Origin of the sequence: Pontibacillus yanchengensis, from assembly GCF_009856295.1 — a bacterium.
Classification (GTDB): Bacteria; Bacillota; Bacilli; order Bacillales; family BH030062; genus Pontibacillus; species Pontibacillus yanchengensis_A.
Window position 1 is genome coordinate 171,707 of record NZ_WMEU01000006.1, and the last position, 57,671, is coordinate 229,377.

The window sequence follows — 57,671 nt, forward strand, 5'->3', positions numbered from 1 at the left end:
GTGGAAGAAAAGCTTCATAAAGTTATGGTGAAAGGGTTTAACTCAGTATATAATACAGCAGAAACAAGACGAATTGATATGCGTCTTGCGTCGTACATGGTTGGCGTAAGGAAGATGGCAGAAGCAGCACGCTTCCGTGGATGGATATAGCTTGAAACTTTACTTAGCATCTCCTATCATAATGTTGGTAGGAGATGCTTTTATTTTGTAAATAAAGATGAGCTATACGTTATATAATAAAAAATCTTATTCCATTCAGAAAAATTCTAAGCTGTTTTCATCTAAGAGGAGTGAAATAAAGTGCAAAAAGAAGAAGTGATTATTATTGGAGCTGGTCCTTGTGGTATGTCTGCCGCTATTGAACTTCAAGAGCGTGGCATAAATCCTCTCCTTATAGAAAAAGGGAATGTGGTAAATTCTATTCACAATTACCCAACCCATCAAATGTTTTTTAGTTCCAGTGAAAAATTAGAAATTGGCCAGATGCCGTTTATCACGGAACATAAAAAGCCGGTTCGGAACCAGGCTTTAGCCTATTATCGTGCTGTAGCACAACGTAAAAACTTACGTATAAATGCTTTTGAAAAAGTTGAGAAAGTTAATAAAGAAGATTATCACTTCCACTTATGTACACTAAAGAAAAATGGTGAGCAAGTTGAATATATTGCAAATAAAGTGATTATTGCCACTGGCTACTATGATCAACCGAATTATATGGGAATTAAAGGTGAGACTTTAGATAAGGTTATGCACTATTTCAAGGAACCTCACCCTTATTTTGATAAAGAAGTAGTTGTCATTGGGGGCAAGAACTCAGCCGTAGATACGACACTAGAGCTTGTCAAAGCAGGAGCTCGGGTTACTGTTCTATATCGTGGTGCTGAATACTCTAAAAGTGTTAAGCCGTGGATTCTACCTGAATTTGATGCTTTAGTGCAAAAAGAAGACATTAAAATGGAGTTTAATGCTACCGTAACAGAAATTACGGAAGATAAAGTATTTTACGAAGTAAATGGGCAAACGTATGAAGTGGAAAATGATTTTGTGTTTGCCATGACTGGATATCATCCAGACCATAGCTTTTTAAAGCAAATGGGAATCACTATTGAAGAAGATACTGGTAGACCTAGTTTTCATGACGAAACGATGGAAACAAATGTACCAGGTCTTTTTATTGCAGGTGTTATTGCAGCTGGGTATAACAATAATGAAATCTTTATTGAAAATGGACGACATCATGGTGAGTTTATTGCTAAGGCCATTTGTGGAGAACAATTATAATAAAGGAAAAAGAGGCTGCGACATAATTGCTTTAGCCTATTAAAAATCCGAACTATAATTCGAAATCTTCTTTATGAGGATTCGAAATAGTTCGGAATTTTTCTTTATAAATTTCTGTTTTCTTATTATCATTCGTCTTTAGAACTGGGTGTCCCAGCCCCTTTTTTCGATGAAAACATGTGCCTCTTAGAGGTTTAGATTCAGTGTCAGTAACGTAGTATCATACATGGTATTTTTCTTTTATCTTTTTCAAATAGATTAAGTCTGTATTTATCCAATCACCTTAATGTTATTTTTGTAAGATCTACTAACTAGGCAAATATTGCCACTAGATCGTGTGGATTACGAGTTAGTTCTAATGAAATCATTAGTTTTATTCTAGCTTTAGGTCCTGTAAGACCATTTGAAAAAATTACCCCCATATCCTTCAATTGTTTTCCTCCACCTTCATAGCTATAAATATCTTGAACGATACCTTGATAGCACCTAGATACAAGTACAACAGGTGTACCTGAATTCACAATATCCCGAAGAGGTTTAACCAATGCAGGGGGGATATTTCCTTGCCCTAAAGCTTCTATAACTAACCCATCTATATTAGTTGTTCGAATAGCTTCTAAAATGGATTGATCCATTCCGGCGTACGTTTTTAACAGCGCTACATGGGTTGAGATTGTTTGAATAGGATAGGACTCATGTTTCGTTAACGTATGATGGAAAAAAGTCCCTCGTTTTGTCACCATACCTATTGGGCCATATTGTGGGCTTTGAAAGGTTGCCACATTACTTGTAGAAGTCTTCGTAACGTTTTGAGCTGTGTGAATTTCATCATTCATGACTACAAGGACACCTTTATCCTTAGCCTCTTCAGAACAAGCTACTCTTACAGAGGTAATCAGATTATAAAGTCCATCAGAACCAATCTCATTTATCGATCTCATTGCTCCTGTTACAACTACAGGCTTACGTGTTTGTAAATACAAATCTAAGAAGTAAGCTGTCTCTTCTAGTGTATCTGTACCATGAGTAACGACGATTCCATCATAATCTTCAGTAGCTAGTTGTTCATGAATCCTTGATCCTAACTGCAGCATATTTTTTGGTGTCATATGAGGGGAGGGAATATGAAATAAAACTTCATCTTTTATATGTGCGAACTCTGCTAAAGAGGGTACTACCTCATATAAGGGATGTTCCGTTGCTGGTGAAACTTCTCCAGTATCTTTATCTTCCTTCATAGAAATAGTTCCACCTGTATGTATAATCAGAACATTTTTCACTTCTATCACCTACTCATTAAGTTAGTATTTTATTTCCAATATGTTCATGATACGATGGAATAGATGTGAATGGAAGGGGAGTGACGGTCTTGTTTGCAATTTTATCTGCAGCGGTTGCACCAGGTTTTTCCTTGCTTGCCTTTGTTTATTTAAAGGACCGTTTTGATTCTGAGCCCTTTTCCAAGGTACTACGAACGTTTATATTGGGTGCATTATTGGTTTTTCCTATTATGTTTATTCAATACGCTTTTGAACAGGAAGGTGTAGCTCAGACACCATTCCTAAAATCATTTTTGTTATCTGGTGCATTGGAAGAGTTCTTTAAGTGGTTTATCTTCTTGTATGCAATATATAAACACACGGAGTTTGAGGGTCGTTATGATGGAATAGTTTATGGGGTTTCCATCAGCCTTGGCTTTGCTACGGTAGAAAATCTTTTGTATTTATTAGCTAATGGTATATCACTCGCTTTTTTAAGGGCTTTATTTCCAGTGTCTTGTCATGCACTTCTAGGAGTGTTGATGGGGTATTATATGGGAAGAGCCAAGGTAGGAGCTGTTAAAAATCAATATAAGGTTCTTACGGTTGCGCTTTTAATACCAGCAATTTTACATGGTTTCTATGATATAGTGTTAGAAGTTCAGAGTAGTAATGTGATATATGTATTAATCCCTTTTATGATTATGCTTTGGTTTATGGCACTTCATAAAATAAAGACAACCAACCAAAGGAGAGAAAACGTTATTCCAATTGAAAAACGAAAATGGAAAGCTTAGAAACAGTCTACCGTATATAGTAGGCTGTATTTTTTTATCTTTTTTACAATCGTTCTGGAAAGTTGCAAGGTACTCATTCTTATTTAGCCACAAGTTATGTATAAAAGCACTGTAGTTTCAAAAACTAGATGCGACAACTAGATCATTTATATCAGGAGGAGCAGCAATGAAACTTATTCGGATCATTTCAATCGTACTGTTACTCGTGGTGCTATCTATTTCTATACCATCTAGCTATATGGAGGAAACACAAGCCTTCAGTCAACGAACTTTACAAAAAGGGGCAACAGGTGATGATGTTATAGAATTGCAAGCGAGATTACAGTATATAGGTTTTTACAATGGGAACATTGATGGCGTATTTGGTTGGGGAACATATTGGGCTCTACGAAATTTTCAACAGGATTTTGGTTTGAAGATTGATGGGTTACTAGGTGGAGAAACGAAGCAAAAACTAGTGGCAGCAACGAAATATGACAAACAATATGTGAAACAAAAAATTCGTTCAGGCAAGGACTTTACTTATTATGGTGGTGTACCAAAAGAAATTCAAACAGAAGATGGAGGTCAACCTCAGACAACAAATCAAGGAAATCAACAAAAGGCAGAGCAGGGGGAGCAACAAGCTAAAGAAAAATCTGGTGCAACAGCTGTGAACATACCATCAGGTTATTCTCAGAATGACATTCAATTGATGGCGAATGCAGTACATGGAGAGGCGCGTGGAGAGCCTTATGTAGGACAAGTTGCAGTCGCTGCCGTCATATTGAATCGAGTTGAGAACGCTTCTTTTCCGAATTCGGTATCAGGCGTCATATTTGAACCAAGAGCTTTTACAGCAGTAGCAGACGGTCAGATTTGGTTAACCCCAGATGAAAAGTCAAAAGAAGCAGTTATTGATGCTCTTAATGGTTGGGATCCTTCTGGGCAAGCTATCTACTACTTTAATCCAAATACAGCTACGTCAGATTGGATTTGGAGTAGACCTCAAATTAAGAAGATAGGAAAACACATTTTCGCAAAATAAACGAGGAAAGGAAGTGGGGGTATGATTCGCTGGTTATTAATAGGCGTGCTGGCTCTTGGAATAGTTGGAACAGGAGTATGGGGTTATCAAGAGCACAAAGAAAAAAACGCCATACTTGTTCAGGCAGAGAATTCGTATCAGAGAGCTTTTCATGATTTAACATATCAAATGGAGTTACTCCACGACAAAATGGGTACTGTTTTAGCGATGAACACTCAAAAACAGCTATCACCTCAGTTAGCTGATATTTGGAGATTAACTTCTGAAGCTCACAATGATGTAGGTCAACTTCCGTTAGTGCTATTACCTTTTAATAAAACGGAAGAATTTTTAGCGAACATCGGTGAATTTAGTTATAGGACTGCGATAAGAGACTTAAGCAAAAAACCTTTGTCGGATGATGAAGTTTCCATGCTTAACAAGTTATACAAACAATCTGGAGAAATTAAAAATGAGTTAAGGAAAGTTCAACATACTGTATTGAATGAGAATTTAAAGTGGATGGATGTTGAGTTAGCGTTAGCGACGGAAGATAAGAGTGACAACAAAATTATTGATGGATTTAAAACAGTCGAAAAAAACGTTGAAGGGTATTCTGAAGGTGATCTAGGTCCTATGTTTACAGGAGCTACAAATGATAATCATGAATTTAGATTTGTGAAGGGGGAAGATTTGTCAGAAGAGGAAGCCAAAGAAAAAACAAAAAACATCTTTTCTATACCTGAAGGTGCAAACATCACCATGACAAAAAGTGGGAAAGGGGCTGAAATCCCTACCTACAGTATTTCTTATCGTGGAGATAGAAAGAACGGATATATGGATATGACGATTAAAGGTGGCAATCCCATTGATATCATGGTCGATAGGAAAGTAAAAGAACAGGAATTAAGCCTTTATAAAGGGTTAAATAAAGCAGAGGAATTTTTAAAAAGGCATGAGTATAAGGGAATGGAAGCTTTTCAAAGTAGTCAATATGACAACATAGGGGTTTATAGTTTTCTATACGTCCAAGACGAAGTAAGAGTCTATCCGGACTCGATGCAAGTTAAAGTTGCTTTGGATAATGGAGATGTATTAGGTCTTTCCGCTAGAGACTTTTTAAGAAATCATGAGCAACGATCTTTTCCAAAACCTGCTCTCTCAGAAGAAAAAGCAAAAGAAAATGTAAATCCAAATGTAAAAATTCAGGAACATCACTTAGCTCTTATTGAAAATGATCTTAATGAAGAGGTTTTATGTTATGAATTTGTTGGTACTATGGGTGAAAGTACCTATCGGATTTTTATAAATGCAAAGGATGGCACTGAAGAAAAAGTAGAGAAATTGAAGCAATCTGAAATGAAATTTGGTCAAACTGCTTAGGGAAAGATGAAACTTGTCTTTCCCTTTTTTGATTTTTTTGCCATAATAATGAATAGATGCTCACAACCGATAGGGAGAGAGGGAAAGAGCTTGATTAAAATCGGAATGCCTATTACTTTAGAACTAAAGAATGCACATGACAATCATCTTGAAACCTACCGCTCAAAAGTCGTGGAAGAAGAAGAAGGCGTGCTTTATATTGATTACCCAGTTAATGAACAGTCAGGGAAAACTGGTTTTTTTCTTGAAGGTACTCAATTTAAAGTAACATTTGTTGGAACAGATGGTTCAGTATATGTCTTTCATACGGATGTACGTGGGAGAAGGAAACTTACCATACCAGTTTTAACGCTGCACTTTCCTGAAAAAGAAAAATTGCTTCGTATACAACGTAGAAAATATGTAAGAGTGGAGAGCTCTGTTGACGCAAGTGTTCATGGTGTGAACGAAACAGTTACACCATTTACAACCGTTACAGCAGATATTAGTGGTGGAGGTGCAGCCATTATTTCTCCTTCCGCACATACAATAGAACAAAATCAGCTTCTTGAAGTATGGTTCATTATTCCATTATCCTCTGGTGAAATGCATTATATCTATACAAAATCAAGGGTAATACGCGTATGGAAAGAGAATAAAGACCATAATGAAAAGGTCTCATTAGAATTTGAAAACATTGATGAAAATGATCGTCAAACGATTATTCGTTACTGTTTTGAAAAGCAATTATCTCTTAGAAAGCGAGGTATTCGTTAAACTGAATAGAAGATGTATGGAAGGATACAATATAGGATAAAAAAGGTAGCGATTCATATTGAAACGTATAGAACAATGGTTAGTCATTCTTGTATTCTTTCATGCCGTGATGCTTTTGGGTGTACAATGGATGTTACTACATACAGATATGGGCTTTTATATTCATCCAATTTATGAATACTTTGGTGTGAATAAAGAGTATCAAGGAGAAATTCTTGAAACAATAGACCGAATCTTTCAAGATGTGTTATCATTTTGAAGAATAAAGACTGTACTCCATAAACAAGCAGGATTCCCTGCTTGTTTACTTTTTGATTGGAATAAGAGAGGGATGCACAATGAATCATAACTTAGCAATTGCAATAGATGGCCCAGCCGCTGCAGGTAAAAGTACTGTAGCGAAACGAGTAGCAGCGAAGCTATCTTATATTTATATTGACACTGGTGCTATGTACCGAGCACTAACATTAAAAGCACTAAGAGAGAATATAACTTTAGAAAATGAATCATCCGTATATAATATATTGATGAATTCTTCCATCTTATTGAAACAAAACAACCATAGTCAAAGTGTATTACTAGACCATCGAGATGTTACGGATGAAATAAGATCTCAACAAGTTACAAACAATGTCTCGGTAGTCGCTAAACACGGTTCTGTTCGAGAAGAAATGGTCAAAAGACAACAGGACTTAGCTGCTCAACGTGGGGTAGTAATGGACGGAAGAGATATTGGTACTCATGTAATTCCTGATGCGGAAGTCAAGATTTTTTTAATTGCCTCTGTAGATGAACGGGCAGAACGAAGGCATAAAGAAAATATGGAGAAAGGTTTTGACTCTAATCTTGAACAATTAAAAGAGGAAATTCGAAAACGAGATCAAATTGATTCAGAGCGTGAAGTAGCTCCATTACTTAAAGCTGAAGATGCCATTGAAATTGATACAACCTCTTTAACGATTGAAGAGGTTGCTGAAAAAATATTAGGCGTAGTTCTTAAGCATAAAGGAGAGGAAGAATAACTATGGCTTTATATCATTTTGCTAGATCCGTTTGTGCTACTCTTTTTTATCCTCGTTATCGTATTAAAGTAGAAGGAAAAGAGAATATACCTAGTGATGGACCAGTTATTATCTGTTCGAATCACATCTCCAATATGGACCCTGTTATCGTGGGGATTACAAACTCCAGAGATATTTATTTTATGGCAAAAGAAGAGTTGTTCAAAAATAAATTCTTAGGCGGGTTATTGAGACGTGTGCATGCATTCCCTATTAAAAGGGGGATGAAAGATCGTCAAGCTCTTCGCAAGGCAATGGATGTATTAAATGACAATCAAGCACTAGGTGTTTTTCCTGAAGGAACAAGAAGTAAAACAGGTGAGCTTAGCAGAGGGTTGGCAGGGGCTGGTTTTTTTGCTCTTCGTTCGGAGGCTACTGTCATCCCATGTGCAATAGTAGGATCCTATAAATCAAAACAACCTTTACGCGTGGTATATGGAAAACCAGTACCAATGGCCGATTTACGAGAAAGAAAAGCTTCCTCTCAAGAAGTAACAGATGTTATCATGGAAGAGATACAACATCTACTGGATAAAAAGCAATAGAATGTATGTTTTGCTTGACAAAATGCCATAAATATTAGAAGTTAGAACAAAGGATTAAATTTATGGCTGGTTGTGGTGGAATTGAAGGAGGTCTTGTAAATGGATGAAATGAATCAAGAAATGTCAGAAATGCCAAACGTTTCTGTCGGAGATGTACTAACAGGTAAGGTAGTAAAAGTCGAGGACAAGCAAGTGCTTGTAGATATCGGCTATAAAGTAGAAGGCATCGTACCGATCAGTGAACTATCTAGTCTTCATGTAGAGAAAGCTGCAGATATTGTGTCTGAAGGTGATGAACTAACGTTGAAGGTCAAGAAAATGGAAGATGATGAGATTGTATTGTCCAAGCGTGCAGTAGATGCAGAAACTGCATGGGAAGATCTAGAAGATAAGCTAGAAACTGGTGAAGTATTTGAAGCAGAAGTGAAGGATATCGTTAAAGGTGGACTTGTGGTAGATGTAGGTGTACGTGGTTTTATCCCTGCTTCTCTAGTGGAAACTTATTATGTTGAAGACTTCAATGAATATAAAGGTAAAACGCTTAAGTTAAAGGTTATTGAATTAGACCGTGAACAAAATCGCGTTATCCTTTCCCACAGTGCAGTAGTAGAAGATGAGAATGATGCACGTAAGCAATCATTATTACAATCTCTAGAAGCTGGTCAGGTGCTGGAAGGCACAGTTCAGCGAATCACAGATTTTGGTGCATTTGTTGACCTTGGTGGTATGGACGGTCTTGTGCATATCTCCCAATTAGCCCATGAGCACGTAGAAAAAGCTTCAGATGTAGTGGAAGAAGGACAACATATTAATGTGAAAGTCCTTTCTGTTGACCGAGATAATGAACGTATTTCTTTATCTCTTAAAGATACCCTGCCTGGACCTTGGGAACAGGTTGAGGAGAAAGTACGTCCAGGAGATGTACTTGAAGGAACAGTGCGTCGTTTAGTTAACTTTGGTGCCTTTATCGAGTTATTGCCTGGTGTTGAAGGACTTGTGCACATTTCTCAAATTGCAAATCGTCACATCGCTACACCTCAAGAGGTATTAGAAGAAGGACAAACGGTTAAAGTAAAAGTGTTGGATGTAAATGAAGATGAAAAACGAATCTCCTTAAGTATTAAAGAATTAGAAGAAGACCAAAGTCGCGCAGAAGTAGAGCAATATACGAAAGATGACGACTCTGGATTCCAACTAGGGGATTTCATCGGAGATAAGTTAAACAAATTAAAATAATACTTGGTGATATAATTGAGTCGATCAAAAAGAAAATTAGAACACATTAGACACGCAATAAGTCGTGATGAACAAGATATTAATAGCTTCGATGAAATGGAAATCATTCATCAAAGTTTAACTGATATCCATTGGGACGATATTTCTTTGCAGACTCAATTGGGCGAACTTACTTTAAGTTCGCCCCTTTTTGTCAATGCAATGACTGGTGGCGGTGGAGAAAAAACAGAAAATATTAACCGTCAATTGGCTATGGCTGCCAAAGAAACAGGCATTGCACTCGCTGTGGGCTCCCAGATGTCTGCGCTGAAAGATCCTAAAGAAAAAAGAAGTTATGAAATTGTTCGTGAAGAGAATCCAAATGGTATTATTTTCGCGAATATTGGTAGTGAAGCTACTTTAGACCAAGCCAAAGAAGCGGTGGATATGCTTAAGGCTGATGCCCTTCAAATACATTTGAATGTGTTACAGGAACTAATCATGCCAGAAGGTGATCGTGATTTCACTAATCGATTACAAAAGATTGAACAAATTGTAAAAGCATTGGATGTACCTGTTATCATAAAAGAAGTCGGTTTTGGTGTGTCAATGGAATCTGCTCGTCAATTGAAGGAAATTGGTGTATCTTATATTGATGTTGGAGGTAAGGGAGGAACAAACTTCTCTAAAGTTGAGAATAAACGTAGAAAGCAACCTTTCTCTTCCTTCAATCAATGGGGCGTTCCTTCATCCATTTCCGTTAAAGAGGTGAAAAGTGTATTTCCTGAATGTAATGTTATCGCATCTGGTGGTATGAGGAATGGACTTGATGGAGCAAAAGCTTTTGTACTCGGTGCTAATGCTTTTGGTATGGCAGGTCATTTATTAAGGATTTTAATGAAAGAAGATTTAGAAACACTAGTTCAGGAAATTAACCACATTCACCACGAGTTTACCATTGCAATGATGGTTTTAGGTGCCAAAGATACCTACATGTTAGACGGAAAACCACATATTTTCACAGGTAGAACCAAAACATGGCTAGAACAAAGGCTTCCATCGTTTTAATATAACTCTATTGTCTCCAAACAATTGGTAAAATGGAACGGTGATGTTTGAATCAACAACAAATGTCGTAAGTGAAAAAGCCCCGCTCGAGTAATGCCTCGAGTGGGGCTCTTTCTGTGTATATAGGAATTATTAAAATGTTTCCTTGTGTAGCCACATAAAAAGTAATGAAGGTCATCTTAAGTTAATGCAACCATCGAGTTTGTAAGTCGCTAGCAGGAGGATTACGCTTTTCTTATTAGTAGTATCTTTCGTTTTATTTCTTCTTGTTTTCAGTTTGTTCATTCTCCATAAATGTGCTTCCTTTTGGGTGTGACTGTGTGTCACGGTCGCTTTCGACACGGCGCTCTTTTCGAAGTTTCTTTTCTTGTCGGTCTTTGCCCATATCTAACCCCTCCTTTTAGTATAGTTTTCAAAGTTTTTCTTAGATTATACATGATTAGATTCATCTCAATTGACCATAATGGTAAGGATAGAGAGGGGATTTGGGATGGAGGGCATATATTTTTATTATACCAGTTGGTTTTTATGGGTTATGTTTACATTTTTATCTAACAAAACTTCTACAAGATTTTATGCTTCATTGTTAATTTTATTATTGCTAAATAGTGTATCCTATTCAATTAATATAGGTTCGTATAATATATCTCTTACAGCAATTATTATTATAGTCAGCTCTTTAGTCATCTTGTCCCTACAAAAGCAACAAGTAAAAGCTGTGGTCATTTCGATTTCGATAGGGTTAGGTTACACAGGTGCTTTGTTTTGGGAAGCCGTTAGTCCGGTATGGTTAGTACTTCCGAGATTGTTACTCGTTACGTTACTTGCCTATTTATTGGTGTACGTGGCTGTTCATCAAATATGGATGAGAATAGGGGTATGGGGGCTTGGATCTGTATTAGGAGAGGTTATTTACTCTATTTACGTGGGGGAAATGGGATACAGGGAGCCAATTGGTGAGATGGCATACTTAGATATGTATAGTCTTGTCATCTTCATGGTATTAACTACAACATCATTCTTATATGTTGTAAATGAAGTAGAAGGTATGATTACTCAACGAATTAAAAGGAAAGTGGGAATGAAGCCGTGAATGAATTTACTTATCCTATCCTTTTTGGGGTAGTAGTCGGAGTTCTAGCGAGGCTTCTTATGCTTCGTACAGATTATCGACAGTACCCAACCTATCTACATGGTAAAGTTATTCATCTGTCGCTTGGGTTCATTGCTGCATTATTAGGGACGATTGCAGTTCCGGCTATTATTGAGAAGGAATATACGGCTGTTACATTCTTAACGATTGCAGCTAGTCAATTTCGGGAAGTACGCAATATGGAACGTAATACTTTGACAGAATTAGATGCATATGAATTAGTCCCTAGAGGAAATACATATATAGAAGGGATAGCCATTGCATTTGAAGGACGAAATTACTTAGTTATTTTTTCCTCATTTTTAGCTACCTTTGGTTATTTGGTTTGGAATATTTGGGTTGCTATAGGTGTATCCATTGTATCTTTTATACTCATTAGAAAGTACATGAGTGGGAATTCACTTAAAGATATAGTGGATATTGAATATGCACAACCTCATTTTGATGGAGCAGGTCTTTATGTAGATGATATTTACATCATGAACATAGGGTTGCCGCAGCGGCAAGAAGAAATAGTAGAATACGGAATGGGATTCGTATTAAGGCCAAAGAATTTTAATGTCCGATCTACCATTGCCAACTTAGGTCAAAGACAAGCTATCCTACATGATGTATCTGTTTCGTTGGGAGTTTTTCGCGATAGTGGTACACCTGCACTTGTACCACTTATCAAGCGAGATCTTGACGATGGAAGGATAGGGGTGTTCGTTTTGCCGCAAGAAAGGGATAAACAAAGGGCCATTGATATTATAGGGGCGGTTCCCGTTCTTGAGAATGCGATTCGTATGCCAAGTGAATCTAAAACCAATAGACAAAAGAGGGGTTCTTCATGAAGATCGAGAAGGCAGTGTTAGCTGCTGTGACGACGAATCGTTCCAATGTTGATGGTGGTACACCAATCTTTATTTGTGAGTCAAAAGAGGAGATGGACCAATTGGCATCAAATCTCGAAGCAATTTTAGATGGAATAAGTCACGCTCTAAGTGATGAATTGTATATTATTGTGAAACATTAAAGTGAAATTGCAAATTAGTCTATTCACAACAAGAATCGAAGAAAAGCGTTGTTTGTGAAGTCTAGTTTTGCTAAAATAAAAAAGTTAAGAGTAAACCCTTCTTACTTGACAAGAGGGGTTTTTACAATGTGAATATTATCATGTAAGCGTAGAGGATGTGCTCTGCCTATGATTTTGTATCTGATGTCTGTAGAGTGCCAATCAGAATAACATTAAGGTATCGTAATAGTGGAAATTGAAATCGAAATAGAAAAGGAAAGGGTGATCCTTTCATGCGTAAATCAACAGTAGCAGTCGTAGGACGTCCAAACGTCGGAAAGTCAACTATATTCAATAGACTCGTTGGTGAAAGAATCTCTATTGTAGAAGATACACCAGGAGTTACCAGGGACCGTATTTATGCAGAAGCTGAATGGCTGAATACAAATTTCAACATCATTGATACAGGTGGAATTGAGCTTGGGGATGAGCCATTACTCGTGCAAATGCGTGCTCAAGCAGAAGTAGCTATTAATGAATCTGATGTCATTATTTTTATGGTTAATGGTCGAGAAGGCATAACAGGAGCAGATGAGGAAGTAGCCAAACTCCTTTATAAATCAAATAAGCCGGTCGTATTGGCAGTTAATAAAGTAGACAATCCAGATATGCGCGACCAGATATATGAATTTTATTCTTTAGGCTTTGGTGAACCATTCCCGATTTCTGGGACACATGGATTAGGTTTAGGTGATATGTTAGATGAAGTTGTTCACCACTTCCCAGAATTGGCTATTCCAGATGAAGAAGATGATACCATTCGTTTTAGCTTAATAGGTAGACCGAATGTCGGTAAGTCCTCGTTAGTTAATACGATTTTAGGAGAAGAACGGGTGATCGTTAGTGAAATGGAAGGTACGACTAGAGATGCCATCGATACATCATTTTCAAAAGATGATCGCGATTACGTTATCATTGACACAGCTGGAATGAGAAAACGTGGTAAAGTATATGAAACATTAGAGAAATATAGTGTGATGAGAGCATTAAAAGCGATTGAACGTTCCGATGTCGTATTAGTTGTGTTAGATGCTGAAACGGGAATCATTGAACAGGACAAGAAGATCGCAGGGTATGCCCATGATGCAGGAAGAGCCATTGTCATCGTTGTAAATAAATGGGATGCTATTGATCGAGATGAGAAAACCATGAAAGAATTTGAAGACAAAGTTCGTCAGCAATTTCAATTTTTGGATTATGCACCAATCGTCTATCTTTCTGCTAAAACGAAAAAACGTATTCATACATTAGTACCAAATATTTTACAAGCAAGTGAAAATCATACTAAGCGTGTTCAGTCTAGTATTCTAAACGAAGTGATTATGGATGCGTTAGCGATGAAACCAGTTCCTTCTCTAAAAGGGAAGAAGCTAAGAATATTTTATGCTACACAAGTAGCAGTAGCCCCTCCTACTTTTGTGGTGTTTGTCAACAATCCAGACTTATTACACTTTTCATATGAACGCTTTTTAGAGAATCGAATTCGAGAAGCTTTTGGCTTTGAAGGGACTCCGATAAAAATTTACGCTCGTCAGCGAAAGTAAAGGAGAGATTTGAATGGCTAAAGTAGCAGTTTTAGGTGCTGGTAGTTGGGGAACAGCTCTATCGATTGTGTTAGCTGATAACAACCATGATGTTCGTCTGTGGACTCATCGAGAAGACCAAGCAAATGAAATCAACCGTACTCATAAAAATGAACGTTATTTAAAAGAAGCTACCATTCCAACAACATTAAAAGCATATTCGGAATTGGAAAGCGCTCTGGAAGATGTGACGGCGGTTGTTCTCGTAGTTCCAACCAAAGCAATACGAGAGGTCTGTCAAAAAGTAACAAAGGCATTAACACGGAAAATAACGATTATTCATGCAACAAAAGGGATTGACCCTGATTCTTTAAAAAGAGTCTCGGAAATGATTCAAGAAGAAATGCCACCGGAACATTATGAAGATGTTGTCGTTCTTAGCGGCCCAAGTCATGCAGAGGAAGTAGGATTACGTCAACCCACAACAGTCACCGTCTCCTCTCAAACGATAAAAGAAGCAGAAGTGGCACAAGATTTATTTATAAATGAGAATTTCCGAGTTTATACCAACCCTGATGTGGTAGGAGTTGAACTCGGAGGTGCTTTAAAAAATATTATTGCCTTAGGAGCTGGAATTTCTGATGGACTTGGGTATGGAGACAATGCGAAATCTGCTCTCATAACAAGAGGTTTAGCTGAAATTGCTCGTCTGGGTACATCCATGGGCGCCAATCCACTTACATTCGCAGGATTAACAGGGGTTGGGGATCTAATTGTAACTTGTACTAGTCAACACAGTCGAAACTGGCGTGCTGGTAATATGTTAGGCAAAGGATATGCCTTAGATGATGTACTTGATCATATGGGAATGGTTGTGGAAGGTGTACGCACAACAAACGCAGCCTATAAGCTTTCTAAACAGCAACAAGTTGAGATGCCAATAACTGCTGGGATTGAACAGCTATTATTCCGTGGTGCTCACCCTAAAGACGTGGTTGATCAGTTAATGACTAGAGGTCGTCGTCATGAGATGGAAGACTTGGCAGATATCTTAGGGAATCAATTTTCTTCATAATCCTATAACCTATATGCTCACGCATGATTTTCCTCCGCATATACTATGTTGAAAGTTTATTATAAGGAGGAAATCGTGTGAGCGGATTTCAAAAAAAAGCGTTTGATCATCTACAAAAAAAAGCAAATATTTCATCAGATGAAATCTTTAAAGTGGCTGATTCAATGAAGAATGCCGATTTTAAAGATGAGAAAACGGTTCGTAATCTTGTAAAACAACTCTCTAAAATGGCTGGGAAACCTGTTTCTAAAGAAAAAGAAGATAAAATTGTAAAAGCCATTGTAGAAAATAATATGGACATGAATCAATTAAATCAAATGTTTAAAAAATAATGAACTATAGGCATTTGAGGATGCGTCTGAATCATTTTATGCATACTATAAATCGCAGCAGTAAAACATGAAGAGTTGTAACGTCAGGGTACTATTTAGTCAGACCGAGGTGAGTTTAGCCCCTATCACCTCGGTTTTTTGTACGTTCAGAAAATCTTTTTATAAATATAGGGGGGCATTCAATGAATTCCTTGTATGAGAGGTCCTTGCCACATTGATGGATTCTGTCATCGCCTGACGTGTGATATAATACATACGTCATTAGTACAACTATGTTTAAGGAGCTGGCTATATGTCTAGAGGAATGTTAAACATGTATATTTCTTTTGCCGGCATCATTTTTATGTTTCTTGCTATAGGATTGATTTTATTAAGTCGATATAAGTTATCCGGAATACTTAGTGGGATTACAGCTTTTCTTGCTTACATATTTTTGATGCTGGGTGGTATCATTATTTTCTACATTGTATTTAGTGGTCCTACATCTTAAGAAACAATAACGGAGGAATAGAGATGTCTCGGAAGTTTATGCTCATGATTGTGCTAATTCCCTTTATACTAACAGGGTGCTTGTATCCTGATGAAAATTTAACGAAAAATCAGGTGCCAAATACAGTTCAACTACAATCGATGCAGACAGCAATTGACCAATTTAAGGAGAGCCATCCATATGAGCTTCCTATAAAGAACAGAGAAAAGGAAACACCGGTTTTTCAAAAGTATCCAATTGATTTTAGTCGTTTAAAAGAAGCTAATATACTTGCGGAAGCACCAGGGAATTCATTTCAACGAGGTGGCGTGTATCAGTATGTTCTCATTCATCCTGAGGAAGATCCGACTGTAAAGGTTATTGATATTCGTGCTACTCAAAATTTGACACAAGTCAATATTCGACTTGCAGCCTATCGAAATGAACATCGTTATCCTCCTTTTGGAGAGAAAGTAGCTGATGATATATACACCATAAATTATAAGAAGCTGGGATATGATGATCCTCCACAGGTGAAAAGCCCGTACACACAAAATCTATTACCAATCGTAATGGATGTAGAAGGAGATCTTTATATCGATTATCGCCCAGACTTATATGATTTTCTGCAAAAATATGAACACAATTATAAAACCGGTGATGATATCCGATATCTTTTAGCAGAACATTCTCCAATTGTACCTGCGAATTCCCTTCCTTACACGATTAAGGATGGGGAACCAGTCTTTGACCCAAATATAAATTCACAAGATGCCTCATAATGAGGCATCTTTTTTTATATATTATATCAAGTCGCAAAAATATAAGGCATAAGAGTTTTCCGAGAGTCCTAGAAATAGGTAGCTTCTTTTTCTAATTACAAGCACATCTTTTTAGTCTTATGGCGAAAGACATGTCATATCATTCATTTAAGAGAGTTTTTACATCTTTGTTAAAAATCATGTTTTTCTAATAAAACAAGTCATAATTCACTAGGACAACATCATAGAATTGTATTGTCAAAGATTCGTAAGCGATTATGTCTTGCATGTCCAAGCGAAGTAGAAGTAAAGGATCGGGAGGGGATCACTTGGAAAGAGTAGATATTTTCAAAGATATCTCAAAACGAACTGATGGAGATATTTATTTAGGTGTAGTAGGAGCGGTTCGAACAGGTAAATCCACATTTATTAAAAAGTTTATGGAGCTAGTTGTGCTTCCAAATATCCAGGATGAAGGCGAAAGAGCACGAGCGCAAGATGAACTCCCGCAGAGCGCAGCAGGAAGAACAATCATGACTACAGAACCAAAATTTGTACCTAATCAAGCAGTGCAAGTTCATGTAGATGAAGGTCTAGATGTGAATTTCCGAGTTGTGGATTGCGTAGGATATACGGTAAATGGTGCAAAAGGGTATGAGGACGAGAATGGTCCAAGAATGATTCATACACCTTGGTATGAAGAGCCAATCCCTTTTCATGATGCAGCAGAGATTGGTACTCGTAAAGTAATTACAGAGCATTCCACTATTGGTGTAGTCGTTACGACAGATGGAACCATTGGTGAGATTCCAAGACATGATTATGTAGAAGCTGAAGAGCGAGTTGTTGAAGAATTACAAGAGGTAGGCAAGCCTTATATTATGATCATAAACTCTGTACGACCTCATAGTCAGGAAACAGAGTTGCTGAGACAGGAGCTACAGGAAAAATACGATATCCCTGTTATTGCTATGAGCGTAGAGAGTATGCGTGAAAATGATGTATATAATGTTTTGCGTGAAGCCCTTTATGAATTTCCTGTGCTTGAGGTTAACGTGAATTTACCAAGCTGGGTAATGGTGCTTAAAGAGGGACATTGGCTTCGTAAAAACTACCAAGAGGCTATTCAAGATACTGTAAAAGATATTAAAAGGCTAAGAGATGTTGATCGTGTAGTTGGTCAGTTCTCTGAGTATGATTACATTGATCGGGCACAGTTAGCTGGAATGGAAATGGGTGAAGGAGTAGCTGAAATTGACTTGAATGCACCAGATTATCTTTACGATCAAGTATTGAAAGAAATTGTGGGAGAAGAGATTCGTGGTAAAGATCACTTGCTACAATTAATGCAAGATTTTGCCCATGCTAAGCGAGAATATGACCAGGTATCTGAAGCTTTACAAATGGTGAAACAAACCGGATACGGAATTGCAGCTCCTGCTCTAGAAGATATGTTCCTGGATGAACCAGAAATCATTCGCCAAGGTTCACGTTTTGGTGTAAGGCTAAAGGCAGTAGCCCCATCTATTCATATGGTAAAGGTAGATGTAGAATCTGAATTCGCACCTATTATAGGAACTGAAAAGCAAAGTGAAGAACTAGTACGATATCTTATGCAAGACTTTGAAGAGGATCCGCTTTCTATTTGGAACTCAGACATATTTGGTCGTTCTTTAAGCTCTATCGTTCGTGAAGGAATTAGTGCAAAATTATCATTGATGCCTGAAAATGCTAGATACAAGTTGAAAGATACATTAGAACGTATCATTAATGAAGGTAGTGGCGGATTGATCGCAATCATTTTATAAGCGGTGATTCGCCGCTTTTTTTATGAAAATTAAAATATTTAGAAATATAGGAAATACCCTTATTTTTTCGCGTAAATAGCGAGAAATAAGGGTTTTTTTATAAATTTTTATAAAAAATTTTCCCGATGATTTTTTTCCGTATATGTAAGGGGTATTTGGTAAGTTGAAATGGTCTTAAACACTGTTATATCAAGGTTTGAGAGTTTTGTTAGAAAATTAAGTCATTTTAGTCTGAAATGGGTGTAAAACCTGATATGATAGCCTGAATGATGAAGAATCTTAGTGGTTTTTATTGAATTTCCTAGTCTCATCGTTTAATATAAGGCTTGTCATCAAGTTTTATTGATGATTTGTACGTATAAGACGTCAATAAAATGTGAACAAATGATAGTACAACATTTGTTCCAACATGAACAACCATCCCTGGGAGGAGGTGAATAGCATGAACAAGACTGATCTAATCAATGCAGTTGCAGAGAAAAGTGATCTTTCTAAAAAAGATGCTACACAAGCTGTGGACGCAGTATTTGAATCTATCTCTGATTCACTACAAAACGGTGATAAAGTACAACTAATTGGTTTCGGGAACTTTGAAGTACGTGAACGTGCAGCACGTAAAGGTCGTAACCCACAAACAGGTGAGGAAATCGAAATTTCTGCTAGCAAGGTTCCTGCATTTAAACCAGGTAAAGCCCTTAAAGATGCTGTAAAATAATTTTTACATATAGGGCTAATAACAGGCTGACTCAACTTGAGTCAGCCTTATTTTCCACTTCAATAGATAACTAGTTCCTTATCTACATATAAAATACCAAGATGTGAATTTTGTCTTATGTAAATTCATAACCTGCTCATGCATAGAATGCTTATCACAAATTTGTATCTATACAGCGTTTTAGAGCAATTCTTTATGAATTGACATAGGCTTAAATTTACGAGATAGTTAAATAAGAAAAGTACTAGGAGGATCTTCATGAGTAATGGAAAAAGTGGAGATTTTTTCGTGATAAAGGCTCTTCAAGATGGGGTGAATGTCATTGGTTTGACAAGAGGAACTGACACAAGGTTTCATCACTCAGAGAAACTAGATACTGGAGAAGTAATGATTGCTCAATTTACTGAGCATACTTCTGCAGTTAAGGTCAGGGGCAAAGCAATGATACAGACAAGTCACGGGGAAATGTACACAGATGAGGCAGAGTGAATCTCTCTGCTTTTTCTTTTTTTGGTACAACATACATAATTTGTGACCATAACAAACAGGTTTAGGATAGTGTACCTAATCGATTTATACCTATGACATACATATTAATCATCATTCATAGAAGAAATGGTGTTTTTCAAGTTTTAAATGGGCACCCTATACCTATTGATCAGTGAATTGCCATAGTAAGGTATGCTATAATGGTGTATGACTTAGCCGATAAAATCGGTATGGAAAGGCTTTAGGTGATGGCTTTGAATAGTAAAGACTTAAATATCGAGGAAATTAGATCATCAATCGAAAATCAAATTCGACATCCTTATTTAGCCAAATTCATCCCAAATCCTGTAATAAGTGAAGATAAATTAATGTTTCTAGCAACATTGATGAAGCAATCTGAGCTACCTGAAGACAAACAAAAGCAATACATCATCACCACGATGTTAGTTCAAATTGCACTTGATACACATGAATTAGTTACAACTACAGGAGCTCATGAAACAGCTGAAGTTCAAAAACAGCGACAATTAACCGTGTTAGCAGGTGATTATTACAGTGGGTTGTATTATTATCTTTTATCTAAACTTGAAGATCTCCCTATGATTCAAACATTAGCCTCAACGATTAAGGAGATTAACGAGTTGAAGATGAACATATATAATCAAGATTTCCCGACTCTATCACAAGTAATGGATGGATTAATGAAAGTAGAATCCTTATTAATTCAACGAGTTGCTGAGTTTGTGCAGAAACCTGTTATGAACGATGTTGCGGGTGATTGGCTATTAGCAATGCGATTACAATCCGAAAACAAACGTTACCATAAAAGAGAAACGGCGCCTATTCTTGAGTTATTGATGAGGAGCCCATTTGTTCAGGTAAATGGAATACATGCTATTCGTACGATGGACAAATTAATTCGCAAGCATATGCTTCGAGTAGAACAGTCCATTTCACATCTACCACAAAATTTTGAAATCTTAAAAGATTACTTGCAACAGCATATATACCAATCATTTTATATTAAACAACGAGCAATGGAAGAAGGGTAATTATGGCTCAACAAACAAAATCTGAACGTGTACATCACGTTTTTGAGAAAATATATAATCGATATGATTTGATGAATTCCATTATATCCTTTCAAAGACACAAAGCTTGGCGAAAAGACGTAATGAAAAAAATGCAAGTACATCCAGGTGACCAAGCCCTTGATGTATGCTGTGGAACTGGGGACTGGACCATTGCTCTATCAGAAGAAGTAGGGAATAAGGGTAGAGTGATAGGGCTTGATTTTAGCCAGAATATGTTGTCTGTTGGTCGTAAAAAGAAACAAGAACTGACACTTAAAAATACAGAATTCATCCATGGTGATGCGATGAATTTACCGTTTGAGGATAATGAATTTGATTTTGTTACCATAGGTTTTGGATTACGCAACGTACCGGACTATATGACTGTTCTTCAGGAAATGACTAGAGTAGTTAAACCAGGTGGTAAGGTTGTATGTCTGGAAACCTCTCAACCAACTGCACCAGGGTTCAGACAAGCCTATTATTTCTATTTTCGTTATATCATGCCTGTTTTCGGACGTCTTTTTGCTAAAAGCTATGATGAATACGCATGGCTCCATGAGTCAGCCAAAGACTTTCCAGGTAGGGAAGAATTGCGTAAGATGTTTGAAGACGCAGGATTGAATCCTGTGGAAGTTAAAAGCTATACAGGTGGAGTAGCAGCAATGCATATGGGTGAAAAGCCAAAACAATAAGAACAAAAGCTTAGGGCTCGCGCTGTGTGACGTATGGTCTACGGTCTATACGACGCAGATTGTGTTGCTGGATGTTGAAGTAGGTTTATTCGAGCCTTTTTCACCTTAGAACTTCACCTGATCCCTTAGGAGATAAAAGGACTGCGACAACATGAGTGACTTGATGGTGACGTATCACTCTTATCATACATAGGCAAGTGAAGCACAATAGTCTCTGCAGCTGTGTGTGCTCTTTAATAGTACACATAAGCCAACATTTTTATACTTTCCTATATAGCAAGAAATAAACTGATTCAAAAGGTGACCCCCAATGAAATTAGCAATGATATATCCATTTTTGAAAAACGATATCGATAAAATTGAACAAGCATTGAATCAAACGATTCAAGCAGAACATCCAGTGCTACGGGAAGCTTCTACTCAGTTACTTGAAGCAGGTGGGAAGCGAATTCGTCCCGTGTTTGTTTTGTTAGCGGGAAAATTTGGCGAATATGATATCGAACGTATGAAAGATGTCGCGGTATCGTTAGAGTTGATTCATATGGCGTCATTGGTTCACGATGATGTTATCGACGATGCCGAATTACGAAGGGGACAACCAACAATAAAAGCTAAATGGGATAACCGTATAGCTATGTACACAGGTGATTATATTTTTGCGAGAGCTCTAGAATGCTTATCTAATTTAGAGACTGCTAAAGCCCATCGAATTCTCTCAGAAACTATTGTGGAAATATGTATCGGTGAAATTGAACAAATAAAGGATAAATTTAATTGGGATCAAAATCTTCGTACATATTTAAGGAGAATTCGTAGAAAGACGGCCATACTCATTGCAGTTAGTTGTAGACTTGGTGCTGTAGCTGCCGGTGCTTCCCTAGAAGTGGAAAGAGCTTTATTCCGTTATGGATATTATGTAGGGATGTCCTATCAAATAATTGATGATGTATTAGACTTTACTTCTACAGAAAAAGAACTGGGTAAGCCTGCTGGTAGTGATTTAATGCAAGGGAATATCACCTTGCCTGTGTTGTATGCGATGCAGCAAGACTCTAATTTAAGGCAAGATTATCTTGAATCTCTTGAAAACGAGGAAGCATCTAGTGAACAAATGCAACATATTATCACACGAATTAAAGATACCGGAGCTATAAAGCAATCCCTTGCTATTAGTGAAAAATATTTACATAAGGCTTTTACTGAAATAGAAGTATTACCTGATCAAAAAGAAAAGCAGACTTTAAGAAATATAGCGAAATATATCGGCAAACGGAAATCCTAACCAAATTCTGTTTGCTACTTTTTTTATAATCTGATAGAATTTTCTACGGTAATATATTTAAACGCTTTCACAATCTACATAACGAAGAGGTGGAGAAAATGGAAAAAACGTTTATTATGGTAAAACCTGATGGAGTGCAACGCAATTTAGTAGGAGACATTGTTTCCCGTTTTGAGAAAAAAGGCTTTAAGTTAGCAGGTGCTAAACTAATGCAAATCCCAAATGCTCTAGCAGAAGAACATTATGGGGAACACAAAGAGAAACCTTTCTTTGGTGAGTTAGTAGAATTTATTACATCTGGACCAGTATTTGCAATGGTGTGGGAAGGCGAAAATGTAATCGCTACCGCGCGTCAGATGATGGGACAAACAAAACCTTCTGAGGCATTACCTGGAACAATAAGAGGAGATTTTGGCCTTACAGTAGGGAAGAACGTAGTACATGGCTCTGATTCCCCTGAAAGCGCAGAACGTGAGATTAATCTTTTCTTTAATCAAGATGAATTAGTAAGCTATGAAAAAAATGACCACAATTGGATTTACTAATTAGTAAGATTCCATAAAATCTCAAAAGACACCTTGGCTTTAAAAAAAGCTAGGGTGTCTTTTATATTTTGTATTATGTCTATTAACACGAATATGTACATCAAGGTATGTGGGCCTAATAACATTAGCATTTGTAGAAGTTATTCCATTTTTATGACACGACGAAACAGTTGTATATAGTGCGTATTATCTAATATTTATGCCTTCCCTATAATGCCTTGTATTTTTGAGTGCAAATGACCCTTTTCGACAATTCTCGCGCTTTTCTGATACCTTTACAGAAAACTAGTGTTCCATTCATATAAGTTTTGATAGAATGAGAAGGAGCGGGAGAAAGGGAGCGTACATAAAAGATGAGCATGGATTATCAAACATTTATTCAGCAAGTAAATCGAAGAACTGGGATTGATTTATCCCTGTATAAAGAAGCTCAGATGAAGAGAAGATTAACAACATTACGAGATAAAAGAGGTTTCCCTACATTTGATGAATATTTTAAAGCATTAATCAAAGACCAACAGTTGTATTTTGAATTTTTAGATCGGATGACCATTAATGTTTCTGAATTTTATCGAAATTATAAGAGGTGGGAAGTACTAGAGAAAACGATTCTCCCTTCCTTAGTAAAAGGTAAAAATAAAATAAAGGTATGGAGTGCTGCCTGTTCTACTGGTGAAGAACCATACACGCTTGCAATGGTACTAAGTCAATTTTTTTCGTTATCTGACATTAAAGTTCTTGCTACGGATATTGACGAGAATTCAATGCAACGAGCACGTGAAGGTGTCTATCCTGAACGTTCTTTAAAAGAAGTTCCTCCTTCTATAAAAAAGAAATACTTTAAACAAGAAGGCCAATTTTATCATGTAACGAATGATATTAAACAAACCGTTACATTTAAAAAACATAACCTACTGGCGGACGCATATGAACAACATTTCGATCTTATTATTTGTCGCAATGTTTTAATCTACTTTACAGAGCAAGCAAAAATGGAGGTCTACCAAAAATTTAGTGACTCCTTAAAACCGAATGGAATTCTCTTTGTCGGAAGTACCGAACAAATATTCACCCCTCAACATTATCATCTAGAAGTGGCAGACACATTTTTTTATCAGAAAAAACTTGTCTAAGAGATCTTATGGATCTCTTTTTTTATAGAAAAAAGCATTTCTTTTGGCGCTTATATGTTCATTTCCAGCCCATAGAGACTAGTAAACTTCCTACTTCTCCTTACGATAAGTCAGCATCGGATCGCTACCGCTCTCCGTGTTTCCTTTCGACCTACACGACGTAGGTTGGTTCGATGTTGCTGCGTGACGAAAAGGGTTTAATCGGACCTCCATCATTTCAGAACTTCCTCTAAATCACTTTAGACAGTTTGTACGTCGCTAAGCGGGTGCTTGTGCCTTTCTTTATTAAGAATATTATCGATTATACAATCGAGTGTTGTGAAAATTCTAGTAAATGTTGCATAATGCATAGTAAGGTTACACACTAGAAGTATTGAGGTAAACTATTCTGAAAATAAAAAACAGTTAGCTTCATTATTCTCATTTTTTTTACTTGAAACACACATCAATACAAGGATATGATATAGTAATACAAAATTGCATACATATACGGGAGGTATAGAATCATGCGCTATTTAACTGCTGGAGAATCACATGGAAAACAACTGACAACCATTATAGAAGGACTTCCTGCGAGAATGCCTTTTGTTAAAGATACAATTAATGAGTCTTTAATTAGAAGACAAGGTGGATATGGAAGAGGACGCCGTATGCAAATTGAAAAGGATTTAATAGAAGTGACAGGCGGTGTTCGTCATGGGTACACATTAGGTTCACCTGTTTCGTTAGTACTGCACAACGATGATTTCACACATTGGAGAAACATTATGGGGGAAGACCCTATTCCAGAGGATGAGGAAGTGCGTCGTACTATTAGCCGTCCTAGACCGGGCCACGCAGATTTAAATGGTGCTCTTAAATATGGTCATCGTGATATGCGGAATGTTTTAGAGCGTTCCTCTGCAAGAGAAACTGCTGCAAGAGTTGCTGCTGGATCGGTAGCTAAACAATTACTTTCATCATTAGGCATAAATATTATAGGGTACGTAAATACAATAGGTGGCATTACAGCAGAGTATGATGCTGATTTGTCATTGAAAGAACGTCAGGAACAATCAGAAGAATCACCAGTACGTACGTTAGACAAAGAGGCAGAAAAAACGATGATGGAAGCTATTGATAAAGCTAAGAAAGATGGAGATTCAATTGGTGGAATTGTTGAGGTGATGGTAGAAGGTATGCCAGCTGGAGTAGGCTCGTATGTACACTATGATCGTAAACTAGATGCTAGAATTGGTGGAAGTATCATGAGCATTAACGCCTTCAAAGGAGCGGAAGTAGGAGTAGGATTCGGAGCTGCTCACCTTAATGGAAGTGAAGTTCATGATGAAATAGCGTGGAGTGAAGAAAAAGGGTACTATCGAAAAACGAATAATTTAGGTGGATTTGAAGGTGGAATGACAACTGGTATGCCTATCATCGTGAAAGGCGTTATGAAACCTATTCCTACCTTGTACAAACCACTTCAGAGTGTAGATATTGATTCAAAAGAACCTTTTAAAGCTAGCATTGAAAGGTCTGACTCATGTGCTGTACCTGCTGCAGCCATCGTGATGGAGCACGTCGTAGCATGGGAGCTTGCAAAAGCGATAACAGAACAATTTCCTTCTGATCAATTCCCTAAGCTAAAAGAAAGTATTGATCAATATCGAGAAGAGATTAGGTGCTTCTAATGGTAATGGCAGAGTTACCGATTCATACCAAAGATACAAGCTATAAGGTGTTTATTGGTGAGGGGTTATGCAGTAAGGTTGGATCCCTTCTGCCTAAACAATATAATCAGGTATTTATCATAACGGATTCTCACGTTGCCAACTTGTATTTAAATGAAGTGGTGGCTTCATTTTCGAGTAATGTTACAGTATCAACCTATACTGTCCCTGCAGGTGAAAACTCAAAGCAAATGGACTGGTTCCATGAGTGTCATACGTTTGCAATTGAATCGGGTCTTGAACGAAGTGATTTAATTGTAGCTCTTGGTGGAGGTGTAGTTGGGGATTTGGCTGGATTTGTAGCAGCTACTTACATGCGTGGAATCGACTATATACAAGTACCTACAACGATACTCGCACATGATAGTAGTGTTGGTGGTAAAGTGGCGATTAACCATCCCCAAGGGAAAAATATGATTGGAAGTTTTCACCAACCTAAAGCTGTGATATATGATACCGAAACGCTTGCTACCCTTTCACATACTGAATGGCGATCAGGTATGGCAGAAGTTATTAAACATGCCTTGATAGCAGATCACGAAATGCTAGAACAGTGTTTGGAACTACCATCATTCGACTCGATTTCCAATGCAACGTTAGCTGATTTATTAAAAAAAGGTATCCAAGTTAAAGCAGCGATCGTTAGAGAAGATGAGAAAGAAAAAGGTGTTCGTCGTTATTTAAATCTTGGCCATACACTGGGGCATGCCATCGAAGCTGAATCTGGTTATTCGTCGATTACGCATGGAGAAGCTGTTGCTATTGGAATCGATTTCGCCTTATTTTTAAGTAATAAACAATTCCCTGAAGCAACACTACCAATTGATGCTTACCGCAAATGGTTAGAAAAACACCATTATCCTATGTCATCAAAACTAAAAGAATACAGTATAGAAGCTTTAATGGAAAAGATAAAGAATGATAAAAAGAACGATCGTCAACAAATTCGTATGGTATTGTTATCATCTGTTGGAGAGCCAACACTTGCATCCTACACTGAGAAGGCGTTGATGGATGAGTTAATAGAATTTAGAAGTGAGGTGAGGGATACTTGATACGAGGGGTACGGGGTGCGACCACGGTAGAAGCCAATAAAGAACAAGAAATTCTTACACATACAAATAAACTGATTGTCGATATGATACAACAAAATAAGATTCAAGCAGATGATGTAGCGTCTGTATTTATTTCAACTACAGAAGACTTGGATGACACATTCCCTGCAAAAGCATTAAGACAAGTAGAAGGTTGGACGTATGTTCCTGTTATGTGTATGCGAGAGATTCCTGTACCAAATAGCTTGGAGAAGTGTATTCGTGTGATGATACACTTTAACACTGAACAAAAGCAAAATGAAGTTCATCATCTTTATCACAACAGGGCTGTTCAGTTGAGACCAGATTTAGTTAGAAGAGAACAGGAGGACTAGACCATGAGAACAAAACCTATCTTAGCTAATTTATCCCCATATATACCAGGAAAAACGATAGAAGAAGTGAAACAGTCATATGGCTTAGAACACATTGTGAAACTTGCTTCAAATGAAAATCCTTTTGGTTTTTCTGACTACGTAAAATCAGGCTTACAACAAGCGGTAGAGGGCTTGGAAATTTATCCGGATGGGTATGCTAGAGAATTACGCACAACCCTTTCTAATCGATTAAACGTAAATGAGAAGCAACTTATATTTGGGAACGGATCTGATGAAGTAGTACAGATCATTTGCCGAACATTTTTAGAGCCAGGTGTTAACACAGTAATGGCCACTCCAACCTTTCCTCAATACCGTCATAATGCGCTCATTGAAGGTGCTGAAGTTCGTGAAGTGCCACTTGATAATGGCGTACACGATTTAAACAGTATGTTACAACAAATTGATGATCATACTCGCGTGGTGTGGATTTGTAATCCAAACAATCCTACAGGAACTATGATTGATCATAAAGCCTTTGAATCCTTTATGGAACACTGTCCTGATAATGTCTTAGTTGTGATGGATGAAGCTTATGTGGAGTACGTCTCTAACACTGATTTTCCTGATACATTATCCGCTTTGTCTTCATATGACAATCTATTAATAACAAGAACCTTCTCTAAAGCATACGGATTAGCAGCTCTCAGAATTGGCTATGGTATTGCTAGTGAATCAATCATATCTAATTTAGAGCCTTCGAGAGAGCCCTTTAACACTTCCTCTTTAGCACAAAAAGCGGCTCTTTTAGCATTAGAGGATCAGATATTTATAAACGAAACATTTAAGAGTACGGTTGAAACAAAGAAAGATTTACAAATATTCTGTGACAACCATGGGGTAACCTACTACCCTTCAGAAACGAATTTCTTGCTTATCCATTTGCCAATATCAGGTGATGAGATGACGGAGTATTTATTACGAAACGGTTTTATTGTTCGCTCTGGTGAAGCGCTTGGGATTCCGAACTCTATTCGACTTACAATAGGAAAACAGAACCACATGGACAAAATCATGGAAGCCATGAGTGAAAAACTGTCAGAAGGTAGGTAGATTTAACTCATGCAATCAACGATTCTTGTAAGTGGATTAGGGCTAATTGGAGGCTCTATCGCTTTAAACTTAAAACAACAAAACCATACGACTGTCATTGGGTTTGATCAAAACAAGGAATCTTTAGATTATGCCTTGAAAACAGGTATGATAGATTATTCAGTTCATAGCTTTGAAGAAGGAGTTCATTTCTCAGATGTAGTCGTATTAGCTACACCTGTTTCGGTGTGTATTGACTATCTTCACATAATAGATGAAATGAAACTTTCACAGCCGTTACTAGTGACGGATGTGAGTTCTGTAAAGAAACCTATTATGGAAGCTGCAGCTATGCTTCAAAACAATTTTATTCATTTTGTAGGTGGGCATCCAATGGCTGGTTCCCATAAGCATGGGGTTGAAGCAGCCAAAGCCCACTTGTTTGAAAATGCATTTTACCTGTTAGTCCCCGGAAAAGGGAGTAATGATGAAGATGTTCAAAAACTTGAATCTCTACTTGAATCAACCCGGAGTCATTTTGTCACGGTTGGAGAACAGGAACATGATCAAATGACAGGGGTGATTTCCCATTTTCCTCATCTGATTGCGTCCTCTCTCGTACATCAGGCTAAGAATTGGCATCGTGTTTATCCATTCATGCATGAGTTAGCAGCAGGAGGGTTTCGAGATATTACGAGAATCGCTTCAAGTCACCCAAAAATGTGGAATGATATTCTTCTTCAAAATAAAGACACCATTTTAACGTTATTAAAGGATTGGATTACAGAGATGAATCATCTAAAAGATTTAGTAGAAACGGATGATCATAGTAAACTTCAAACCTACTTAGCAGATGCTAAGCAATTTCGAGATGGTCTTCCTATTAAGAAGAAAGGTGCAATTCCATCCTTTTATGATGTGTATGTGGATATCCATGACCAACCTGGGGCACTCTCCGAGGTAACACACCTTTTAGCTCAATCTAAGATAAGTATTGTGAATATTCAAATTCTTGAAGTTAGAGAAGGGATTACAGGCGTATTAAGGTTGAGTTTTCAGACTGAAGAGGACCAGAAGCGAAGTAAACTAGTTTTAGAGCGAAATGGATATGAAACAACTATTCAATATTAAAAGGGGGGAACTATATGGGTACCATGACTATTTCAAAAAGGACAAAAGCTGTTACTGGGACCATTGCAGTTCCAGGGGATAAATCCATGTCCCATCGAGCAATTATGTTGGCAGCGATATCTAATGGGAAGAGCACGATTGATAATTTCCTAACTGGTGAGGATTGCCTAACCACGATTGTTGCTTTCGAAGCGATGGGGATCAAGATTGAACGAAATGAGAGCAAGGTTACTGTTCATGGCAAGGGATTATATGGCTTAGACGAGTCAATGCAACCTATAAATCTTGGAAACTCTGGTACAACAACACGATTACTTTTAGGAATATTAGCAGGGACACCACACCATTATTGTTTGTATGGAGATGAATCATTATCAGTTCGTCCAATGGACAGAGTGACCATCCCTCTCACCAAAATGGGAGCAGCTTTTGATGGGAATCAACACGGTCGCCTTCTACCGATGAGTGTAAGGGGAGACAACTTACAGCCTATAGAGTACACTCTTCCTATTAATAGCGCTCAAATTAAGTCGTCCATTCTTTTAGCTGGTTTATTTACTAAGGGTATAACAAAAGTGATTGAACCAGTGCCAACACGAGATCATACAGAACGGATGTTTACTGCTTTTGGAGTCGATATCAGTAGACAAGGAAATACAATTTCTCTAAAAGGACAGCAGCAACTCACGGCTACAAATCTTGAAGTTCCAGGTGATATATCCTCCGCGGCTTTTTTTATTTGCGCTGCAGCGTTGAAATCTGAAAGTGACCTTATTATAAAGGATGTAGGATTGAACCCAACCCGTACTGGAATCATTGATGTACTCCAACGTATGGGGGCAAATATCCAAACGAGTATAACTAGATACATTGGGGATGAGCCTATTGGTGAAGTATTTGTAAAAGGTGGGCAATTGACTGGTATAACGATTTCAGGTAACGATATTCCTCGTGTGATTGATGAAATCCCTATTATTGCTTTAATAGCCTCTCAAGCAAATGGGAAGACTGTCATTAAGCATGCAGAAGATTTACGTTACAAGGAGACAGATAGAATACAAGCTGTTGTGGATACATTACGTAACATGGGCGTTGATATTAAAGGAACGGAAGATGGCATGGTCATTAATGGGAAGCCATCCAAACTAAAGGGTGGAGAGTATCATTCTTATAAAGACCATCGTATCGGTATGATGATTGCAATAGCTTCCTTATTAACGAATGAAGATATTAATTTACATGAACCTGATTGCATTTCCATTTCCTATCCTTCATTCTTCAACCATTTTGATCAGCTTTTAGAAGACTAGGAAAGTACACATAACTCTATTAATGTCTTCATACCTTGTACTAACAGCAGTAAGTAGGAGGTAAGGGTATGAAGGCATATTCTATTCATTCAAAGCAAAGTTTAATCCGGAGTGAATGGTCAGAGGTGTCGATAGGTGTACAAAATGGAAAATGGTGTGCGATGCGTGATTTAAATAAGCATACATGTCAAATGAATACAGACTCGCTTTGGATGAGTCCAGGAAAAGTCTATGTGGATCTTGAATTTCCATTATATAAAGTAGACTACTTGGCACCTTTGGTAAGACGATTTATTTATAGGGGTTGTACTTGTATCGTTACACAAGTCCCTATTTATTCAAAACGAGAGATGAAAGAAACTTATTTTGCCTATATTGATGAATTAGAAGGCATAGCAATTGATTACATGGTTGTTCCTCGCATTCCCCTTATTCAACTAGATGCTTCCGTTATTCGCTTCTTTGGACTTCAGAAGGTTCCATTTATCATAGTCGAAGTTACTCATAAAGAAGATTTATTATCAAAAAGTTGGCAATGGATCGCTCAAGCACAACACCCTTCTTTTATACCGATTGTCCCAGTATATCAATTTGATGAAGATACCGTTACGTATAAGGATTGGCTGAAAATTGCTAAACAATTCGGTGTACGTACTTTACCGAAACCTTTAGATGAAAAACCACTTTCCATTGAAAATTTGCGAGTGACAGGAATTTCCCCCTTTAAAGGAGAATTTATACACTTAGGTGATGCAGATTACAATTTATATTCTATTCAACAAACTAAAGAAATTGAAGCTCCCGATCAAATGTTTTATCATAAAGCTATTCCATATGTTACAGTCTTACGTGGTCATATTTTAAGAGCGAAATTAGAGTTAAATGATTATAGTGGATGCGGTACACATCGATCTATTTCGATACCAAACCATTTTATGTATTAACTGAAAGGGTGGAACTATGCAAGGCCTAGAACAAGCAATCCAATTAATGAATTCAGGTAAATCAGATCAAGCTATTGAGCGTTTGCGTACTGAATTATCTAGAGCGAATGACGAGGAAAAATTTACAATAGCTGAAATGTTCCTTCAATGGGGCATGACAGATGATGCCGAGGAAATTCTTCATGAGTTGAATCAGCGATATCCTGGTGAACATGAAATCACGCTTTTATTAGCTGAGATATATGTGGATCAAGAGAAAGATGAACTGGCTATTGACTTATTAAACAAAGTTCCAGAAGATGATGATGAATATATGAGTGCTCTAGTACAACTTGCTGACTTATATCAAGCACAAGGATTATTTGAAGTTGCCGAGCAAAAGCTTTTAACAGCTAAGAATATATCTCCTGCTGAACCGGTGCTGGATTTCGCATTAGGCGAATTAGCTTTTTCTACTGGAGAATACCAAAAATGTATTCCATACTATGAAAAAGCTATGAGGCGGAACCAGCAAATGGGTGAAACAGAAATACCTTTACGGTTAGCTGAATCTTATGCCATCTTAGGTGACTTTCAACAATCTCTTGATTACTTCCAAGCTACGGATGATTACACACCAGACGTCCTGTTCCGTTATGGATTCACCGCTTATCAAGCAAACCGCATTGACATTGCGATGCGTGTATGGAAAAAATTAATAGAAGAAGACCCTTTTTATCAATCCGCATATCCTCTTTTAGCAGAGGCTCAAGAATCAGAAGGATTGATTCAAGAAGCATATGAAACTGCGCATAAAGGCTTGAAAAAAGATGAATTTAATAAGGACTTGTTTGTCCAAGCAGGTAAACTGGCATTTCGTATAGAGAATAAACAAGAAGGATATCAATTGATTCGACAAGCTATCTCGTTAGATCCTGGTGACAAAGAAGCAGCCATCTTTCTAGTAGAGCGACTAAAAGAAGATGGTGATTTTGAAGCAATTAAGGATTTACTAGAACATTTAATCGAAATGAAAGAAGAAGAGCCTCTTTACAAGTGGGAGTTAGCAAGAGCTAACAATGAATTAGAATACTTTAAAGAGGCATTAAACGACTATCAAGAAGCATATAATGCCTTTAAAGATGATAGCGACTTTCTTAAAGAATACGGTTACTTTCTTGTAGAAGAGGGCAGAGTAAACGAGGCTCACGATGTATTAAGTAAATATCTGGGAATTGACCCTACAGACGAAGAAGTGCAAGAGTATATGTCACGTCTACAGACAAATGACGACTAGTGGTGATTCATCTCTTTTAAAAAAGGAGGTCCTGGAAGTGAAAACGCCTGTATCGGTAGAGGATAAAAAGGAATTTGTTCGTTGGTTTTTGAATCATTATCAATTGAAGCGCCGAGAAAGTGTGTGGATCCTGAATTATTTGATTAATCATGACACAATAATGGAAAATGTTCATTTTGTAGAAGAGGCTCGTTTCTGTCCGCGAGGTATTATTATCTCAACTCATTGTGTGGAAGAAGTACCGTTTCGTTTTTATAAGGACCAAATTATGACAACAGATGCCGAGAAATCCTTCCATGATATTCGATTAAACCGAAATGAAGCTGTTTATATTCAGTTGAACTTCAAAAATGGTCATCAATCATCACAATATGCTGCTGTTTTAGAAGAAAACCCGTTTATGCCCAAGGATTATTTTATAACAGAAAAAGATCAAGAAATAGCAGAAAAGATTTTACAAACATCCATTTCAAACTATCAAACAGAACAATTAATGCAACAAATTGATGAAGCATTAGATACAGGTGATAAAGAAACATTCCAGAGACTTTCCCTTCAACTAAAAGAGCTACAGTATAAATACACCCCATAAAGGATATAGGGGTGTATTTTTTTTAGTTGTTACAGGTTAACTTCTTTTCAACACAGATTTTTGTAGTACAATAGAGAATAACTAATAGATAATGGAAGGTTAGGTTTTTGGTTATGCAATGGAAAACAGAAGACATGAATATGTATGTTCAATCTAAAGAATATGTAGATACAATAGTAATTCCGCTTTTACCAGTATCTTTTAATACTGATGATAAACAATTAGTATCGATGGCATTTCAGCATGAACTTTTAACAGTGTTTACAAATGAGATAGAAAAGCAATTTAAAGGAAGGATTTTTCTATCCCCATCCTATACGTATTCTCCTAGTACAGATATAGAACATGAAATGAATAGGCTGAATCTATGGTGTGAAGAAGCCGAGACACAAGGATTCAAACATATTCTATTGTTTACAATGGACCCAAAGTGGAAGAAACAAGAACGTAAATTAGAAGGCTCTCTTATTTGGTTACCTGCAGGACAAGTTGACACATTACATAGTGAGGAGGCACAAAAATATGTCCAATCACAAATTAATCAAGTTACAGAATTAATTATGGCATATTGGCAAGAATAATTCTTGAAGCGATTCCATTCTCATTATTGACCGGACAAGTAGATTGCGCTATCATAGTAATGTCCTAGTAAACTGTGTGATATTTTTCCATGAACGTTCGTGTAAACGTTGGATTATATGGATAGAGGGGGGAAAACAATGAGCGAAAGAAAGCAACAAGTATCCCGTCGACAATTTCTAAACTACACACTAACAGGTGTAGGCGGATTTATGGGTGCAGCAATGCTTGCTCCAATGGTTCGTATGGCTGTTGATCCTGTTCTTCAACCGAAGAAAGAGGGGGATTTTGTAGCGGTAACAGAGGTAAGTAAATTAACTAAAGAACCTCAACGCTTTAACTTCAAAATTGAACAAGTAGATGCATGGTACACCTCTGAAGTAACAAAAGCTGCATGGGTGTATAAAAAGGAGAATGACGAAATCGTTGCTCTATCTCCAATCTGTAAACACCTTGGTTGTGTTGTCAACTGGGAAGGTGGACAAGGACACGAAGATAGATTCTATTGTCCATGTCATGGTGGCTTGTACGAGAAAAGTGGGAAAAATGTTCCTGGCACACCACCACTAGCTCCGTTAGATTCGTATAAGACAAAAGTAAAAGATGGAACGCTTTACTTAGGTGAAGCAGTACCGAATATGGAGGTGTAAAACATGCTTCAAAAACTATATGATTGGGTTGATGAACGTGTTGATATTACACCTTTATGGCGTGATATTGCGGATCACGAAGTCCCAGAACACGTAAACCCTGCTCATCATTTTTCTGCATTTGTTTATTGTTTCGGAGGCTTAACGTTCTTCATTACAGTAATACAAGTGTTGTCTGGAATGTTCTTAACCATGTATTATGTACCAGATATTGAGAATGCATGGAAATCTGTTTATTACTTACAAAAAGAAGTAGCATATGGACAAATTGTTCGAGGCATGCACCACTGGGGTGCGAGTCTAGTTATCGTGATGATATTTTTACATACATTACGTGTATTCTTCCAAGGCGCTTATAAAAAACCTCGTGAATTAAACTGGGTTGTTGGGGTATTAATATTCTTCGTAATGCTTGGACTTGGATTTACTGGTTATCTTTTACCTTGGGATAACAAAGCGTTCTTTGCTACACAGGTTGGCTTAGAGATTGCCCAACAAACACCATTAATTGGTACGCAAGTAAAAACTTTACTTGCTGGTGACCCGGAAATTGTAGGTGCTCAAACCTTAACTCGATTCTTCGCAATTCATGTATTCTTCCTTCCTGCTGCATTGTTTGGTTTAATGGGAGCTCACTTTGTGATGATTCGTAAGCAAGGTATTTCTGGCCCACTATAGAACACGTTTAAAAAATACAGACACACAAAGGAGGGAACGCTGTGCATAGGGGAAAGGGTATGAAATTTGTTGGTGACTCACGTGTACCGGCAGAAAAGAAACCGAATATACCAAAAGACTATTCTGAATATCCTGGTAGAACAGAAGCGTTCTGGCCAAACTTCTTATTAAAAGAATGGTTGGTAGGTGCTGTTTTCTTAATAGGTTTCTTAACATTAACTGTTGTGGCACCATCACCTTTAGAAAAAATGGCAGATCCAACAGATGCTGGGTATATTCCACTACCAGACTGGTACTTCTTGTTTCTTTATCAGTTCTTAAAGTATGAATTCGCCAGTGGACCTTATATTGTTCTTGGCGCATTTATTATTCCAGGCTTAGCTTTTGGTGCATTATTACTAGCACCATTCTTAGATGCTGGACCTGGCCGACGTCCATTTCAGCGTCCAATATCAAATGCATTGATGTTAATCGGTTTAGCTGCAACTGTATTCCTTACTTGGGAAGCAGCAGACCACGTTGATTGGGAAGCGCGTGCTGAATCAGGTAAGATTACTAAGGATGTAGAGATTAATACACAAGCTGAAGGTTATCAAATCTTTAAACAGAATTGTGCTTCCTGTCATGGTCAAGAACTAGGAGGAGGAGTAGGACCTTCCTTAGTTGGTACAGAGTTGTCGGTTGATAAGATTAAAGAAATTGCTATAAACGGTAAAGGTGACATGCCTGCTGTTATGAAAGGGAAGCCTGAAGAACAGATTCAAACACTTGCAGAGTTCGTTAAGAATCCTGCTGGTGGAGGTGAAGGAGGATCTGAAGGTGGCTCTTCTGATGGTAGCTCTGAGGGAGGTTCTGAAGGAGATTCCGAAGATGGCTCTGAAGGTGATTCCCAAGGAGGTTCTGAAGGAGAATCTGAAGGAAACTCTGGTGATACTGCGAGTATTAACACAGAAGCTGCAGGCTATGAAATCTTTAAACAGAACTGTGCCTCTTGTCATGGACAGGAATTAGGTGGAGGCGCAGGACCTAACCTAGTAAATAGTAAGCTTTCTCAAGATGAAATTAAGCAAATTGTTACAAATGGTAAAGGTAGTATGCCTGCTGTTATGAAAGGAAAACCAGAAGGAGACATTAATAAGCTTACAGAATTTGTTGCTAATCCAACAAATGGAGGCTAGGAGTCTTTATTCTGACATTCTTTCTTTTACAACGTTAATGAATGAATAATAACCAATGAAACAAGAAGCTGGCTTCAATAAGCCAGCTTCTTTTTCTAAATGGAGAGGGATTGTATGATTAAATATGTGTTAGAGCAGAAGGGATTTCTAGCTCTATTGTTAGTCATAAATATAGTAGGTACGGCTTACGGTTATTGGTGGTACAGAGGGCAACTAGCTGTAACGCCAGATCATTTTCTGATATTTGTGCCTGATAGTCCAACAGCGAGCTTGTTTTTTTGTATTTTTTTGGCATTTTTAATTGTTGGAAAACATGTACCATACATAGAAGCTCTAGCTATTGTAACTCTCTTTAAATATGGAGTATGGGCTGTAATGATGAATTTACTTACATTGATTGTATCAGGGTACCTTTCCCCAGCAGGTTATATGTTAATTGCGTCCCATGGAGCAATGGCTATACAGGGATTATTGTATGCGCCATTTTATAAAATTAAAATAAGACATCTTGTAGTTGCTGCAATATGGACGTTACATAACGACGTTATTGATTATGTGTTTGGTATGATGCCAGTATATGGAATTTTGAACCAGTACATAAATCAAATAGGATACGTCACATTTTGGTTAAGCATTCTTTCTTTATTTATTGCTTATCTCCTTACCGTTAAACAAAATGTTCAAAAGACATATAATTTCTAATCGCTTGTACTAATCCCTGTAGTTCACACATACATTGTAAGCACAAGGTTTGTGTGAGAGGGGACCAATATGAGACGGATATTTGAACAAAAACAGAGTAGAATAATAGTGCTTTGTATCGTGATGATACTCTTTTTAGTACCGGGACAAGTCGTTCGAGCTGAGACTTCTTTGAGTGAGCTACAGTCTAGTACGTATTTGTATTTGCAGATGATTAAAGAAGGACGAATGGATGCTGCTGAGGCAATCCTTGCTAAAGTGGAGCGGCTGACTTTGGATGAAGAAATAGCAAAGATTCGGAACGGCCCTTATGATTTGAACATGCTTATACAAGAAACAAGATACACCTTGGAGGATGAAGAAGCCACAAGAGAGGAAAGATATAATCGAGCCTTAACAGTTGCGTTATATGTAGATGCCCATGAAAATCAAGTAGATCCATTATGGGATGTTTGGAGAGGTCATATCATTGAGCTAATAGATCAAACCTTAAGTACAGAAAAACCTGTATCTAATCATTCATTACAAAAAATTTATCAGCTATATGAAAGCATATTACCTGCTATGCATACGTCATTAGAAAAAAATGATATGATGGAAGTTGAAGTACAACAGTATGCTTTATTAAAACAGCTAGCAGAGCGTCCTAATGAAAATAGGGCTCAAGTACTTCTAGAATTAGCCAATGTATTAGAGAATATTCAACCTCAGGAGAAAAAGGGGCTTACAGAGGAGCCAGAGTTTATTTGGTTAATGTGGACTGTTGGTGGACTGATTGTGATTACATTAATTTATGTAGGTTGGAGAAAATATAGAGGTGAATCTGAACAAGAAGTTAAATCGAGAGAGCGAGATAGTTGACGAATGACTTTTTTTTGACTAAAATTGACCTTATAATAAAGAAGTTTATAACACCTATGGAGGAATGAAAAATGATTTTTGGTGGATTTGGAGGCTATTTAATTTATTTAGCTATTCTCCTCATCATCCCTATATGGGCTCAATGGAAAGTGAAGAGCACATATAAGAAGTATTCGAAAGTCCGTAATGAATCAAACATGACTGGCGCAGAAGTAGCCAGAAAAATATTAGATGAAAATGGACTGTATAATGTTGCTGTTGAAGAAGTGAAAGGCATGTTATCGGATCATTATGATCCTCGCAAAAAGGTCGTCCGCCTATCTTCAGGTAACTATCATGAGCCATCAGCCGCAGCCCAAGCAGTTGCTGCTCACGAAGTAGGTCATGCCATCCAGGATGCAGAGGAATACGCATTTTTAAAATTCCGTTCTTCCTTAGCACCTGTAGCAAGTATAGGATCAAACATGTCTATATTTATTTTAATTGCAGGTGTTCTTTTCTCAATTTCAGGTCTAGTATTGATTGGGATTGTCTTCATGGCATTTGCAGTTCTATTCCAATTCGTAACACTTCCTGTCGAGTTTGATGCTTCAAACAGGGCAATGAATCACTTGATTTCTTCAGGTGTTATTCGTAACAACGAAGAAAAGCAAACCAAAAAAGTACTAAATGCAGCTGCATTAACGTATGTAGCATCAGCTTTAGTAGCGCTTCTAGAACTACTACGTTTTGTTCTTATTTTCGTAGGAATGAATGAAGATTAAATCAATTAAAAGGGGCTGGGACATATTTGTTTTAGCCTATTAAAAATCCGAACTATAATTCGAAATCTTCTTTTGAGGATTCGAAATAGTTCGGATTTTTTTATAAATTTCTGTTTTCTTAATATCATTCGGCTTTAGAACTGGGTATTATTAATATGGAAGACATGAAGTTGAGATAAATTTGGATGGGTCCACACTTAATGAAAGTTAGAGGGGGGGGGGGATAGGAAACAACTCGCTTTCCTGCGGGCGAGAGGCTGGTTAGCCTTTTCGATCTCCTGGGTCTCACACCTACCTCATTCCCCCTCGGGAGTCTCGCAGTTTCCTACCCAACACAGAGTTAGGCAGGACCCCACAGATCCCTGGTTTTGGGCTCGAGGAGACTTGCCGGTTCGCCGGCAGGAAGTGAGTTGTTCCACGGCGATATAAAGCAATGGAAACATCCCTCTTTTTTCTAGATGCCAGATGTATCTCGATTCTAATTCTTCAAGATAATGGGGCTTAATAGGAATAGATCCATAAATAAAAGAGCTTAGGACTTCCTAAGCTCTTTTGATATGATAGTAAAATCTAATTGATTATTGGAACTCTTTATAGAAATCTGGTGTGACAAGGTCTACTTCTTCGTAAAGACCTTTCATTTTTTTAGAGAAAGTATTAAACTTTTCTTCCGCTTTAGAGAAGTCTGCTTCGAGTGGATTGTCCAACGCACTTTTAGCTTCGGTAAAATACGCTTTTAAATCCTCAATAGCGCTTTTCATAGTGTCCTGTTGCTCTTGAGAAAGATCACTAGGTACTTCAAATGAGTCTAAAGATGAAATAGCTTCTTCTGCAGCAGTTTGAGCTTCTTTCGCTTTTTCCTTGATACTTGATTTTAGTTCCTCAGGATTTTCAACATCTTCGCCGCCTTCTAACTTGGCAATATCCGATTGAACGCCTACTATTTTCGCATTATGAGAACGTACTGTATCTGCCATTTTTAATTGAGTGTCCATTAAAACAGATTGAGCTGACTGTTGATCACTTTCTGCGTTATCAGAGTTTTCTGTGTTCTCATTTGAGCTTTCATTTTCTTGAGTCGTTTCTTCCTGTTGCTGTGATTCTTGATTCTCTTCGGTATCGGTACTATCCCCGTTTTCTTCACCACCACATCCTGCTACAACAAGGATGGATGAAATGCCTAATGTAAGAAGTAATTTCTTCATTTCCAAGACCCCTCTCTATTCCTTCCTAATTTTTGAGAATAATTCAAAATATTCCCTACCTAAATGAAAATATACCAATTAATGTAAGGTTGTCAACTCTTACGTTTGAAAATTATTGTAAACTGGGCAAGTAGTTTTATTACTTTTCAATTGGATTTTTATTTTCATCTAACGTAAAGCCTTCACCTAGTACATCGTGAACAGATGTAACTGCAACAAACGCATGTGGATCAACAGAATTAATAATATTTTTTAACCTAATAATTTCATTTCGACCAACAACACAATAAAGAACATCTCGTCTCTCTCCAGTAAAGCTACCTTTTCCAGCTAAAACGGTAACACCTCTGTCCATTTCTTTCATGATCTTAGCAGAAATGGCCTGACTTTCGTGTGAAATGATAGTAGCTCCTCGAGCTGCATATGATCCTTCTACGATGAAATCAATAACTCTTGCACCTACAAAAACAGCTACTAATGTGTACATTCCTTCTATATGGTCAAGATAAAAAAGAACTGCAGCTGCGATGACAGCAGTATCAAATAAAAACATTGTCCGTCCCATGCTGACTCCAAAGTATTTATTCACTAATCTAGCAATTATATCAACGCCACCAGTTGTTCCTCCACTACGAAAGATAATTCCTAATCCGAGTCCTATAAACACTCCTGCAAAAAGTGAAGCTAACGTCATATCGTTTCGTAAGTCGATTTCAATCATATATACTTGGAATATCCATAGGAAGAATGAAACAGCAAACGTTCCGATGATCGAATAAATCAGTGTGTTTCTACCTAATAATTTCCAACCAATAATAAACACTGGAATATTTAAAACCAGATTCATGATTGATATATTAAGTCCAAAGTGGTCTAGAATAAGAATGATTCCAGTGAACCCACCTTCGGCCAAATTATTCTGCATATTAAAATGTACAATTCCAAAACCGAATATAGCTGATCCTATGAGTATGAAGATAATATTTTTAAATTTTATACCGAACAAACAGATACCCCCTTTTAATAAATCTCTTTCCATCACTCCATCTATTATAGACAACTTCATGAATTTGGAGCAATGAATACTTTAAGGGTAGCAAAAAATTTGTCAAACAAGCCCCTTTTAGCTAACATGAAAGAAGGTTGATAACTAGCTTTATGAAAGAGGTGTAAAATGGAATAAGGTAATCAGACCTTAACCATAGTGGAAATGCAGGATTTAGTACATGAAAATACATATTATAATGTAAAGGAAATTACTTTACGTTACGAAGTATGATGAACCAAAATAACATAGGGAGCTGTTGGATTAGTTAAATAACTAGTTCATAACTATGGAGAAATGCTTAAGTAATCTTCTGAAGCAAAGAAGACAATGGTGAACGTTTCATTGTTATGCATTGTTTTGCTAATTCACTTCATATAAACGTCCGTGAAAGATTTTCCTTAGTAATGGATAAGTTTGAAAAAGAGATAATAATCGATGGATACCAATAGAGGAGGAAGTTTCAGATGAGTAATACAAAAATTATTGTAGCCGGACCAAGAGGTAAAATGGGGAGTGAAGCTTTACGAATGATAGAAAAGCAAGACCATTTTGATTTAGTGGCCTGTGTCGACCATAAGCATGGCGGCTTGTCCGTTAAAGACATTGACAACCTCCCAAATCTCGACGCTCCAATTTATGAGGACATTGAACAGTGCTTACAAGAGATAGAAGCTGATGTATTAATTGATTTAACAACACCTGAGTTTGGATATAAGCATACACGTCTTGCTTTAGAGTACGGAGTAAGGCCTGTAGTAGGAACTACAGGATTCACAAAAGACCAATTGACTGAGTTAGAACAGATGGCTGAAGATAAAGAATTAGGTGTTGTCATAGCGCCGAACTTTGCTATTGGTGCTGTCTTAATGATGCAATTTTCTAAATGGGCTGCTAAATACTTCCCAGATGTAGAAATCATTGAACGTCATCACGATAATAAATTAGATGCACCTAGTGGTACAGCTGTAAAGACTTCAGAACTAATACAAGAGGTTCGTGATCAAAAGAAACAAGGGCATCCAGAGGAAAAAGAAACATTAGATGGTTCGCGTGGTGCAGATGTGGATGGTATGAAAATTCATAGCGTACGACTACCTGGTTTAGTTGCCCATCAAGAAGTAATGTTTGGGTCGACTGGTGAGACACTAACGATTAAGCATGATTCAATCAATCGTGAATCGTTTATGACAGGCGTCAAACTTTCCATAGAGAAAGTATTAAATTTGCAAGTACTTGTATATGGTTTGGAAAATTTATTGGAGTAGAAGGTGAATATCATGAATATAGCTCTGATTGCCCATGATAAAAAGAAGGAAGATATAGTTCAATTTGCGACTGCATATAAGAATATCTTAGAAAAACACCGACTATTTGCTACAGGTACGACGGGAAAAAAGATAGCGGAGGCAACTGGCGTATCTATACATCGATTTCAATCAGGACCTCTTGGTGGCGATCAACAAATAGGAGCCTATATAGCTCAAGATGAGATGGATGTTGTCTTATTTTTACGAGATCCACTTACAGCACAACCCCATGAGCCAGATATAAGTGCACTGATGAGGTTGTGCGATGTTCATCAAATTCCATTGGCTACAAATCTCGCTGGAGCTGAGATATTAGTACAAGCCATTGAACGTGGTGATTTAAACTGGAGAGAAAAGAGAAAAAAGAATGAACAGCAAGGGAGAAAAGAATGAAGCGAACGAAAATCGGAATTACTTGCTACCCAACTGTAGGTGGGTCAGGGGTAATCGCTACAGAATTAGCAAAATTATTAGCGGAGAGAGGATATGAAATTCACTTTATCACTTCTAGCGTCCCTTTCCGGTTAAAACGAATTTATCCAAATATTTACTATCATGAAGTAGAAATGAATCATTATGCTGTTTTTCAATATCCTCCATATGATTTGGCACTTGCAAATAAGATGGCAGAGGTTATCAATCGAGAGCAGATAGATATTCTTCATGTGCATTATGCAATGCCCCATGCTATATGTGCAATCTTGGCAAAGCAGATGGTGGAGCATGACGTTAAGATTGTAACCACATTACATGGAACAGACATAACCGTCTTAGGTGTAGATTCAAGCTTTAAAAATATGATTCGATTTGGCATTGAACAATCGGATAGAGTAACAGCTGTATCCCATAGTCTTGTAGAACAAACAAAAGATATGCTCCAAGTCAATCGAGAAATGGATGTTATTTATAATTTTGTTGATGAACGAGAATATAGGCAACGGAATGAAGCTCATTTAAAAGAGGAATATGGGATAGAAGATGATGATCATGTTATCATTCACATCTCCAATTTTAGGCAAGTTAAACGAGTTCCTGATGTCATTCATTCGTTTCATCAAATCGCCTCCCACACGAAAGCAAAATTACTATTAGTTGGGGATGGGCCTGAGTATTCTAAAGTGTGTCAGCTTGTTAGTGAGTTGGGTTTACGAGATCGAGTATTATTTCTAGGCAAGCAAGAAAATGTATCAGAATTATTATCCATTTCTGATTTAAAGTTATTGTTATCTGAAAAAGAAAGCTTCGGACTTGTTCTACTAGAAGCGATGGCTTGTGGTGTTCCTTGTATTGGCACTGATATAGGAGGCATACCTGAAGTGATTATGGATGAATACAATGGTTTTATATGTCCAGTTGGGGATGTGGATACCATTGCTTCAAGAGCCATTACGCTACTTACTAATCCTGAAAAGTGGCAAATGTTTTCTGAAAATGGATTAAAGCGCGTTCGAACTGAATTTCAATCAGAAACCATTGTTAAACAGTACGAGGATATTTATAACGACTTATTAGTTCAGAGGGATGGAGCTTATGAATAATGCTTTTCAGAAGGCTGAACCTATATTACAAACCTTGCATCGAAACGGATATCAAGCTTATTTTGTCGGTGGAGCTGTCCGGGACTTTTTAATAGGAAGACCAACTGGTGATATTGATATTGCCACTTCCGCTAAACCAGAACAGGTTCAAGAGCTTTTTGAAAAAGTTATACCTGTAGGCATTGAGCATGGAACTGTAATGGTGAGGTATGATGAAGAAAGCTATGAGGTCACAACCTTTCGTACTGAAGGAGATTATCATGATTACCGTCATCCAGACCATGTTCATTTTGTAAAAGACATTTACGAAGATATATCGAGACGTGATTTTACGATGAATGCAATTGCAATGGGGATTGATGGAGAACTAATTGACCCATATGATGGACTAAACGCGATAACTAAAGGAGAAATAGAGACGGTTGGAAAGCCTGATGATCGCTTTGAAGAGGATCCGCTTCGTATGATGAGGGCACTTCGATTCGTTAGTCAACTAGGTTTCACTCTTTCTTCTACTACATATCAAGCAATACAACAGCACGCACCCTTACTAGAAAATATTGCTGTTGAACGTTTATCCATTGAATTCGAAAAGCTTATACAAGGTCATCATGCCTCTAAAGCCTGGCCTTTGTTTATTCATTCAAACACAGATCAACATTTACCGGTTTTTAAAGAAGAACCTTCTCTTATGCGTTATTGTGCTACGAAAAAATGGAGGGCTCTAGGTGACTTTGCAGAGGCACTCTGTATATTTCATTTGTTTGAGCCTACTTTTCCAATAGAATATTGGGTAAAAGAATGGAAACTATCAAACAAAATAAAAAGAAAGGCATCTCTGTTGGTAAGTTCTTATAATGAATGGCATGTGGGAAATGAATTATGGACGATATATAAGCTTGGATTTGAGCTGTTATCTCCATTTGTCCGTATTTCAAATCTAATGAGGGCTAAAGACGAGATTGATATAAAAACAGCTAAGAAGATGTTTGAAGCATTACCAATTCATCGAAGGGAAGAATTATCCATTAACGGCAAAGATATAAGATCTTGGTTTTCTAATCATCCCCCTGGACCTTGGATTGAGTCGATGCTTGTTACAATAGAGAGACTTGTCATAGAAGGTCACATAACAAATGAGAAGGAAATCCTTAAAGAGAGGGTTTTACAATGGAATCCACAAGAGGAAGATTGATTGAACTATTATCTCAGGTAGAAGAAGGATATGTATCTGGTCAAAAGCTGTCCGAAGATCTCCATATTAGCAGACCAGCAGTTTGGAAGCATATGAAGGAACTAGAAAAAGATGGATATGGGATAGAAGCTGCTCCACGAAAAGGTTATCGAATTATTTCATTTCCAAATAAAGTGAGTGAGAATACGATTCAATGGGGGATGAAAACAAACTGGTTAGGTCAAAGACTTATTCATAAGTCATCTGTTACGTCCACCCAAATCCTAGCTCATCAAGCAGCTCAAGAAGGTGCACCTCATGGAACCATTGTAATTGCGGATGAGCAAACGAATGGAAGAGGTAGGTTAAATCGCTCGTGGCATTCCCATAAAGGGGATGGTATCTGGATGAGTATCGTCCTTCGTCCCACATTTGAGCCTTATAAATCACCACAAATCACATTGCTTGCAGCTACCGTTTTGGCGGAAGTGTTTAAAGAATACTGTGGAATCAAGCCTCAAATAAAATGGCCAAATGATATTTTAACTGATAGCAAGAAGTTAGCTGGCATATTGACAGAACTACAAGCTGAACAAGACCAAATTAATTACATCATCTTAGGGATGGGAATTAACGTAAACCATCCGATAGAAACCTTTCCAGAAGAAATAAGGGATAAAGCAAGTTCCCTGAAAATTGAGTCAGGGGAAGAATGGGATCTCTCAAGCTTAATTCGTGAAATCATTCAAACATTCGAGAAGAGATACGAAGAATTTATTAAAGATGGGTTCTCGAAAGTGAAATTACGGTGGGAGGCATTTGGCTACCGTATAGGTGAAATGGTACCTATTCAAACCTACCAATCATCATGGAAAGGAAGAATTATGGGTATTGAAAGTGATGGAGCATTACGTGTTGTAAATGAAGAGGGGAAGGAGCAAACCCTCTATTCAGCGGAGATACAATGGGGGAATGATTAATACGATGAAAACTAGTACACAACTTAAGAAAATGAAAAAAGAGAACGAAAAAATTGCTATGATCACAGCTTATGATTACCCTTCAGCAAAGCTAGCTCAAGAAGCAGGGGTAGACATGATTCTTGTAGGGGATTCTCTTGGTATGGTGGTTTTGGGATATGATTCAACAGTACCTGTAACTGTAGAAGACATGATTCACCATGGGAAGGCTGTTAAGCGTGGTGCAGCTGACACATTTACTGTAATTGATATGCCATTTATGTCTTATCATATTTCTGAAGAAGAGACCATGAAGCAAGCAATGCGTATGATGCAAGAAACTGGAGCTGAAGCATTAAAACTTGAGGGTGCAGGAGAGGTTATATCTGTGATTGGGCGCTTAACAAAAGGAGGCATTCCCGTAGTTGGCCATTTAGGGTTAACGCCACAATCCGTCCATGTACTAGGTGGTTACCGTGTGCAGGGCAAGGATTCTCAGGCTGCTGAACAGCTTATATCAGATGCTATTGCTATCCAACAGCAAGGCGCAATCGCACTAGTATTGGAATGTGTACCTAAACAATTGGCTCGTGAGGTTCAACAACAACTAAACATTCCTGTAATAGGGATAGGTGCAGGAGTTGAATGCGATGGTCAAGTATTGGTCTACCATGACATTATTCAATATGGTGTTGATCGTCTCCCAAAGTTTGTTCAATCATACATGGATGCTAATGAACAAATAAAATCTTCCATAAGTGCGTACATCAAAGGTGTTAATGAAGGCACTTTTCCGAATGATGAACAAAGTTTCCATATGAAAGAAGAATCTTTACCTCGTATATATGGAGGGCATTCAGATGAAGATTGTTAAGTCTATACGTGACATGCAATCCTATATGTTCCATTTGAAAAAATCAGGTAAATCCATTGGCTTCGTTCCCACAATGGGGTATCTTCATGAAGGTCATCAACAACTGATGACGAAAGCTCGGGAGGAGAATGATATTGTCGTGACAAGCATTTTTGTTAATCCTCTTCAATTTGGACCAAATGAAGATTACGAACGATACCCTCGAGATGAAGTGCATGATACAAATATAGCAGAAAAGGAACAAGTAGATATATTATTTTATCCTCATGTAAATGAAATGTATCCAAAGGATCAAACGATCAAAATGACAGTTCATCAAAGGGTGAATGTCTTATGTGGGCAAAGTCGTCCGGGTCATTTTGATGGTGTTGTTACAATATTAGCTAAGTTATTTAATATAGTATATCCTGACTATGTTTATTTCGGTATGAAAGATGCCCAACAGGTAGCTGTAGTTGATGCACTAGTGCAAGATTATAACTTCCCTGTCCAACTCAGACCAATTGCTACTGTTAGAGAACAAGATGGACTTGCTAAGAGTAGCCGAAATGTAAATTTATCTAATCAGGAGCGGAATGAGGCACCTTACATTTACCAAGCTCTTCTTCATGGTCAAGAACTCATTCGAGAAGGTGAACATGATGCACAGGGGATTATTCAGGAAGTTTCTCATTTCATTCATACACACACCCATGGTAAAATAGATTATGTTGATCTCTTGTCATACCCTGATTTGGAGCGTGTGAACCAACTTCATGAACAAGTGATACTCGCTGTTGCTGTGTATTTTAAGCACGCTCGGCTTATAGATAACGTGGTATTAGATCAAGACGGTTCGTTTGCAACAGCAATCGTATAGGGGGAAAGAAATATGTTTCGCACCATGATGAAATCAAAGATTCATCGTGCCCGCGTTACAGAAGCAAATCTGAATTACGTAGGCAGTATCACCATTGATACACATATTTTAGATCAAGTAGGTATTTTACCACATGAACAAGTACAAATTGTGAATAATAATAACGGAGCTCGTCTAGAAACGTATGTTATACCTGGGGAGCGACATAGTGGAGTAGTATGTTTAAACGGAGCTGCTGCTCGTCTTGTACAACCAGATGATATTGTCATTATTGTTTCTTATGCTATGTTAGATGAACATGAATTAGCGACTTTTAAACCGAAAGTTGCCTTAATGAATGAGAATAATGGAATTGATGAAATCATTGAACAAGAACCTCCATTAACGGAAATGTAGCTCCCATCCTTGGGAGCTTTCTTAATATAGCTTCTATATGAATTGCCATTGTAATGTGGAAAAGAGGTGAGCAAATGGCGAAATATGTGGTTGTAGATTTAGAAACAACAGGACATACTCCTAAAAAAGGAGATAAAATAATAGAAATAGGAATGGTGACTATAGAAGATGGGGTCATTACTGATCAATACAAATCTTTTGTAAACCCTGAACAACCAATTCCAACCTTTATTACACAACTAACAGGTATAACAGATGATGATGTTGTAGACGCACCATTATTTGATGAACTTGTTGATGATATTGTGATGAGGTGTGAGGGGGCATATTTTGTAGCTCATCATGTTCAATTTGATTTAGGGTTTTTGAATTATGCACTGGAAGAAGCGCATGGTTCTCCATTAAAAGTTCCTGTACTAGATACTGTAGAACTTGCTCGCATCTTTATGCCACAAGCACCAGGTTTTAAGCTTTCACAACTTTCTGAGTTTTTCAAGGTCCAACACGAGGATCCACATCGTGCTTTAGCAGATGCTTATGTAACTTCAGAAATATTATTAAAATTACTTGAAAAAGCAAGACAGTTACCGTATGAAGCCCTTTATCAAATATCCCTTATCCAAGGACGGCTTAAAAGCGATCTGAGCGAAATTCTTCAAGAGTGGTTACAGGAAAAAGCTTTTAGAACTAAAGAGCGAGAAGATTTAGAAATCTTTAGAGGAATCGCTTTGAAAAGAGAAATAGATACAGAAGAGGAAAATCATTACGTTCAAGAAGGCTTTGACCCTTTTTTAGATGAGGTGTTAAAACCTGAAGGACTTATGAGTCAATATGTACATAACTTTGAGGAACGTAAGGGACAAAGAGATATGTCCTCAACGATTTACGATGCGTTTCAGTCCCATACGCATGCATTAATTGAAGCAGAGACAGGTACAGGGAAATCTCTTGCCTATCTTCTTCCCTCTATATATGAGTCTGTTGGTAAAGAAGAACGTGTCATGATAAGCACGCATACTACCCATTTACAATCACAGTTGCTTGAAAAAGAAATACCAATGCTTCAGAAGATTCTTCCTTTTCCGTTTCGTTCAGCCTTGTTAAAAGGGAAGCAACACTATCTTTCGTTGAAGAAATTTGAATACGAACTTCAAGCTTCAACGGATAATAATTACGATGTTGTTCTAACTAAATGTATGATTTTAGTGTGGCTTACGGAAACCAATACTGGTGATATAGAAGAAATTCAACTTCCTTCTAGTGGTGCAATTTTCTGGCGTAAGATTTCAGCTGAAGCGGAGGGATATCTAGATCCTAAATCACCTTGGTTTTCAAGATCTTTTTACCAACGCGCACGAAAAAATGCACAAAAAGCACATATTGTAGTTACAAACCACTCATTATTATGTACAGATATTATTTATGATTATGGATTATTATCCTCTTATCCAAAAATAATTATTGATGAAGCTCATCATTTAGAATCTTCAGCAGCAAAACATTTTGGGTTAAAGCTTGATTATGTTTCCATCCAATACTTATTAAATGAGATGGGGGGAAATAAATCGGGGGATTGGATGAGTACCTTATTATCCTCCTATCCGGATCTTGCACGGAAGCAAAAATTATCAAACTGGGACAATACGGTTCAGATGATAAAAGAGGATGCTGACGAATTATTTCGATATTTATTTACTTACGTATCTAAACAAAAAAATGCTAACATCTCTTTAAATGATGTGGGTCGTTTTCAGTACCGTTACGTACCTGAGAAAGAAAGTTCAACAGTATGGAGTACGGTTAGGGAAATGGCTAACAGAGTGTCCTTTCATATACGTGACGCCATACAATTCCTTCATAAATGTAAAAATTGGATTAGTATGACCGAGACCTCTGAAGAATCAGCACGTTGGACAGAAGATTTACGTATGTACACAGAACGGTTGGAGATGGTTATTGATTCTATTGATCAATTGTTATTGTCAGATGATAACCAAATGGTGAAGTGGATTGAAATCGAAGCCTATGGAGCTAGAAATTCTGTTTTTATCTACAGTGAGCCAATTGAAGTAGGATCGCTATTGGCAGATTATTTCTTTAATCACAAAGAAAGTGTTGTATTGACAAGCGCAACCTTAACAATGAATGATTCGTTTTCATTTATGGTAAAACGCTTAGGTTTAAATCGCAATTTGACAGTCCAAAAGAAGATAGAATCTCCTTTTCAGTACGAAAATCAAGTACAGTTACTTGTTCCTAATGATTTTCCAAGTATTAAGTCTGGAAAAGATGATTTTATATATGCCACATGTGAAGCAATTTATTCCCTTGCAACCATTTCTAAAGGGCGTATGCTTGTGCTTTTTACATCATATGAAATGTTAAAGCAAACACATAGTATCATGAAAGAATTTATTAATACGGATGAATTCATGCTAATAGCACAAGGTATTTCAAGTGGTAGTCGTTCTAGATTAAAGAAGAATTTCCAAGCTTTTGATCAAGCTATTTTATTTGGTACAAGTTCGTTTTGGGAAGGTGTAGATATACCTGGAAATGACTTATCCTCCCTTGTCATTGTGCGTTTACCCTTTCAACCACCTAACCATCCTGTTTATGAAGCAAAAGCAGAGGCAATTAAGGAAAATGGAAAGAACCCATTTATGGAATTATCATTACCAAATGCAGTCATTCGTTTTAAACAAGGATTTGGTCGTTTGATTCGCTCCAGTACCGATCGTGGGTTAGTTATGGTGTGTGATGATCGTATCATGAAGGCGAAATATGGAAAGTATTTCACCCAATCTATTCCTAAAGTTCCTGTTCAGTATGCATCTACCAATGATTTAATGGAAAATGCACGTAGATGGTTATGATAAAGTTGGACTTATAAACACATTCTAAGTAAGAAGTTTGACTTTAGGATGTGATGTCTAATGAGGCTTATTATTGGTTCGATTTTCGTCTTTTTCATTACAGTGCAGCTAGTAGTATTGCCATTAACGTACGCAGAATCTCCTCCTAGCTTATCCTTGCAGGAAGAGGAGGCATTATTCATCTTTTTTGCTTTACCTGATGGTGAAGCAATGCTTATTGCAACAGGTAATGATAAGAATTACCTTGTAAATACGGCATCAAAAGCAAGTGAGCATGAGTTGATAAAACAAATAAACCATCTTGGATTGAAGCAAATAGATGGTTTAATATTAACAAATCAAAACGAACATGAATGTGGGAATACAAAAAGAATGGTTGATCGTTATCACATTGAAAAAATTTATTCTCATGGTAAAGTGAGCAGTCGTTGTGCACACCAAGTCACTGCTCAAACTGGCTTGGAGGAATGGAAGCAAAATGAATCGCATGATTTGACTCCTTCCTTACATGTGCAAGTAGTACAGATAACAAAACATGGGGATATGAGCCTTTTCTTCACATTTGGAAAAACCTCTTTGTTATATTTAGCAAGTGGTGATACTGAACTAGAAGGGGCATTGATGAAATCCTCTCTTAGAGCAGAAATACTTAAAATAGGCGATTATGCAAGAACTGAATCACCATCTATGAGGCTTTTAGAGAGTATTGACCCTCATATCGCAATGATATACCCGCTTAAAGGATCAACGCCAAATGAAGGCCTATTAGAGCGTCTTTATGAATCATGGATTGATGTTTACCAACTGAAAAAAGTAGGCACTACAACGGTACATTGTACGAAAGAGGACTATGAATTGTATCCAAAGTAAAGAAGGAGAATGAATGCAGGTTACTACGTAATGTAACTTGCATCGTTCTTTGAAAAAGCAAAAAAAAAGGCCTTGTACATATGTGTACAGGCCAATAGATGGGTTAGGAAGAATTTTTGAAATTGGTGGGTAGTTATCAAATTGTGTTTCATTATTGTTATAATAAAGAGGTATTACTCTTTGGTGTACTATTATTGTGTGTACAATTGATTGAAATATGAAAGGGAATTTTTTGATAATGATTAAAGCAGAGCGTTTTATTAGGAGGAATAAATATGGAGCAAAAAATGGAAGTCTTATCAACAGTAAGAGTTGAAAAATCAAATGACTTATATAAAATAGTTGATTCTTTGAATCGTACATTAAAACAACAAGACCTTATGTTTGGTCTAGCATTGGATGAGCATGATGAAAACACAGCAGTTTTCACCATCTACAGAACGTAGTCGACTAAAATATCTTTTTTGGGGTATAGGTATCTGTTTGTTATTATTATTTTTTCTTTTCTTTTACCTTTATATACAAATTATACAGGATAAAACAAGTACGTACGAAGATTCAAAACAAGTAGCAATGAATGAAACACCTCTGAATACTGCTGATACAGTTACACGCTACCACGGAGCTTCTCGATATGATATAGTAGCAGGCGAAGGTGCTGAGGGTGCGAAGGGAATTGCATTTGTTCCAGTGAACAATAAAGATAAAGGCATTATTTACCAAACGGTTAGTAAAGCTACTACTAAAAAAGAAATGTTATCTTCCTGGCAATCATCATGTAATGAGTGCGATTTATTATCTATCCAACCTGCCATAGATAAAGATAAGCCTTTATGGGAAATAACGTATCTCGATCATCAAAATCGTTACGTATTAGACTACTACAGAATGAGAAATGGTGAGTTTTACGAACAATTACGATTTAAACAATAACGCAATAGGAGGGACTTTTCATGGAATTAGCTAAACGAGTACAAACATTAACACCGTCCAGCACACTTGCAATCACTGCTATGGCAAATGCTTTAAAGGCGGAAGGTCATGATGTCATTGGTCTTGGTGCTGGAGAACCTGATTTTAATACACCTGAAAACATTTTAGAAGCGGCTCAAAAAGCTATGTATGATGGACATACCAAATATACTCCATCAGGTGGAATACCAGCTCTTAAAGAAGCAATCATCAAAAAGTATAAAGTGGATCATCAGCTTACATACGAAACCAATCAAGTAATTGTTACCACTGGAGCTAAGCATGCCCTTTATACCCTTTTCCAAGCATTATTAGATCCCGGTGAAGAGGTTATTGTTCCTGCTCCATACTGGGTCAGTTACCCTGAACAAATAAAATTAGCAGAGGGAACTCCTGTTGTAGTTAAGGCGTTAGAAGAAAATGATTTCAAATTAACACCTGAGCAAGTGGAAGAAGCGATTACCGATCGTACAAAAGCAATTATTATTAACTCTCCTTCCAATCCAACAGGTATGCTTTATTCAAAAGATGAATTAGAGAAAATAGGAGAGGTTTGTAAGCGGCATAACGTTTTCATTATTTCAGACGAAATTTATGAAAAATTAATCTATGGTGAAGGTACCCATGTCTCGATGGCCCAAGTCTCAGAGGAATTGAAAAATCAAACGATTATTATTAATGGTGTTTCTAAATCCCATGCTATGACTGGATGGCGAATTGGTTATGCATTAGGAGACGAGAAATTGATTAAAGCCATGACAAATTTAGCATCACATTCAACCTCTAATCCAACAACCATTGCACAATATGCTGCATTAGAAGCCTATACATCTCCACAAGAAAAAGTTGAAGAAATGAAAACTGCATTTAGTCATAGACTTGAAAAACTTTATGATTGGATTACAGATATTCCAGGGGTGGAATGTGTAAAACCTAAAGGGGCATTTTACTTATTCCCAAATGTGAGTAAGGCAGTAGAAGCAAATAACTTCGACTCTGTAGATGATTGGGTGAAAGCACTCTTAGAAGAAGAAAAAGTTGCACTTGTTCCTGGTTCTGGATTTGGATCAGAACAAAACGTGCGTTTATCCTATGCAACATCATTGGATCAATTAGAAGAAGCTTCAAAACGTATTCGACGTTTTGTAGAAAAGCATCAATCTTAAAGTAAGTTGGAGGGAACCAATTTGAAAACAACGATATCTCAAGTTCATAAATATGTTGGAGAACAAGTTACAATAGGAGCATGGCTAGCAAATAAACGATCAAGTGGAAAAATTGCCTTTTTACAATTACGGGACGGAACTGGATTTATGCAAGGGGTTGTAGTGAAAGCTGATGTTAATGAAGAAGCTTTTTCTCTTGCTAAAAATATTACTCAAGAATCATCTTTATATGTAACAGGAACCATTGTAGAAGATTCCCGTTCCCCATTTGGATACGAGATGCAAGTATCATCTTTACAACTAATCCATGAAGCAGTGGATTATCCAATTACACCTAAGGAACATGGGCCGGAATTCTTAATGGATCATAGGCACTTATGGCTTAGATCAAAGAAACAACATTCAATTATGAAAGTACGTAATGAGATTATTCGTGCTACTTACGAATTTTTCAATACACACGGCTATACGAAAATTGATCCTCCTATTTTAACAGGATCGTCAGCTGAGGGCTCTACAGAGCTCTTCCATACGAAATACTTTGATGAGGATGCCTACCTATCTCAAAGTGGACAACTCTATATGGAGGCTGCTGCAATGGCGTTTGGGAAGGTGTTTTCCTTTGGACCAACGTTCAGGGCCGAAAAATCGAAAACTCGTCGTCACCTAATTGAGTTTTGGATGATTGAACCCGAAATGGCATTCATGGATCATAACGATAGCTTAGAAGTACAAGAACAATATGTCACCCATGTTGTGCAATCGGTACTCGAGAATTGTAAGTTAGAATTACAAATTTTAGAGCGGGATACTTCGAAACTTGAGTCCATTCAAGCTCCTTTCCCTCGTATAACATACGATGATGCCATTAAACTTCTTAAAGAAAAAGGGTTTGATGATATTGAGTGGGGAGAAGACTTTGGTGCACCTCACGAAACAGCTATAGCAGAAAGTTATGAAAAACCTGTGTTTATTACACATTACCCATTGGATATTAAAGCATTTTATATGCAACCTGACCCTGATCAACCTGATGTTGCTTTATGTGCTGATTTAATAGCACCAGAGGGATATGGTGAAATCATTGGTGGTTCAGAACGTATTAATGACCTTGATCTTATGAAACAACGTTATGAAGAGCATGGCTTAACGGGAGATGCTTATCAGTGGTATCTTGAGCTAAGAAAGTATGGAAGTGTTCCTCACTCTGGGTTTGGGCTTGGTTTAGAGCGGACAGTAGCCTGGATTGCAGGTGTTGAGCATGTTAGAGAAACGATACCATTCCCGCGTTTATTAAATCGTTTATATCCTTAAGCGTTGTGCAAAAAGCTCCCATTACTTGGGAGCTTTTTCATTTTCATTTTTTGGTCGGATAGCGACAGCATTACATGTTATAATCAAGTTTGTATAAATAATAGAGTAAGATTTAATCGATAAAAACACAGTTTACTTTCGCTTTGTTAGCTATCCTAGTTAATACGTGTTGCTCTAATGAAAAGGCAGAGGTGAGACGAAAAAAATGAACCATATTAGCTTATTAATGAAAGATCAAATGACCTTACCTAAAAAATTGCTGACAAATTATCATAGCATGGGAATCGCAGAGGTTGATGTATTAGTTATTCTTCAAATTCATCGTTTTCAAATAGAAGGAAATGATTTCCCTACACCAAGTGAACTTGCTCAGTTTTTGACAATCACTGAACAAGAATGTTCACAAGTTTTACGAAAGTTGATTCAAAAAGGATATTTGTCTATTGAACAAATGACGAATGAAGAGAATGTTATAAATGAAATTTATGCACTAGATGGATTGTGGCAATCACTAGTGGAAGAGAAAGTAGAATATAATCAAGGAAATGCTTCACAATTTGATGATGAAGAACAACCTAATATGTTTGTGCTATTTGAGCAAGAATTCGGACGACCACTATCTCCATTTGAAATTGAGACCATAAATCTATGGATTGACGAAGATCACCAAGAGCCTGCTTTAATAAAAGCTGCCTTACGTGAGTCAGTATTAATGGGTAAATTAAACTTTAAGTACATTGATCGGATTTTACGTGAATGGAAGAAGAAGGGGATACGTACTGTTCAAGAGGCTAGAGAAGCAAGTAAATCATTTAGAAGTCAGCAAACAAGTGGAGCACAAACTACGGAAGAATCTACACAGAAAAAGAGTGATGCCTCCATTTACTATAATTGGCTTGATGATGCATAGCATGAGGGGAGAACTATATGTTAAATCAAAATCAAATTCGTAAAGTACTGGATACATTACAAGAAATGTTTCCAGAGGCAGATTGTGAACTTGAACATTCAAATCCATTTGAATTACTTGTTGCAGTAGTGCTATCTGCTCAATGTACGGACGTCCTTGTTAATAAAGTTACAACAGAATTGTTTAAGAAATATAAGTCACCCGAAGATTACGTGAATGTTCCAATTGAAGAATTGCAAAAAGACATACGTTCTATTGGTCTATATAGAAATAAATCAAAAAATATTCGTAAACTTAGTCAGATGCTAATTGATGAATATGATGGACAAGTACCTTCTTCAAAAGCTGAATTAGAAAAATTAGCTGGGGTTGGAAGAAAAACTGCAAATGTCGTTAGTGCCGTTGCTTTTGATGAGCCTGCTATTGCTGTTGATACTCACGTTGAAAGAGTATCTAAGCGACTTGGTATATGTAAATGGAAGGATTCCGTTCTTGAAGTAGAGAAAACATTGATGAGGAAGGTTCCAAGAGAAGAGTGGAGCGCAACCCATCATCGAATGATTTTCTTTGGGCGTTATCATTGTAAAGCACAAGCACCAAAATGCGATGTATGTCCTTTATTGGAGATATGCCGCGAGGGTCAAAAGCGGATTAGGAAAAAGGAACGAGAAGCGGATGTTTAATCAAGAAAGAAGTTATATTGAAGCTTGGAAAAAAGAACGAGAATATATAGCATCTCTTTATCAGTCACGACAAACAGATAAGGCTTCTGCATGTATGGAGAAGCACATAACTGGATTTATTAAATCTCTTTACTTGTTAAACGATATGGAATATAGAGAGGA

The 57,671-nt window shown here is 37.3% G+C and carries 63 protein-coding genes and 2 pseudogenes (2 of these 65 running past the window's edge); 61 read left to right on the forward strand and 4 right to left on the reverse strand.

Annotated elements, in window-relative coordinates; genetic code table 11:
- Together GLW08_RS17245 and GLW08_RS17250 are read left to right on the forward strand one after the other, a co-directional pair.
- Positions 1 to 150, forward strand: partial view of a Glu/Leu/Phe/Val family dehydrogenase gene (locus GLW08_RS17245; RefSeq protein WP_160849893.1) — the 3' end only. Its footprint begins 1,134 nt before the window's first position; 150 of the gene's 1,284 nt are visible here — the last part of the coding sequence; its start codon lies beyond the left edge, outside the window; the stop codon is at positions 148 to 150.
- A gap of 150 nt (positions 151 to 300) precedes the next feature.
- Entirely contained in the window at positions 301 to 1,281 is a 981-nt protein-coding gene (locus tag GLW08_RS17250; RefSeq protein WP_160849894.1) for a YpdA family putative bacillithiol disulfide reductase, read from the forward strand.
- Between the two features lie 311 nt (positions 1,282 to 1,592).
- Here the strand turns inward: GLW08_RS17250 and GLW08_RS17255 are convergent, their stop codons facing one another.
- Positions 1,593 to 2,561 carry an asparaginase domain-containing protein gene (locus GLW08_RS17255; RefSeq protein ID WP_160849895.1) on the reverse strand — a complete coding sequence of 323 codons (969 nt, stop codon included), beginning with the start codon at positions 2,559 to 2,561 and terminating at the stop codon, positions 1,593 to 1,595.
- Positions 2,562 to 2,650: 89 nt separating this feature from the next.
- Here GLW08_RS17255 and prsW point away from each other — a divergent pair, with 89 nt between their 5' ends.
- The 9 genes from prsW to fni all read left to right on the forward strand — a co-directional run bounded on the left by prsW (position 2,651) and on the right by fni (position 10,371).
- Positions 2,651 to 3,337, forward strand: coding sequence for a glutamic-type intramembrane protease PrsW (prsW, locus tag GLW08_RS17260; protein WP_160849896.1), 687 nt, complete (start codon positions 2,651 to 2,653; stop codon positions 3,335 to 3,337).
- A 166-nt stretch (positions 3,338 to 3,503) separates the two neighbouring features.
- Positions 3,504 to 4,364 (forward strand): spore cortex-lytic enzyme, encoded by an 861-nt coding sequence (gene sleB / locus GLW08_RS17265; RefSeq protein ID WP_160849897.1) that lies wholly within the window; start codon positions 3,504 to 3,506, stop codon positions 4,362 to 4,364.
- A gap of 21 nt (positions 4,365 to 4,385) precedes the next feature.
- Positions 4,386 to 5,726, forward strand: coding sequence for a germination protein YpeB (gene ypeB / locus GLW08_RS17270; RefSeq protein ID WP_160849898.1), 1,341 nt, complete (start codon positions 4,386 to 4,388; stop codon positions 5,724 to 5,726).
- 90 nt (positions 5,727 to 5,816) lie between these two features.
- Entirely contained in the window at positions 5,817 to 6,482 is a 666-nt protein-coding gene (locus GLW08_RS17275) for a flagellar brake protein (protein WP_160849899.1), read from the forward strand.
- 58 nt (positions 6,483 to 6,540) lie between these two features.
- The gene (locus GLW08_RS17280) at positions 6,541 to 6,741 is read left to right on the forward strand and encodes a DUF5359 family protein (protein ID WP_160849900.1); all 201 of its coding nucleotides are present in this window, start codon (positions 6,541 to 6,543) and stop codon (positions 6,739 to 6,741) included.
- Between the two features lie 79 nt (positions 6,742 to 6,820).
- The gene (gene cmk / locus GLW08_RS17285) at positions 6,821 to 7,504 is read left to right on the forward strand and encodes a (d)CMP kinase (RefSeq protein ID WP_160849901.1); all 684 of its coding nucleotides are present in this window, start codon (positions 6,821 to 6,823) and stop codon (positions 7,502 to 7,504) included.
- A 2-nt stretch (positions 7,505 to 7,506) separates the two neighbouring features.
- Complete coding sequence (locus GLW08_RS17290) at positions 7,507 to 8,088, forward strand: lysophospholipid acyltransferase family protein (protein WP_160849902.1); 582 nt, start codon at positions 7,507 to 7,509, stop codon at positions 8,086 to 8,088.
- Positions 8,089 to 8,187: 99 nt separating this feature from the next.
- Entirely contained in the window at positions 8,188 to 9,324 is a 1,137-nt protein-coding gene (gene rpsA, locus GLW08_RS17295; protein ID WP_160849903.1) for a 30S ribosomal protein S1, read from the forward strand.
- 15 nt (positions 9,325 to 9,339) lie between these two features.
- Entirely contained in the window at positions 9,340 to 10,371 is a 1,032-nt protein-coding gene (gene fni / locus GLW08_RS17300) for a type 2 isopentenyl-diphosphate Delta-isomerase (RefSeq protein WP_160849904.1), read from the forward strand.
- 256 nt (positions 10,372 to 10,627) lie between these two features.
- On the opposite strand, the gene GLW08_RS17305 is transcribed toward fni, so the two are convergent.
- Positions 10,628 to 10,756, reverse strand: a complete 129-nt coding sequence (locus GLW08_RS17305) for a YpzI family protein (RefSeq protein WP_160849905.1) — start codon at positions 10,754 to 10,756, stop codon at positions 10,628 to 10,630.
- A gap of 105 nt (positions 10,757 to 10,861) precedes the next feature.
- Here GLW08_RS17305 and GLW08_RS17310 point away from each other — a divergent pair, with 105 nt between their 5' ends.
- The 33 genes and pseudogenes from GLW08_RS17310 (at position 10,862) to GLW08_RS17465 (ending at position 39,358) form a co-directional block, all read left to right on the forward strand.
- Positions 10,862 to 11,464, forward strand: coding sequence for a YphA family membrane protein (locus GLW08_RS17310; protein ID WP_160849906.1), 603 nt, complete (start codon positions 10,862 to 10,864; stop codon positions 11,462 to 11,464).
- Positions 11,461 to 12,357 carry a YIEGIA domain-containing protein gene (locus tag GLW08_RS17315; RefSeq protein WP_160849907.1) on the forward strand — a complete coding sequence of 299 codons (897 nt, stop codon included), beginning with the start codon at positions 11,461 to 11,463 and terminating at the stop codon, positions 12,355 to 12,357. The genes GLW08_RS17310 and GLW08_RS17315 overlap by 4 nt, the downstream gene beginning before the upstream one ends.
- Positions 12,354 to 12,539 (forward strand): capping complex subunit for YIEGIA, encoded by a 186-nt coding sequence (locus GLW08_RS17320; protein ID WP_160849908.1) that lies wholly within the window; start codon positions 12,354 to 12,356, stop codon positions 12,537 to 12,539. Before GLW08_RS17315 ends, GLW08_RS17320 begins: the two co-directional genes overlap by 4 nt.
- Before the next feature lie 272 nt (positions 12,540 to 12,811).
- Positions 12,812 to 14,122, forward strand: a complete 1,311-nt coding sequence (gene der / locus GLW08_RS17325; protein ID WP_160849909.1) for a ribosome biogenesis GTPase Der — start codon at positions 12,812 to 12,814, stop codon at positions 14,120 to 14,122.
- Positions 14,123 to 14,135: 13 nt separating this feature from the next.
- Complete coding sequence (locus GLW08_RS17330) at positions 14,136 to 15,176, forward strand: NAD(P)H-dependent glycerol-3-phosphate dehydrogenase (RefSeq protein ID WP_160849910.1); 1,041 nt, start codon at positions 14,136 to 14,138, stop codon at positions 15,174 to 15,176.
- A 77-nt stretch (positions 15,177 to 15,253) separates the two neighbouring features.
- Entirely contained in the window at positions 15,254 to 15,508 is a 255-nt protein-coding gene (locus GLW08_RS17335; protein ID WP_160849911.1) for a stage VI sporulation protein F, read from the forward strand.
- A gap of 292 nt (positions 15,509 to 15,800) precedes the next feature.
- Positions 15,801 to 15,998: a DUF2768 domain-containing protein gene (locus GLW08_RS17340; protein WP_160849912.1), complete on the forward strand. Its 198-nt coding sequence runs from the start codon at positions 15,801 to 15,803 to the stop codon at positions 15,996 to 15,998.
- A 23-nt stretch (positions 15,999 to 16,021) separates the two neighbouring features.
- On the forward strand, positions 16,022 to 16,759 hold the full coding sequence (locus tag GLW08_RS17345) for a hypothetical protein (protein ID WP_160849913.1): 738 nt from the start codon (positions 16,022 to 16,024) through the stop codon (positions 16,757 to 16,759).
- A 308-nt stretch (positions 16,760 to 17,067) separates the two neighbouring features.
- Positions 17,068 to 18,546, forward strand: coding sequence for a stage IV sporulation protein A (gene spoIVA / locus GLW08_RS17350; RefSeq protein WP_160849914.1), 1,479 nt, complete (start codon positions 17,068 to 17,070; stop codon positions 18,544 to 18,546).
- Between the two features lie 442 nt (positions 18,547 to 18,988).
- Positions 18,989 to 19,261, forward strand: a complete 273-nt coding sequence (locus GLW08_RS17355; RefSeq protein WP_036818539.1) for an HU family DNA-binding protein — start codon at positions 18,989 to 18,991, stop codon at positions 19,259 to 19,261.
- Positions 19,262 to 19,519: 258 nt separating this feature from the next.
- The gene (mtrB, locus tag GLW08_RS17360) at positions 19,520 to 19,750 is read left to right on the forward strand and encodes a trp RNA-binding attenuation protein MtrB (protein ID WP_202406218.1); all 231 of its coding nucleotides are present in this window, start codon (positions 19,520 to 19,522) and stop codon (positions 19,748 to 19,750) included.
- A 248-nt stretch (positions 19,751 to 19,998) separates the two neighbouring features.
- Entirely contained in the window at positions 19,999 to 20,802 is an 804-nt protein-coding gene (locus GLW08_RS17365; protein WP_337193958.1) for a heptaprenyl diphosphate synthase component 1, read from the forward strand.
- Positions 20,803 to 20,804: 2 nt separating this feature from the next.
- Positions 20,805 to 21,518, forward strand: a complete 714-nt coding sequence (locus tag GLW08_RS17370) for a demethylmenaquinone methyltransferase (protein ID WP_160849916.1) — start codon at positions 20,805 to 20,807, stop codon at positions 21,516 to 21,518.
- A 310-nt stretch (positions 21,519 to 21,828) separates the two neighbouring features.
- Positions 21,829 to 22,800 (forward strand): heptaprenyl diphosphate synthase component II, encoded by a 972-nt coding sequence (gene hepT, locus GLW08_RS17375; RefSeq protein WP_160849917.1) that lies wholly within the window; start codon positions 21,829 to 21,831, stop codon positions 22,798 to 22,800.
- A gap of 98 nt (positions 22,801 to 22,898) precedes the next feature.
- Entirely contained in the window at positions 22,899 to 23,345 is a 447-nt protein-coding gene (gene ndk, locus GLW08_RS17380) for a nucleoside-diphosphate kinase (RefSeq protein WP_160849918.1), read from the forward strand.
- A 353-nt stretch (positions 23,346 to 23,698) separates the two neighbouring features.
- Positions 23,699 to 24,478, forward strand: a complete 780-nt coding sequence (locus GLW08_RS17385; protein WP_272917099.1) for a CheR family methyltransferase — start codon at positions 23,699 to 23,701, stop codon at positions 24,476 to 24,478.
- A 506-nt stretch (positions 24,479 to 24,984) separates the two neighbouring features.
- Positions 24,985 to 26,151, forward strand: coding sequence for a chorismate synthase (aroC, locus tag GLW08_RS17390; protein WP_160849919.1), 1,167 nt, complete (start codon positions 24,985 to 24,987; stop codon positions 26,149 to 26,151).
- Positions 26,151 to 27,245 carry a 3-dehydroquinate synthase gene (gene aroB / locus GLW08_RS17395; protein WP_237458495.1) on the forward strand — a complete coding sequence of 365 codons (1,095 nt, stop codon included), beginning with the start codon at positions 26,151 to 26,153 and terminating at the stop codon, positions 27,243 to 27,245. Before aroC ends, aroB begins: the two co-directional genes overlap by 1 nt.
- Entirely contained in the window at positions 27,242 to 27,619 is a 378-nt protein-coding gene (aroH, locus tag GLW08_RS17400; RefSeq protein ID WP_160849920.1) for a chorismate mutase, read from the forward strand. Before aroB ends, aroH begins: the two co-directional genes overlap by 4 nt.
- A 3-nt stretch (positions 27,620 to 27,622) precedes the next feature.
- Positions 27,623 to 28,714 carry a histidinol-phosphate transaminase gene (gene hisC / locus GLW08_RS17405; RefSeq protein ID WP_160849921.1) on the forward strand — a complete coding sequence of 364 codons (1,092 nt, stop codon included), beginning with the start codon at positions 27,623 to 27,625 and terminating at the stop codon, positions 28,712 to 28,714.
- A 9-nt stretch (positions 28,715 to 28,723) separates the two neighbouring features.
- Complete coding sequence (locus tag GLW08_RS17410; protein WP_160849922.1) at positions 28,724 to 29,824, forward strand: prephenate dehydrogenase; 1,101 nt, start codon at positions 28,724 to 28,726, stop codon at positions 29,822 to 29,824.
- Between the two features lie 14 nt (positions 29,825 to 29,838).
- Entirely contained in the window at positions 29,839 to 31,134 is a 1,296-nt protein-coding gene (aroA, locus tag GLW08_RS17415) for a 3-phosphoshikimate 1-carboxyvinyltransferase (protein WP_160849923.1), read from the forward strand.
- 68 nt (positions 31,135 to 31,202) lie between these two features.
- Positions 31,203 to 32,078, forward strand: coding sequence for a hypothetical protein (locus GLW08_RS17420; protein WP_160849924.1), 876 nt, complete (start codon positions 31,203 to 31,205; stop codon positions 32,076 to 32,078).
- Positions 32,079 to 32,094: 16 nt separating this feature from the next.
- Positions 32,095 to 33,354: a tetratricopeptide repeat protein gene (locus GLW08_RS17425; RefSeq protein WP_160849925.1), complete on the forward strand. Its 1,260-nt coding sequence runs from the start codon at positions 32,095 to 32,097 to the stop codon at positions 33,352 to 33,354.
- 37 nt (positions 33,355 to 33,391) lie between these two features.
- Positions 33,392 to 33,946, forward strand: a complete 555-nt coding sequence (locus GLW08_RS17430; RefSeq protein ID WP_160849926.1) for a ReoY family proteolytic degradation factor — start codon at positions 33,392 to 33,394, stop codon at positions 33,944 to 33,946.
- 113 nt (positions 33,947 to 34,059) lie between these two features.
- Entirely contained in the window at positions 34,060 to 34,527 is a 468-nt protein-coding gene (locus GLW08_RS17435) for a YpiF family protein (RefSeq protein ID WP_160909241.1), read from the forward strand.
- A gap of 138 nt (positions 34,528 to 34,665) precedes the next feature.
- Positions 34,666 to 35,175: a ubiquinol-cytochrome c reductase iron-sulfur subunit gene (locus GLW08_RS17440; RefSeq protein ID WP_160849928.1), complete on the forward strand. Its 510-nt coding sequence runs from the start codon at positions 34,666 to 34,668 to the stop codon at positions 35,173 to 35,175.
- A 3-nt stretch (positions 35,176 to 35,178) separates the two neighbouring features.
- Positions 35,179 to 35,853 carry a menaquinol-cytochrome c reductase cytochrome b subunit gene (gene qcrB, locus GLW08_RS17445; RefSeq protein WP_036818569.1) on the forward strand — a complete coding sequence of 225 codons (675 nt, stop codon included), beginning with the start codon at positions 35,179 to 35,181 and terminating at the stop codon, positions 35,851 to 35,853.
- Positions 35,854 to 35,894: 41 nt separating this feature from the next.
- A pseudogene (locus tag GLW08_RS21985) lies at positions 35,895 to 36,653 on the forward strand (c-type cytochrome); the annotation flags it as partial.
- Positions 36,654 to 36,815: 162 nt separating this feature from the next.
- Positions 36,816 to 37,031, forward strand: a pseudogene (locus GLW08_RS22460) (c-type cytochrome); the annotation flags it as partial.
- A gap of 114 nt (positions 37,032 to 37,145) precedes the next feature.
- Positions 37,146 to 37,733: a DUF1405 domain-containing protein gene (locus tag GLW08_RS17455; protein ID WP_160849930.1), complete on the forward strand. Its 588-nt coding sequence runs from the start codon at positions 37,146 to 37,148 to the stop codon at positions 37,731 to 37,733.
- 69 nt (positions 37,734 to 37,802) lie between these two features.
- Entirely contained in the window at positions 37,803 to 38,594 is a 792-nt protein-coding gene (locus GLW08_RS17460; RefSeq protein WP_160849931.1) for a sporulation protein YpjB, read from the forward strand.
- Positions 38,595 to 38,665: 71 nt separating this feature from the next.
- Positions 38,666 to 39,358 carry a zinc metallopeptidase gene (locus tag GLW08_RS17465; protein WP_160849932.1) on the forward strand — a complete coding sequence of 231 codons (693 nt, stop codon included), beginning with the start codon at positions 38,666 to 38,668 and terminating at the stop codon, positions 39,356 to 39,358.
- A gap of 578 nt (positions 39,359 to 39,936) precedes the next feature.
- Here the strand turns inward: GLW08_RS17465 and GLW08_RS17470 are convergent.
- Entirely contained in the window at positions 39,937 to 40,563 is a 627-nt protein-coding gene (locus GLW08_RS17470; protein WP_160849933.1) for a hypothetical protein, read from the reverse strand.
- 139 nt (positions 40,564 to 40,702) lie between these two features.
- Positions 40,703 to 41,602: a YitT family protein gene (locus GLW08_RS17475; protein WP_160849934.1), complete on the reverse strand. Its 900-nt coding sequence runs from the start codon at positions 41,600 to 41,602 to the stop codon at positions 40,703 to 40,705.
- A 473-nt stretch (positions 41,603 to 42,075) separates the two neighbouring features.
- Here GLW08_RS17475 and dapB point away from each other — a divergent pair, with 473 nt between their 5' ends.
- The 17 genes from dapB to GLW08_RS17560 form a co-directional block, all read left to right on the forward strand.
- Positions 42,076 to 42,876, forward strand: a complete 801-nt coding sequence (dapB, locus tag GLW08_RS17480) for a 4-hydroxy-tetrahydrodipicolinate reductase (RefSeq protein WP_160849935.1) — start codon at positions 42,076 to 42,078, stop codon at positions 42,874 to 42,876.
- A 12-nt stretch (positions 42,877 to 42,888) separates the two neighbouring features.
- Positions 42,889 to 43,311 carry a methylglyoxal synthase gene (gene mgsA / locus GLW08_RS17485; RefSeq protein ID WP_160849936.1) on the forward strand — a complete coding sequence of 141 codons (423 nt, stop codon included), beginning with the start codon at positions 42,889 to 42,891 and terminating at the stop codon, positions 43,309 to 43,311.
- Entirely contained in the window at positions 43,308 to 44,456 is a 1,149-nt protein-coding gene (gene bshA / locus GLW08_RS17490; protein ID WP_160849937.1) for an N-acetyl-alpha-D-glucosaminyl L-malate synthase BshA, read from the forward strand. Before mgsA ends, bshA begins: the two co-directional genes overlap by 4 nt.
- Positions 44,449 to 45,651, forward strand: coding sequence for a CCA tRNA nucleotidyltransferase (locus GLW08_RS17495; RefSeq protein WP_237458491.1), 1,203 nt, complete (start codon positions 44,449 to 44,451; stop codon positions 45,649 to 45,651). Before bshA ends, GLW08_RS17495 begins: the two co-directional genes overlap by 8 nt.
- The gene (locus tag GLW08_RS17500) at positions 45,627 to 46,610 is read left to right on the forward strand and encodes a biotin--[acetyl-CoA-carboxylase] ligase (RefSeq protein WP_160849939.1); all 984 of its coding nucleotides are present in this window, start codon (positions 45,627 to 45,629) and stop codon (positions 46,608 to 46,610) included. The genes GLW08_RS17495 and GLW08_RS17500 overlap by 25 nt, the downstream gene beginning before the upstream one ends.
- 4 nt (positions 46,611 to 46,614) lie before the next feature.
- Complete coding sequence (gene panB / locus GLW08_RS17505) at positions 46,615 to 47,463, forward strand: 3-methyl-2-oxobutanoate hydroxymethyltransferase (RefSeq protein WP_160849940.1); 849 nt, start codon at positions 46,615 to 46,617, stop codon at positions 47,461 to 47,463.
- Positions 47,450 to 48,322: a pantoate--beta-alanine ligase gene (gene panC / locus GLW08_RS17510; protein ID WP_160849941.1), complete on the forward strand. Its 873-nt coding sequence runs from the start codon at positions 47,450 to 47,452 to the stop codon at positions 48,320 to 48,322. Before panB ends, panC begins: the two co-directional genes overlap by 14 nt.
- A 12-nt stretch (positions 48,323 to 48,334) precedes the next feature.
- Positions 48,335 to 48,718, forward strand: a complete 384-nt coding sequence (panD, locus tag GLW08_RS17515; RefSeq protein WP_160849942.1) for an aspartate 1-decarboxylase — start codon at positions 48,335 to 48,337, stop codon at positions 48,716 to 48,718.
- 74 nt (positions 48,719 to 48,792) lie between these two features.
- Positions 48,793 to 51,594, forward strand: coding sequence for an ATP-dependent DNA helicase DinG (gene dinG, locus GLW08_RS17520; protein ID WP_160849943.1), 2,802 nt, complete (start codon positions 48,793 to 48,795; stop codon positions 51,592 to 51,594).
- Between the two features lie 60 nt (positions 51,595 to 51,654).
- Entirely contained in the window at positions 51,655 to 52,464 is an 810-nt protein-coding gene (locus GLW08_RS17525; protein ID WP_160849944.1) for a hypothetical protein, read from the forward strand.
- Positions 52,465 to 52,739: 275 nt separating this feature from the next.
- Entirely contained in the window at positions 52,740 to 52,910 is a 171-nt protein-coding gene (locus GLW08_RS17530) for a YpmA family protein (protein WP_084103031.1), read from the forward strand.
- A 37-nt stretch (positions 52,911 to 52,947) separates the two neighbouring features.
- Entirely contained in the window at positions 52,948 to 53,397 is a 450-nt protein-coding gene (locus GLW08_RS17535; RefSeq protein WP_160849945.1) for a DUF5590 domain-containing protein, read from the forward strand.
- Between the two features lie 20 nt (positions 53,398 to 53,417).
- Entirely contained in the window at positions 53,418 to 54,602 is a 1,185-nt protein-coding gene (locus GLW08_RS17540; RefSeq protein WP_160849946.1) for a pyridoxal phosphate-dependent aminotransferase, read from the forward strand.
- A gap of 21 nt (positions 54,603 to 54,623) precedes the next feature.
- Positions 54,624 to 55,916: an asparagine--tRNA ligase gene (gene asnS / locus GLW08_RS17545; protein ID WP_160849947.1), complete on the forward strand. Its 1,293-nt coding sequence runs from the start codon at positions 54,624 to 54,626 to the stop codon at positions 55,914 to 55,916.
- A 205-nt stretch (positions 55,917 to 56,121) separates the two neighbouring features.
- A complete protein-coding gene (locus tag GLW08_RS17550; RefSeq protein WP_160849948.1) occupies positions 56,122 to 56,826 on the forward strand; it encodes a DnaD domain-containing protein in 705 nt (234 codons plus the stop codon).
- A gap of 17 nt (positions 56,827 to 56,843) precedes the next feature.
- Positions 56,844 to 57,509 (forward strand): endonuclease III, encoded by a 666-nt coding sequence (nth, locus tag GLW08_RS17555; protein ID WP_160849949.1) that lies wholly within the window; start codon positions 56,844 to 56,846, stop codon positions 57,507 to 57,509.
- A protein-coding gene (locus GLW08_RS17560) for a YpoC family protein (protein WP_160849950.1) crosses the window boundary here: on the forward strand, positions 57,502 to 57,671 show its start. The gene runs 193 nt beyond the window's last position; the window shows 170 of its 363 coding nt (coding positions 1-170); the start codon lies at positions 57,502 to 57,504; its stop codon lies beyond the right edge, outside the window. The genes nth and GLW08_RS17560 overlap by 8 nt, the downstream gene beginning before the upstream one ends.

Coding starts and splice junctions, on each gene's coding strand:
- GLW08_RS17475 (WP_160849934.1), bottom strand. CDS start 41,602: ATGGAAAGAGATTTATTAAAAGGGGGTATCTGTTTGTTCGGTATAAAA.
- GLW08_RS17440 (WP_160849928.1), top strand. CDS start 34,666: ATGAGCGAAAGAAAGCAACAAGTATCCCGTCGACAATTTCTAAACTAC.
- der (WP_160849909.1), top strand. CDS start 12,812: ATGCGTAAATCAACAGTAGCAGTCGTAGGACGTCCAAACGTCGGAAAG.
- GLW08_RS17365 (WP_337193958.1), top strand. CDS start 19,999: ATGGCTTTGAATAGTAAAGACTTAAATATCGAGGAAATTAGATCATCA.
- GLW08_RS17290 (WP_160849902.1), top strand. CDS start 7,507: ATGGCTTTATATCATTTTGCTAGATCCGTTTGTGCTACTCTTTTTTAT.
- GLW08_RS17435 (WP_160909241.1), top strand. CDS start 34,060: ATGCAATGGAAAACAGAAGACATGAATATGTATGTTCAATCTAAAGAA.
- aroC (WP_160849919.1), top strand. CDS start 24,985: ATGCGCTATTTAACTGCTGGAGAATCACATGGAAAACAACTGACAACC.
- GLW08_RS17420 (WP_160849924.1), top strand. CDS start 31,203: ATGAAGGCATATTCTATTCATTCAAAGCAAAGTTTAATCCGGAGTGAA.
- GLW08_RS17425 (WP_160849925.1), top strand. CDS start 32,095: ATGCAAGGCCTAGAACAAGCAATCCAATTAATGAATTCAGGTAAATCA.
- panC (WP_160849941.1), top strand. CDS start 47,450: ATGAAGATTGTTAAGTCTATACGTGACATGCAATCCTATATGTTCCAT.
- bshA (WP_160849937.1), top strand. CDS start 43,308: ATGAAGCGAACGAAAATCGGAATTACTTGCTACCCAACTGTAGGTGGG.
- GLW08_RS17530 (WP_084103031.1), top strand. CDS start 52,740: ATGGAGCAAAAAATGGAAGTCTTATCAACAGTAAGAGTTGAAAAATCA.
- ndk (WP_160849918.1), top strand. CDS start 22,899: ATGGAAAAAACGTTTATTATGGTAAAACCTGATGGAGTGCAACGCAAT.
- cmk (WP_160849901.1), top strand. CDS start 6,821: ATGAATCATAACTTAGCAATTGCAATAGATGGCCCAGCCGCTGCAGGT.
- dapB (WP_160849935.1), top strand. CDS start 42,076: ATGAGTAATACAAAAATTATTGTAGCCGGACCAAGAGGTAAAATGGGG.
- rpsA (WP_160849903.1), top strand. CDS start 8,188: ATGGATGAAATGAATCAAGAAATGTCAGAAATGCCAAACGTTTCTGTC.
- GLW08_RS17465 (WP_160849932.1), top strand. CDS start 38,666: ATGATTTTTGGTGGATTTGGAGGCTATTTAATTTATTTAGCTATTCTC.
- nth (WP_160849949.1), top strand. CDS start 56,844: ATGTTAAATCAAAATCAAATTCGTAAAGTACTGGATACATTACAAGAA.
- GLW08_RS17455 (WP_160849930.1), top strand. CDS start 37,146: ATGATTAAATATGTGTTAGAGCAGAAGGGATTTCTAGCTCTATTGTTA.
- GLW08_RS17330 (WP_160849910.1), top strand. CDS start 14,136: ATGGCTAAAGTAGCAGTTTTAGGTGCTGGTAGTTGGGGAACAGCTCTA.
- GLW08_RS17345 (WP_160849913.1), top strand. CDS start 16,022: ATGTCTCGGAAGTTTATGCTCATGATTGTGCTAATTCCCTTTATACTA.
- GLW08_RS17540 (WP_160849946.1), top strand. CDS start 53,418: ATGGAATTAGCTAAACGAGTACAAACATTAACACCGTCCAGCACACTT.
- GLW08_RS17495 (WP_237458491.1), top strand. CDS start 44,449: ATGAATAATGCTTTTCAGAAGGCTGAACCTATATTACAAACCTTGCAT.
- mtrB (WP_202406218.1), top strand. CDS start 19,520: ATGAGTAATGGAAAAAGTGGAGATTTTTTCGTGATAAAGGCTCTTCAA.
- GLW08_RS17460 (WP_160849931.1), top strand. CDS start 37,803: ATGAGACGGATATTTGAACAAAAACAGAGTAGAATAATAGTGCTTTGT.
- GLW08_RS17525 (WP_160849944.1), top strand. CDS start 51,655: ATGAGGCTTATTATTGGTTCGATTTTCGTCTTTTTCATTACAGTGCAG.
- GLW08_RS17370 (WP_160849916.1), top strand. CDS start 20,805: ATGGCTCAACAAACAAAATCTGAACGTGTACATCACGTTTTTGAGAAA.
- dinG (WP_160849943.1), top strand. CDS start 48,793: ATGGCGAAATATGTGGTTGTAGATTTAGAAACAACAGGACATACTCCT.
- GLW08_RS17550 (WP_160849948.1), top strand. CDS start 56,122: ATGAACCATATTAGCTTATTAATGAAAGATCAAATGACCTTACCTAAA.
- GLW08_RS17410 (WP_160849922.1), top strand. CDS start 28,724: ATGCAATCAACGATTCTTGTAAGTGGATTAGGGCTAATTGGAGGCTCT.
- GLW08_RS17355 (WP_036818539.1), top strand. CDS start 18,989: ATGAACAAGACTGATCTAATCAATGCAGTTGCAGAGAAAAGTGATCTT.
- sleB (WP_160849897.1), top strand. CDS start 3,504: ATGAAACTTATTCGGATCATTTCAATCGTACTGTTACTCGTGGTGCTA.
- mgsA (WP_160849936.1), top strand. CDS start 42,889: ATGAATATAGCTCTGATTGCCCATGATAAAAAGAAGGAAGATATAGTT.
- hepT (WP_160849917.1), top strand. CDS start 21,829: ATGAAATTAGCAATGATATATCCATTTTTGAAAAACGATATCGATAAA.
- ypeB (WP_160849898.1), top strand. CDS start 4,386: ATGATTCGCTGGTTATTAATAGGCGTGCTGGCTCTTGGAATAGTTGGA.
- GLW08_RS17500 (WP_160849939.1), top strand. CDS start 45,627: ATGGAATCCACAAGAGGAAGATTGATTGAACTATTATCTCAGGTAGAA.
- GLW08_RS17305 (WP_160849905.1), bottom strand. CDS start 10,756: ATGGGCAAAGACCGACAAGAAAAGAAACTTCGAAAAGAGCGCCGTGTC.
- qcrB (WP_036818569.1), top strand. CDS start 35,179: ATGCTTCAAAAACTATATGATTGGGTTGATGAACGTGTTGATATTACA.
- GLW08_RS17340 (WP_160849912.1), top strand. CDS start 15,801: ATGTCTAGAGGAATGTTAAACATGTATATTTCTTTTGCCGGCATCATT.
- panB (WP_160849940.1), top strand. CDS start 46,615: ATGAAAACTAGTACACAACTTAAGAAAATGAAAAAAGAGAACGAAAAA.
- aroB (WP_237458495.1), top strand. CDS start 26,151: ATGGTAATGGCAGAGTTACCGATTCATACCAAAGATACAAGCTATAAG.
- aroA (WP_160849923.1), top strand. CDS start 29,839: ATGGGTACCATGACTATTTCAAAAAGGACAAAAGCTGTTACTGGGACC.
- panD (WP_160849942.1), top strand. CDS start 48,335: ATGTTTCGCACCATGATGAAATCAAAGATTCATCGTGCCCGCGTTACA.
- GLW08_RS17310 (WP_160849906.1), top strand. CDS start 10,862: ATGGAGGGCATATATTTTTATTATACCAGTTGGTTTTTATGGGTTATG.
- GLW08_RS17385 (WP_272917099.1), top strand. CDS start 23,699: ATGAGCATGGATTATCAAACATTTATTCAGCAAGTAAATCGAAGAACT.
- GLW08_RS17320 (WP_160849908.1), top strand. CDS start 12,354: ATGAAGATCGAGAAGGCAGTGTTAGCTGCTGTGACGACGAATCGTTCC.
- GLW08_RS17470 (WP_160849933.1), bottom strand. CDS start 40,563: ATGAAGAAATTACTTCTTACATTAGGCATTTCATCCATCCTTGTTGTA.
- hisC (WP_160849921.1), top strand. CDS start 27,623: ATGAGAACAAAACCTATCTTAGCTAATTTATCCCCATATATACCAGGA.